This is a genomic window from Ensifer sp. 4252 (genome assembly GCF_050434565.1).
GTDB lineage: Bacteria > Pseudomonadota > Alphaproteobacteria > Rhizobiales > Rhizobiaceae > Ensifer.
This window is the reverse complement of sequence record NZ_JBNDIU010000036.1, coordinates 1-44432: the sequence shown is the minus strand read 5'-3', so window position 1 is coordinate 44432 and position 44432 is coordinate 1. Positions and strand designations below refer to the sequence as shown.

44 protein-coding genes, 8 pseudogenes and 2 riboswitches are annotated in these 44432 nt (G+C 60.0%); of the genes and pseudogenes, 31 read left to right on the top strand and 21 right to left on the bottom strand.

Going from position 1 to position 44432, the window contains the following annotated elements; all coding sequences use genetic code 11:
* Positions 1-257: 257 nt before the first annotated feature.
* Positions 258-1064: an ABC transporter permease gene (locus tag ABIE33_RS33600; RefSeq protein ID WP_429133098.1), complete on the bottom strand. Its 807-nt coding sequence runs from the start codon at positions 1062-1064 to the stop codon at positions 258-260.
* Positions 1065-1238: 174 nt separating this feature from the next.
* Between ABIE33_RS33600 and ABIE33_RS33595 the strand changes: the two are divergent.
* Positions 1239-1505 (top strand): annotated as a pseudogene (locus tag ABIE33_RS33595) (hypothetical protein); the annotation flags it as partial.
* Here ABIE33_RS33595 and ABIE33_RS33590 read toward each other — a convergent pair.
* Positions 1452-2648: a hypothetical protein gene (locus ABIE33_RS33590; RefSeq protein WP_429133096.1), complete on the bottom strand. Its 1197-nt coding sequence runs from the start codon at positions 2646-2648 to the stop codon at positions 1452-1454. The pseudogene ABIE33_RS33595 and the gene ABIE33_RS33590 sit on opposite strands and share 54 nt — an antisense overlap.
* Positions 2632-3288, bottom strand: coding sequence for a class I SAM-dependent methyltransferase (locus tag ABIE33_RS33585; RefSeq protein WP_429133094.1), 657 nt, complete (start codon positions 3286-3288; stop codon positions 2632-2634). The genes ABIE33_RS33590 and ABIE33_RS33585 overlap by 17 nt, the downstream gene beginning before the upstream one ends.
* Before the next feature lie 344 nt (positions 3289-3632).
* Positions 3633-3735, top strand: a riboswitch (TPP riboswitch).
* 141 nt (positions 3736-3876) lie between these two features.
* Here ABIE33_RS33585 and ABIE33_RS33580 point away from each other — a divergent pair.
* From ABIE33_RS33580 to ABIE33_RS33545, 8 genes are all read left to right on the top strand, one after another.
* Positions 3877-4620, top strand: coding sequence for an ABC transporter permease (locus ABIE33_RS33580; RefSeq protein ID WP_429133092.1), 744 nt, complete (start codon positions 3877-3879; stop codon positions 4618-4620).
* A gap of 37 nt (positions 4621-4657) precedes the next feature.
* On the top strand, positions 4658-5602 hold the full coding sequence (locus ABIE33_RS33575; protein WP_429133108.1) for an ABC transporter substrate-binding protein: 945 nt from the start codon (positions 4658-4660) through the stop codon (positions 5600-5602).
* Positions 5599-6339 (top strand): hydroxyethylthiazole kinase, encoded by a 741-nt coding sequence (locus ABIE33_RS33570; protein WP_429133090.1) that lies wholly within the window; start codon positions 5599-5601, stop codon positions 6337-6339. The genes ABIE33_RS33575 and ABIE33_RS33570 overlap by 4 nt, the downstream gene beginning before the upstream one ends.
* On the top strand, positions 6326-6988 hold the full coding sequence (thiE, locus tag ABIE33_RS33565; RefSeq protein WP_429133088.1) for a thiamine phosphate synthase: 663 nt from the start codon (positions 6326-6328) through the stop codon (positions 6986-6988). Before ABIE33_RS33570 ends, thiE begins: the two co-directional genes overlap by 14 nt.
* Complete coding sequence (gene thiD, locus ABIE33_RS33560) at positions 6985-7794, top strand: bifunctional hydroxymethylpyrimidine kinase/phosphomethylpyrimidine kinase (RefSeq protein ID WP_429133087.1); 810 nt, start codon at positions 6985-6987, stop codon at positions 7792-7794. Before thiE ends, thiD begins: the two co-directional genes overlap by 4 nt.
* Positions 7784-9661, top strand: coding sequence for a TRAP transporter large permease subunit (locus tag ABIE33_RS33555; RefSeq protein ID WP_429133085.1), 1878 nt, complete (start codon positions 7784-7786; stop codon positions 9659-9661). Before thiD ends, ABIE33_RS33555 begins: the two co-directional genes overlap by 11 nt.
* Positions 9662-9681: 20 nt before the next feature.
* Positions 9682-10683 (top strand): TRAP transporter substrate-binding protein, encoded by a 1002-nt coding sequence (locus ABIE33_RS33550; RefSeq protein WP_429133107.1) that lies wholly within the window; start codon positions 9682-9684, stop codon positions 10681-10683.
* Positions 10684-10835: 152 nt separating this feature from the next.
* Positions 10836-11765 (top strand): nucleotidyltransferase and HEPN domain-containing protein, encoded by a 930-nt coding sequence (locus tag ABIE33_RS33545; protein ID WP_429133105.1) that lies wholly within the window; start codon positions 10836-10838, stop codon positions 11763-11765.
* 50 nt (positions 11766-11815) lie between these two features.
* Here the strand turns inward: ABIE33_RS33545 and ABIE33_RS33540 are convergent.
* The 3 genes and pseudogenes from ABIE33_RS33540 to ABIE33_RS33530 all read right to left on the bottom strand — a co-directional run.
* Positions 11816-11952: pseudogene (locus ABIE33_RS33540) on the bottom strand (IS256 family transposase); the annotation flags it as partial.
* 194 nt (positions 11953-12146) lie between these two features.
* Positions 12147-13463, bottom strand: coding sequence for an aspartate aminotransferase family protein (locus ABIE33_RS33535; RefSeq protein WP_429133083.1), 1317 nt, complete (start codon positions 13461-13463; stop codon positions 12147-12149).
* Between the two features lie 2 nt (positions 13464-13465).
* Complete coding sequence (locus ABIE33_RS33530) at positions 13466-14515, bottom strand: phosphotransferase (protein ID WP_429133081.1); 1050 nt, start codon at positions 14513-14515, stop codon at positions 13466-13468.
* Between the two features lie 182 nt (positions 14516-14697).
* Here ABIE33_RS33530 and ABIE33_RS33525 point away from each other — a divergent pair, with 182 nt between their 5' ends.
* The 6 genes from ABIE33_RS33525 (at position 14698) to ABIE33_RS33500 (ending at position 20602) form a co-directional block, all read left to right on the top strand.
* Complete coding sequence (locus tag ABIE33_RS33525) at positions 14698-15378, top strand: GntR family transcriptional regulator (protein ID WP_429133079.1); 681 nt, start codon at positions 14698-14700, stop codon at positions 15376-15378.
* Positions 15379-15453: 75 nt separating this feature from the next.
* Positions 15454-16194, top strand: coding sequence for an SDR family NAD(P)-dependent oxidoreductase (locus tag ABIE33_RS33520; protein WP_429133077.1), 741 nt, complete (start codon positions 15454-15456; stop codon positions 16192-16194).
* A 216-nt stretch (positions 16195-16410) separates the two neighbouring features.
* Positions 16411-17463 carry an ABC transporter substrate-binding protein gene (locus ABIE33_RS33515; RefSeq protein ID WP_429133075.1) on the top strand — a complete coding sequence of 351 codons (1053 nt, stop codon included), beginning with the start codon at positions 16411-16413 and terminating at the stop codon, positions 17461-17463.
* 98 nt (positions 17464-17561) lie between these two features.
* Positions 17562-18641: an ABC transporter ATP-binding protein gene (locus ABIE33_RS33510; protein ID WP_429133073.1), complete on the top strand. Its 1080-nt coding sequence runs from the start codon at positions 17562-17564 to the stop codon at positions 18639-18641.
* Entirely contained in the window at positions 18638-19816 is a 1179-nt protein-coding gene (locus ABIE33_RS33505) for an ABC transporter permease (protein WP_429133071.1), read from the top strand. The genes ABIE33_RS33510 and ABIE33_RS33505 overlap by 4 nt, the downstream gene beginning before the upstream one ends.
* A gap of 3 nt (positions 19817-19819) precedes the next feature.
* Complete coding sequence (locus tag ABIE33_RS33500; protein WP_429133069.1) at positions 19820-20602, top strand: ABC transporter permease; 783 nt, start codon at positions 19820-19822, stop codon at positions 20600-20602.
* Positions 20603-20770: 168 nt separating this feature from the next.
* Here ABIE33_RS33500 and ABIE33_RS33495 read toward each other — a convergent pair whose 3' ends face one another.
* The 4 genes from ABIE33_RS33495 to ABIE33_RS33480 all read right to left on the bottom strand — a co-directional run bounded on the left by ABIE33_RS33495 (position 20771) and on the right by ABIE33_RS33480 (position 24370).
* Positions 20771-21019, bottom strand: coding sequence for a DUF1016 N-terminal domain-containing protein (locus ABIE33_RS33495; protein ID WP_429133067.1), 249 nt, complete (start codon positions 21017-21019; stop codon positions 20771-20773).
* A gap of 600 nt (positions 21020-21619) precedes the next feature.
* Positions 21620-23152, bottom strand: a complete 1533-nt coding sequence (locus ABIE33_RS33490) for an FAD-dependent oxidoreductase (RefSeq protein WP_429133066.1) — start codon at positions 23150-23152, stop codon at positions 21620-21622.
* Positions 23153-23344: 192 nt separating this feature from the next.
* Positions 23345-23776 (bottom strand): RrF2 family transcriptional regulator, encoded by a 432-nt coding sequence (locus ABIE33_RS33485; RefSeq protein WP_057215310.1) that lies wholly within the window; start codon positions 23774-23776, stop codon positions 23345-23347.
* 48 nt (positions 23777-23824) lie between these two features.
* Positions 23825-24370, bottom strand: coding sequence for a group III truncated hemoglobin (locus tag ABIE33_RS33480; RefSeq protein ID WP_429133064.1), 546 nt, complete (start codon positions 24368-24370; stop codon positions 23825-23827).
* A gap of 74 nt (positions 24371-24444) precedes the next feature.
* Between ABIE33_RS33480 and ABIE33_RS33475 the strand changes: the two genes are divergently transcribed.
* From ABIE33_RS33475 to ABIE33_RS33460, 4 genes are all read left to right on the top strand, one after another.
* On the top strand, positions 24445-24717 hold the full coding sequence (locus tag ABIE33_RS33475; RefSeq protein WP_429133062.1) for a DUF6522 family protein: 273 nt from the start codon (positions 24445-24447) through the stop codon (positions 24715-24717).
* A 336-nt stretch (positions 24718-25053) separates the two neighbouring features.
* Positions 25054-25383 carry a zinc-binding dehydrogenase gene (locus tag ABIE33_RS33470; RefSeq protein ID WP_429133060.1) on the top strand — a complete coding sequence of 110 codons (330 nt, stop codon included), beginning with the start codon at positions 25054-25056 and terminating at the stop codon, positions 25381-25383.
* Positions 25384-25397: 14 nt separating this feature from the next.
* A complete protein-coding gene (locus ABIE33_RS33465; protein ID WP_429133103.1) occupies positions 25398-25640 on the top strand; it encodes a hypothetical protein in 243 nt (80 codons plus the stop codon).
* Positions 25532-25879, top strand: coding sequence for an aminotransferase class III-fold pyridoxal phosphate-dependent enzyme (locus ABIE33_RS33460; protein ID WP_429133101.1), 348 nt, complete (start codon positions 25532-25534; stop codon positions 25877-25879). The genes ABIE33_RS33465 and ABIE33_RS33460 overlap by 109 nt, the downstream gene beginning before the upstream one ends.
* Here the strand turns inward: ABIE33_RS33460 and ABIE33_RS33455 are convergent.
* The gene (locus ABIE33_RS33455; protein ID WP_429133113.1) at positions 25876-26145 is read right to left on the bottom strand and encodes a hypothetical protein; all 270 of its coding nucleotides are present in this window, start codon (positions 26143-26145) and stop codon (positions 25876-25878) included. The genes ABIE33_RS33460 and ABIE33_RS33455 overlap by 4 nt on opposite strands.
* A gap of 70 nt (positions 26146-26215) precedes the next feature.
* On the opposite strand from ABIE33_RS33455, the pseudogene ABIE33_RS33450 reads away from it, so the two are divergent.
* Positions 26216-26437: pseudogene (locus tag ABIE33_RS33450) on the top strand (IS1595 family transposase); the annotation flags it as partial.
* Positions 26438-26444: 7 nt separating this feature from the next.
* Here the strand turns inward: ABIE33_RS33450 and ABIE33_RS33445 are convergent.
* The 4 genes and pseudogenes from ABIE33_RS33445 to ABIE33_RS33430 form a co-directional block, all read right to left on the bottom strand.
* Positions 26445-26942: pseudogene (locus tag ABIE33_RS33445) on the bottom strand (ISL3 family transposase); the annotation flags it as partial.
* 204 nt (positions 26943-27146) lie between these two features.
* The gene (locus tag ABIE33_RS33440; RefSeq protein ID WP_429133058.1) at positions 27147-27368 is read right to left on the bottom strand and encodes a plasmid pRiA4b ORF-3 family protein; all 222 of its coding nucleotides are present in this window, start codon (positions 27366-27368) and stop codon (positions 27147-27149) included.
* Positions 27369-27412: 44 nt separating this feature from the next.
* Positions 27413-27622: an IS1096 element passenger TnpR family protein gene (locus tag ABIE33_RS33435; RefSeq protein WP_429133056.1), complete on the bottom strand. Its 210-nt coding sequence runs from the start codon at positions 27620-27622 to the stop codon at positions 27413-27415.
* Between the two features lie 439 nt (positions 27623-28061).
* A complete protein-coding gene (locus tag ABIE33_RS33430) occupies positions 28062-30797 on the bottom strand; it encodes a cation-translocating P-type ATPase (RefSeq protein WP_429133054.1) in 2736 nt (911 codons plus the stop codon).
* A gap of 88 nt (positions 30798-30885) precedes the next feature.
* Here ABIE33_RS33430 and ABIE33_RS33425 point away from each other — a divergent pair, with 88 nt between their 5' ends.
* From ABIE33_RS33425 to trxC, 5 genes are all read left to right on the top strand, one after another.
* Complete coding sequence (locus ABIE33_RS33425; RefSeq protein WP_429133053.1) at positions 30886-31236, top strand: DUF6691 family protein; 351 nt, start codon at positions 30886-30888, stop codon at positions 31234-31236.
* Positions 31237-31253: 17 nt separating this feature from the next.
* On the top strand, positions 31254-32045 hold the full coding sequence (locus ABIE33_RS33420; protein WP_429133051.1) for a sulfite exporter TauE/SafE family protein: 792 nt from the start codon (positions 31254-31256) through the stop codon (positions 32043-32045).
* A gap of 115 nt (positions 32046-32160) precedes the next feature.
* Positions 32161-32547: a DUF302 domain-containing protein gene (locus ABIE33_RS33415; RefSeq protein ID WP_429133100.1), complete on the top strand. Its 387-nt coding sequence runs from the start codon at positions 32161-32163 to the stop codon at positions 32545-32547.
* A 148-nt stretch (positions 32548-32695) separates the two neighbouring features.
* The gene (locus ABIE33_RS33410; RefSeq protein ID WP_429133049.1) at positions 32696-33169 is read left to right on the top strand and encodes an EF-hand domain-containing protein; all 474 of its coding nucleotides are present in this window, start codon (positions 32696-32698) and stop codon (positions 33167-33169) included.
* The gene (gene trxC, locus ABIE33_RS33405) at positions 33166-33627 is read left to right on the top strand and encodes a thioredoxin TrxC (protein ID WP_429133047.1); all 462 of its coding nucleotides are present in this window, start codon (positions 33166-33168) and stop codon (positions 33625-33627) included. The genes ABIE33_RS33410 and trxC overlap by 4 nt, the downstream gene beginning before the upstream one ends.
* A gap of 145 nt (positions 33628-33772) precedes the next feature.
* Here the strand turns inward: trxC and ABIE33_RS33400 are convergent, their stop codons facing one another.
* Together ABIE33_RS33400 and ABIE33_RS33395 are read right to left on the bottom strand one after the other, a co-directional pair.
* Positions 33773-34534 (bottom strand): DUF1194 domain-containing protein, encoded by a 762-nt coding sequence (locus ABIE33_RS33400; RefSeq protein WP_429133099.1) that lies wholly within the window; start codon positions 34532-34534, stop codon positions 33773-33775.
* 450 nt (positions 34535-34984) lie between these two features.
* Positions 34985-36297, bottom strand: a pseudogene (locus tag ABIE33_RS33395) (ISNCY family transposase).
* A 48-nt stretch (positions 36298-36345) separates the two neighbouring features.
* Between ABIE33_RS33395 and ABIE33_RS33390 the strand changes: the two are divergent.
* A pseudogene (locus ABIE33_RS33390) lies at positions 36346-36585 on the top strand (transposase); the annotation flags it as partial.
* A 99-nt stretch (positions 36586-36684) separates the two neighbouring features.
* Here ABIE33_RS33390 and ABIE33_RS33385 read toward each other — a convergent pair.
* Both ABIE33_RS33385 and crcB read right to left on the bottom strand, forming a co-directional pair.
* A pseudogene (locus ABIE33_RS33385) lies at positions 36685-37308 on the bottom strand (transposase); the annotation flags it as partial.
* Positions 37309-37313: 5 nt separating this feature from the next.
* On the bottom strand, positions 37314-37703 hold the full coding sequence (gene crcB, locus ABIE33_RS33380; protein WP_429133045.1) for a fluoride efflux transporter CrcB: 390 nt from the start codon (positions 37701-37703) through the stop codon (positions 37314-37316).
* Positions 37704-37852: 149 nt separating this feature from the next.
* A riboswitch (Fluoride riboswitch) is annotated at positions 37853-37932 on the bottom strand.
* A 176-nt stretch (positions 37933-38108) separates the two neighbouring features.
* On the opposite strand from crcB, the gene ABIE33_RS33375 reads away from it, so the two are divergent.
* Both ABIE33_RS33375 and ABIE33_RS33370 read left to right on the top strand, forming a co-directional pair.
* Complete coding sequence (locus tag ABIE33_RS33375; protein ID WP_429133043.1) at positions 38109-38801, top strand: hypothetical protein; 693 nt, start codon at positions 38109-38111, stop codon at positions 38799-38801.
* A 207-nt stretch (positions 38802-39008) separates the two neighbouring features.
* Positions 39009-39905 carry a universal stress protein gene (locus ABIE33_RS33370; protein ID WP_429133041.1) on the top strand — a complete coding sequence of 299 codons (897 nt, stop codon included), beginning with the start codon at positions 39009-39011 and terminating at the stop codon, positions 39903-39905.
* 700 nt (positions 39906-40605) lie between these two features.
* Here the strand turns inward: ABIE33_RS33370 and ABIE33_RS33365 are convergent.
* Positions 40606-40902, bottom strand: coding sequence for a cytochrome c (locus tag ABIE33_RS33365; protein WP_429133038.1), 297 nt, complete (start codon positions 40900-40902; stop codon positions 40606-40608).
* A gap of 10 nt (positions 40903-40912) precedes the next feature.
* Complete coding sequence (locus ABIE33_RS33360) at positions 40913-41473, bottom strand: hypothetical protein (protein ID WP_429133036.1); 561 nt, start codon at positions 41471-41473, stop codon at positions 40913-40915.
* 291 nt (positions 41474-41764) lie between these two features.
* On the opposite strand from ABIE33_RS33360, the pseudogene ABIE33_RS33355 reads away from it, so the two are divergent.
* The 3 genes and pseudogenes from ABIE33_RS33355 to ABIE33_RS33345 all read left to right on the top strand — a co-directional run.
* Positions 41765-41891: pseudogene (locus tag ABIE33_RS33355) on the top strand (IS3 family transposase); the annotation flags it as partial.
* A gap of 192 nt (positions 41892-42083) precedes the next feature.
* A complete protein-coding gene (locus ABIE33_RS33350; RefSeq protein ID WP_429133034.1) occupies positions 42084-43616 on the top strand; it encodes a Fic family protein in 1533 nt (510 codons plus the stop codon).
* A 183-nt stretch (positions 43617-43799) separates the two neighbouring features.
* Entirely contained in the window at positions 43800-44114 is a 315-nt protein-coding gene (locus ABIE33_RS33345) for a hypothetical protein (RefSeq protein ID WP_429133110.1), read from the top strand.
* Positions 44115-44432 lie beyond the last annotated feature (318 nt).

The window sequence follows — 44432 nt, the reverse complement described above, 5'->3', positions numbered from 1 at the left end:
CAGGCATAGCGGCGGATTTAGATCGATTTTCGTGAGCGCCGATCTGGCACTTTGCCCTCGTGTTTTTGAGCGAGGACATGATGCGCAGACGGAAGACCAGACCTATCCACCGAGCGGAAGGAAACCATTTCTCCGCTCTTCATGACTGACTGCGGCGAGTGAATATACCTGATTTGCTGCACTGGTCTCTCCCGACTGGGGGCAGCATGCATGCTGACAATAAAGATCCAAGTGAGGGCACGTACACGCCTACACGCCTAGCCCCTAAGGATTTGTCTCTTCAACAACCGCTCTAGCAACAGACCAACCGCGACACTCGCGAAGGCCCAGCTTATTAGGTAGGTTTTATCGAGATATTCGGTTGGGTAGCCAGGATAGTAGGCTGATCGAACCCACTGTACGGCGTGAAAAACCGGGTTCCAAGACGCGGCTTGAAGAACAGATCCAGGAAAGGCATGAAGGTAGATGGGGCCATCCGAGGCGAGATATAGGACGACAATGAATAAAGCCCAAAACAGCGCTGCCAGCGGCCATATAGCCGCAAAAACACTAATGATGATGCCGACGCCAACACCCATTGTCATCGTTACAGCATACGCCTGCAGAGCGGCGGCAGGGTCGCGCGGGAAGATATCCGACCCAGAGATTGTGAGCGCTATTAACAGCACGAAGATCGCTAGGTTCATTCCCATGAATTCAAGGAATGCGCGCGCCAGCATGATGTCCAACACGCGAACTACCGGAAAGGCTGTCATTCCTTTGTTGGCTTGCAACGAGACAGACATAAAGCGAGAGAGGTAGTTAAAGCCCAACGCGGGTGCTAACCCAGTGGCAAAAAAAAGCTGCAGGTCATCGCCAAACACCACTTCTCTGTTCGTGACATGATAGATCGTCAGAAGTAAGCCCACATGCGCAAGCGGTAATAGAGGGACTATCAAGAAGCCAAGCCCGTGGTTGAAAAACCTGCTTCTGATGTCCCTTAGGATTACCGCATGCATAACATTCATCATTTGCCTAAAGCCGCTCGATGGGCCTTTGGCATCGTTCGAAATCAATGTTTGCATATCTCACCAGGCTTTGTTGCAGGACGAAACTAACGATTTTTGTACCTGTCCGCAACGCCGCTGGCCCCCGGATTAGGTGCGCCACATAGTCTGCACGTTCTTACAACACACAGGCAATTTCCATCGGCAAGCGCTCCAAATACGAGTGGGGTGGCCATGAGTGCTTCATGTTTCGGCTATGCGGGTGACAAGCTGAAAACGCGATTGCGGAAAATCGGCAGCTGGACGCTCGAAATCATCAGGCGTTCCGACAAGGCTATGAGTTTCGAAATCCTGCCGCGTAGTTGGTCTTGGAGCGGACCTACGCGTGGCTGGGGCGATGCAGAAGACTGGCCAAGAACTTAGAAATCCATCGTCTCAGCACAGGCGTGGATCACGAGTCAGGCTCTAGTAAAAGTATGCCCTTCTGCCTTCTCTTCTTCCGTATCGCACGAAATGGCGTAGCGCATTCATTCCAGTTTTGTGAACATCCAAATTTCTACTTAAATAGATATCGCTATTGAAGCCAATTCCGCTCAATCGCTTCATCTCCTTCCGCTCCGCGAGTTTGGATAATATTGGGAGCCTATTGTCTAATAGGATCTGAGTCAAAACGGTGGGCGTGCAAATCTTCTCATCGAGAATCGACCCGAGATGGTCTTTCTCGTCAGTTACTTCACGCAGTCGTTTCTCCAGATTTGCATTATAGGAAAGCATGCCACTGTAGGCAGCTAGTACACGGCTGTTCTCAGCTATAATTACTTGCGCTTCCCGTTTCTGCTGATCCAGTTGCGCATGAAGTCCTTCCCTGTCGGCTATGTTAAGCTCAATTTCGTGCTGGGCGCTTGCCAATGCGATAGTAAGTCTATCCCGTTCAGTATGAAGGTCGTCGATTTCGGTGCGTAAGTCATTGCAATTATTTAATAGATGTAGGGCCTCTTCTGCGAGGCGTTCGTTATTGCCAACGAGATTCCTATTCTCCTCTTGGAGAGTCACCCTTTCATCTAGCAGCGCTAGTGTAAGGCCACCCCTTGTAGCTATGACGGGACGGTAATTATGGAGAACAACCCTGTACTCGCCATCAGCCTTCGACCGCTTCTGCTTCCATTCGTCACCATATAGAAACCTACAGCATTCCTCTGGGTTTGCAGGCAACATTACCTCCACCCCAAAATAGATACGAGCCGTTAGGGGGAACACTGCGCTTTTATCGACCCGTAGGTGCATCGTTTCATCTTCCGGCATCCCCGGGAAATTCCACCTATCTAGTATGTAAGGCCACTCCTGTTTGTCTTCGTACAGATAGAAGTCGACAAAGGTGACGACGCCGTCAATCTCTCGACGCCCCTGAAGGAAGTACTGAGTAGTATTCGGATACACGTTTTCATCAAGTTCGAAACCAAGATCGCGGATTCGTGCTATAATTTCGTCTCTATGCTTCATGTCGACATAGAAATCGACATCATCATCATGGCTGAGGATATCGTTTTCGCGAGTGAGGCCCAGAAGCGTACCGAAGAAGGGAAACGCATTGAGATGCTTTACGACGCTATAAACCCGCAGGAAATTTTCTCTGTTGTGTTCCTGATCAACTGTCAATAGCATCTGTAACGTTTCCAGAAAGAATCATGCGAGCAACTATAGGGTCTTCGCCGTTATAGGGCGCGAGGCCGTTCCCAATCTCTAAGTATACTTGGCTCATGCCGTGGCGTCGACATTTCTCTAGAACTATACTCGGAGAAATAAACCGTCGAAAATGCTCTTTCTCGACTTTGACCAACTTCTCGTCGTCGGTTGTCCGAAACTCCATACATAACAATGCACCCTTGTGCAGGAATTCGCTGGCGGTTGCCAGTAAGCAATCCTCGACGTCTTCCGTTACCGCGTGTAGGAAGAATCTTGAGTAGATAATGCTATCAGCGACGACCAAGTCATTAAAAAGCATCGTGTTTGTCAACGAGCCATCGGTGATACTACCGACAAGAAATCGACAATTTTCATCTTCGCCAGCCAGTCGGGACCTGCACACCTCGATAGCGGCGACACTAGCGTCTATGCCAATAACTGAACGCCCTTGCGCAGCGAAGAAAACAGAATCCCTACCATCTCCACACCCTAAGTCGATAATGTAACGTCTTTCGGGATACGAATCTGCTATAAATGTCGCGAACGAACTAGGATCTTTCTTTTGTTTAGAGTGCAGATAGTAGTAATTCCAGTACTCGTTGATTTCTGCAGTTCCCAATTTTATTCCAACCCATTAGTGTGTGCGCTGTGCGCCTACCATTTAGCATTGTTTGGTTAGTCTCATCGCCTTCGAAAAGCTCTAGTGGCTTTCAATGAAAGTCACTCTGTAACCTTATGACATTAGAGTTCACATCGGGTCGGCAAGTTTTCCCAACTTTATTTTCCCATTGTCTGTTGGAAGCAGTCAAGGCATCTCGGGGCAGACTAGTGAGTATTCGCTAGTCGCTCTCCAGCAGAGGGCGGGTCAAATGATCAGGGAGAGGAATCTGACGCTGAATTGCGTCGTTTCTGACGCGTTCAGGTGTGATGATATTGACAACCATTGTTCTATGGTTAGTTTTCTCTCATTCCGAGGGGAGCACTTGACAGTGCTGAGATGGCGGTGAGCCGGACCCTTGAACCTGATCCGGGTCATGCCGGCGTAGGAACGGGAAAAGAGCCGCTTTCGGCAATCTAATCGCGTCTTCGCTTTCACCTGGGTCTCCTTGATGTTTTGTCTGGAGATCGATCGATGCTGTCGTTTGCCAAGTTGTCGCCAGATGGCGGGTTCGCATTTTGTCTGGGTTGCTGCGTCGGTTGACCGGCTATGGGCCTGCCGTTCACATTTGTGCGTAGCCTAGTTGTGTTGGCTGTCCTCTGGCAGGCGGCGGTGTTTGTTTTTGCGCTGCCCCGCTATCTGTTACCGACGCCGATCGAGGTGCTGGCCGTGTTTGCGCGACAGCCTGCATTTCTGCTTGAGCAGAGCCTTGTGACGATTGCCGAAATGCTGGCCGGTCTCGCGGTTGGTACGGCGTTCGGCGTGGCAACGGCTATCGGACTTGCGGCTTTTCCGCGGCTCGGAAAGCTTGTCTGGCCCTTCGTACTCGTCCTTCAAGCCTTTCCCGTCTTCGTCATCGCGCCATTGCTGGTGCTGTGGTTCGGCTTCGGCATGGTCTCGAAGATCGTGATGGCGGCGATCATCATCTTCTTTCCTGTTGTGTCTGCGTTCTCGGACGGTCTACGCCGTACCGATACGCAGATCCTTGATGCCGTTGCGCTGACCAAGGCGAGCCACTGGCAGGCCCTGCGGCTTGTGCGATTGCCGCTGGCGTTGCCGGGGCTGGTGACTGGCCTGCGCGTTGCGGCTCCTTTGGCGCCGCTCGGCGCGGTCGTCGGCGAATGGGTCGGCGCTTCGGCCGGCCTCGGCTTCGTCATCGTCCAGGCGAATGCCCGCATGCAGACCGATGTCGTCTTTGCTGCGATGGCCATTCTTGCGGTGCTTGCCGTCGCCCTCAGGCTTCTCGTCGATGAGGCAACCCGTCCACTCGCGCACTGGGCCCGAGAAACCTGAATTTCTGCAATCAATTGGGAGAGTTCATAACATCATGATCCGCAAATCTTTGCTTTCCGCCGGCCTCGCGCTCGGCGTCGTCCTTTCAGCCGGCTCCGCAATAGCCGGAGAAAAACTGACGGTGATGCTTGAGTGGTTCGTCAATCCCGACCACGCCCCGATCGTCGTCGCCAAGGAGCTCGGCCTGTTCGAAAAGGCAGGGCTCGATGTCGAACTCGTACCACCGGCTGACCCTTCGAGTGTGCCGCGTCTGGTCGCAGCTGGGCAGGCGGATATCGGCGTGCATTATCAGCCGAACCTCTATCTTGACCATGCCGCGGGCCTCCCTCTGGTTCGCATTGGCACTCTGGTCGAGACGCCGCTCAACACCGTCACCGTGCTTGGCGACGGTCCGATCCGCAGCCTTGCCGATCTGAAGGGCAAGAAGGTCGGCTTTTCCGTCTCCGGTTTCGAGGATGCGATGCTCGGCCGAATGCTTGCCTCGGCCGGTCTCAAGAAGGAAGACGTCGAACTGATCAACGTCAACTTCGCGCTGTCGCCGTCGCTGATTGCCGGCAAGGTCGATGCAACAATCGGCGGTTTCAGGAATTTCGAGCTGACACAGATGCGTATCGAGGGGCATGAAGGCCGGTCCTTCTTCCCCGAAGAGCATGGCGTTCCTGTCTATGACGAGCTCATCTTCGTCTCCGACCGAGCGAAGGTTTCCGACAAGCGCTTACAGCCCTTCCTGGCGGCGGCGGAGCAGGGGGCGATTTTCCTCACCAATCATCCGGATGAAGCCTGGAAGCTGTTCGTCAGGGCCTATCCGAACCTGGATGACGAACTTAACCGCAGCGCATTTACGGACACGCTGCCGCGCTTCGCCAAAAGGCCGGCGGCGCTTGACCGTGGCCGATACGAGCGGTTTGGCGCTTTTCTCGCCGAAAGTGGCTTGATCGATAAGGCACCTGCTGTCGACGATATCGCGGTGGAAATCCGATGACCGGTACATCGAGTCTCGTCGAAAATGCTGCTGCATCGCTGGCGCTTGTGCGGGAGCAGCGGCCGCGGGTGCATTGCCTGATGAACACGGTGGTGCAGAAGTTTGTAGCCGATGGGTTAGCAGCGTTGGGTGCGATCCCCTCGATGACATCGGCATCGGAGGAGGTCGAGGCATTTGCCCGCCGCGCCGATGCGCTCGTCGTCAACCTCGGTACGCTTGATGAAGAGCGCCGCACGGCAATCCGTCTGGCAACCGCCGCTGCGCGCGATGCGGACAAGCCTTGGATCGTCGATCCCGTACATTGCGACTATTCGCCGTCGCGGCTTGCCTTCGCCCGCGAACTCATCGCATCCGGACCTTCCGTTGTTCGTGGCAATGCAAGCGAGATGGAGCTTATCGGGGGGGCCAATGGTGTCTTGAAGATCAAGACCGGGCCGGTCGATGAACTCACGCTGGATCGACATAGGATCCGGGTTGAGAACGGCCACCCCCATATGGCGCAAGTCACGGGAACCGGGTGCCTCTCCGGCGCCTTGATCGCGGCTTTCATGGCCGTCGAGCCGGATCGCTTGACGGCAGCCACGGGTGCGCTTTTGACGAGCGGCATCGCCGCCGAAATCGCCGCGCAAAGCTCGAATGGGCCCGGGACGTTCGAGGCCGCCTTCCGCGATGCGCTCGCAGCGCTCCGCCCCGACGACATCATTGCCAATGCCAGGATTTCCTATGCCGAAGGTTAATTATCGCCTCAATGCCCTCGTCGACGCACGTCTTGGAGACGGGGACCATTTGGCTGGTCTCGCGCGTGTCGCCGCGCTGAATGGTGCGACGTTGATCCAGTACCGCGACAAGACCAACGCGACGCGGACGATGATCGAACAGGCGCGGGCGATCGGCGCTGCCCTTGCCGACACCGGCGTACCCTTCGTCGTCAACGATCGCGTCGACGTGGCGCTCGCAGCGGGCGCCAATGGCGTGCATCTCGGTCGGGACGATATGGATGCGGCAATGGCGCGATCGATCATGGGCGATACCGCGATCATCGGTCTGACGGTCAAGAACGAAGCGGACGCAGAGGCGGCGATCGCCTCGCCGATCGACTATGCTTGCATCGGCGGGGTTTATGAGACGCTGTCGAAGCACAACCCCGATCCGCCGGTTGGCCTCTTAGGGTTCGCCAGGCTTCGTGCTGCGCTTCTGGCGGCCAAGCCGGACCTGCCGGTTGGCGCTATTGCCGGCATCAATGCGCCGCGGGTCGCGGAGGTTGTTGCCGCCGGAGCCGATGGTGTTGCGGTGATCTCAACGATCTTCGCTGCTTCAGATCCAGCAGTGGCCACACGCGAATTGCGCGCTTGTGTCGATGGGGCCCTGAAGGAGGCTGCGCGATGACCGCAATTGCTGTCACCATTGCGGGCTCCGATTCCGGTGGCGGGGCGGGCATTCAGGCGGATCTCAAGACCTTTTCCGCGCTCGGCGTTTACGGCGCGAGCGTCATCACCGCGATCACGGCGCAGAACACCAGAGGTGTAGTGGCGGTCGAGGATATCTCGCCGACAATTGTCGACGCGCAGATCGATGCGGTGTTTTCGGACCTCGCCGTTGGCGCCGTGAAGATCGGCATGGTGTCTCGCGAGGCGACGATCGCGATCATCGCCGAGGGGCTTCGCCGATACGGCAAAATGGCGATCCTCGATCCTGTAATGGTCGCCACATCCGGTGACCCGCTGTTGCGGCCGGATGCAATTGCGGCGCTAAGGGAGCAGTTGCTGCCGCTGGCGCTGATAGCCACGCCCAACCTGCCGGAGGCGGCATTGCTGACCGGCCGTGCAATCGCGATGCATGAGGCAGAGATGGCGCATCAGGCCGAGATCATTCTGAAGGCCGGCGCTCGTTCGGTGTTGATCAAGGGCGGACATGGGCGCGGCCCCGAGTCTACGGATGTCTTCTTCGACGGGGGGGAGCCCGTTCGGCTGATGGCGTCGCGCATCGAAACCACGAATGACCACGGCACGGGCTGCACGCTGTCGGCGGCGATTGCTGCCGGGCTCGCGCGTGGGCTGCCTCTTGTGGATGCAGTTGTAGCCGCCAAGGACTATCTGCATGCCGCCATCGTCGCCGCTGGCGATCTCAACGTCGGGCAGGGCCGGGGCCCGGTCCATCACTTCCATCGCTGGTGGCGACCCGATGCTCGCTAGCGTCGCCCAAGCGTTATCGCTGCGGCTGGAGCGGACGCTCGAGCTTGGCGGGGCGCTTCTGCTTGCGCTCCTGCTCGCCACCGTCACACTCTCGGTTGTTCTGCGATATGTGGCGGCAAGCGGTTTCGTTGGTGCAGAGGAAGCCGCAAGTTGGTTGCTTGTGGCACTTGTCTCAATCGGCTTGCCGCTGGCCTCGACCGCTAGCGGATTGCGGATCGATCTGTTCGAGCGAGGACCGGCGTCGGGTCAAGCACTAGCCGCGCGCGGTTTGTCGCAGAGCGTCGGTCGTCGCAACGGCAAAACATCGCTTTGGACGAGGCGTTGCGCACCTCGGGACCTGCGCGCATTGTTTTCCGGCGCCATCACCCTGCTTGCCTGCATCGTGGTGATCTCCGGCAGCGGCAAGGCGGCACTGGATCTTGGTGGCGTGTCGCCGTCACTCGGTCTCTCAGAAGGGTTGCGTCCGGCCATGCTGAGCGCCGGGGGCATGTTGGCGATCGTTGCGATTCTGCTCCGCCACCTGGCGGAAAGCCGGCTTGTCGCGTTCGTGTTGATGCTTTCGGTTGCCGTCGGATTGCATTGGGCGGCCGGCGTCGCGCCGACCCTGGGCTTAGCATCGCCCAGCGTCATGCTTTGCTGTCTTGCACTTGCGGCAATTCTTGGCGGAACGCCGCTACCCCATGCCTTCATCGCTGCAGCCTATGTTACCGTTGCCTTCGGTGCGTCGATGCCGGAGGAGGCCATGGTGGCGGCCGCATTGTCCGGCCTGTCCCGATATCTGCTCACTGCCATTCCATTCTTCCTGCTCGCCGGCGCGCTTCTGACAGCCTCCGGGATCGCCCGTGACTTGGTTCGCTTTGCCGCCGCCCTTGTCGGCCACCGCCGCGCCGGGCTCGGTCAAACGGTTCTGTTAACAGGCGTTCTCTTTTCCGGAGCCTCCGGCTCGTCGATCGCCAATGCAGCGTTCGGTACCGCCGCGTTCATGCCGCAACTGACTGCCCGCGGGATGCCTCCAGAGCGTGCTGGTGCGCTGATTGCCGCCGTCTCCGTGCTCGACAACATCATCCCGCCGTCGATCGCCTTTTTGATCCTTGCTGCGGCCGCGGACCTATCGACCGGCAAGCTCTTGGCAGGCGGGTTTGTTGCTGGCTTGGTCATGGCGGCAACGCTTGCAGTTGCCATCCATCTCAACGGTGCGACGGCAGCGAGCGCCAACAGGGCCTCGGCAGGAGAGTGCCGACGATTTGGCGTGCGGGCGCTGCCCGCCTTCGGTCTCGGCATCATCGTTGTTGCCGGCATTCGCGCCGGCGTGGTGGCACCTACCGAGGCTGCCGCACTTGCGGCCGCCTATACCTTGGTTGCGGCCATCGTAAAGCGAACGGCTGTTCAAGAAATCGGCGCTGCCTTCCGGCAATCAGCGCGCGAAACTGCGGCAATTCTGCTGTTGATCGGCTCGGCTGCCCCTTTTGCGTTTCTTATCGCGGTTGATGGCATCGCAGCCCAGGTGTCGTCTGCTGCGAGTTGGCTTGGGTCCAATCCGTTTATCGTGATTGCTGCGCTTAATCTACTTTTGCTCGGCGTTGGACTTTTCCTCGATATCGGTGCGGCGATTCTGCTGTTTGCGCCGCTCACGCTGCCTGTTGCCGTCTCGGCCGGTATCGACCCAACTCATTTCGGCGTCATCCTGGTCGTCAATCTGATGATCGGCGGTTTGACGCCACCCGTTGGCATCCTCGTGCAGACCGTCGGCAACGCTTCCGGTGTCCCCGTGGTCGCACTGTTTTCCGCATCGCGGCCCTATCTGCTCGCGCTGCTGTCGGCGCTTGCACTTCTCAGTTTTTCTGCGGCGCTTGCCGCCTGCTTTTGAACCCCAAGGAGGGAATGGATATGCTTCGCCTCAATCGCCGTGCATTCAACCTGCGCCTGCTTGCAACCGGCGTCGCAGCAATTGCCACGCCGGTTTTGATGGGACGGGCCTCGGCGGCACGCCCCGTGCTCATTGCTTCGCTGCTGGGTGAAAACAAGCCGGAAACAAAAATCTGGTTCAAGATACGCGATCTCGTCGAAGCAAAGCTTCCGGGACGATTTTCCTTCAATATTGTGCCGAATGCAGCACTCGGTGGCGAAAAAGATGTCAACGAGGGACTGCGTCTGGGTGCCATCCAGGGCAGCCTCTCCACGCTTTCGGCCCTGTCTGCCTGGGCGCCCGAGAGCCAGCTTTTCGATATGCCGTTTCTCTTCCGCGATGCTGCCCATGTGCGCGCGACAGTTACTTCCAAGCCGGGAGACGTGCTGAAAGCGAAGCTCGAAGGGGAAGGTTTCATTGTCGGAGATTATGTCAACTACGGTGCACGACATCTGCTTGCCAAGGAATCGCTCACGCGTCCCGGCGACGTTGCCGGCAAGCGATTGCGTGTCATCCAGAGCCCGTTGCATGCAACGCTATGGGAGAGTTTCGGCGCCGTTCCCGTCGGCCTGCCGATCACCGAGACCTATAACGCGCTTGCAACCGGCGTCGTCGATGGCATGGACCTGACGAAGTCCGCCTATGCCGGCTTCAAGCTCTACGAAGTGGTCCCTGATGTGATCGAGACTGGCCACATCTGGGCATCTGGCGCGATCGTTTTTGCTAAACCGTTCTGGAACGGACTTTCAGCCGAGGAGCAACAGGTCTTCCGGGATGCCGCTACAGAGGGTGCGCAGCATTTCAACGCATTGATCGTTGCCGATGAGGTGGCTTCGGTCGAGACGGCAAAAGCTGGTGGCGCGAGCATTCATGCCGCAGTGGATCGCGACCAATGGATCGCGGGCGCTCGGAAGGTCTGGGCCGCTTACGCCGGCAAGGTCGGTGGTATGGAGGCGATCGAGTCTGTGCAGGCAATGGGTTAGGATGGCATCGTCGGGTCAAGCGCTAGCGCTGAAATCTTCCTGCTGTTTCATAATATTGCTAGGGTTCTCACTGCCATAGCATCGGTCTAGACTGCCGCGAATCATATGCCACAGGTTGACGAATGCAGGGCCCACAACATAGCCACGCGCCGATGAGGTCGAGTATTGCTCATCTTCCTGAGCGTAAGCAGCGTGAGCTCGCGCGCGTTGTCGAGGTGCTGCATGAAGAGTTCGAGGACGCACTGAAGGACGGCACCGCTGACTTCAAGAAACGCGGCCGCATACTGAAGATCATTTTGTTTGGTTCCTACGCACGCGGAAACTGGGTGGATGAGCCGCACACGAAAAAGGGTTACCGCTCGGACTACGATATCCTTGTTGTTGTGAACAATAGCAAGCTCACGGACTTCGCGCGCTACTGGGCGAAAGCGCAGGACCGCTTGCTGCGGCTCTCTGGGATCGAAACACCGCCTAGCTTGATCGTCCACTCCCGTCGCGAAGTGAATACCTCTCTCTACGAAGGTCAATATTTCTTTGTTGAGATTCGAAACGATGGCATCGTGCTCTACGAACTTGATGATGAACCACTAGCTGTCCCAAGACCGCTTTCAAAAGTGGATGCATTGCGGATCGCGACGAATTATTTCGAGGACCGTCTCCCGCATGCAAGGGTATTTTCTAAGACGGCTCGATTTTGCGTGAGCGAAAACAACCTGAAGGAGGCCGCCTTCCTCCTGCATCAGTCGATCGAACAAGCATACGCCACACTTCTTTTGGTTCTGACGAACTACAGCCCAGCCTCCCATAACCTGAACTTCCTGCGGCGTCGCGCCGAAGAGCAGCATCGCGAGCTGGCGGAGATCTGGCCGCGCGATCAGCAACGCTTCGCCGCTTGGTTTAATATTGTCAATGAAGCCTATGTAAAAGCACGTTATTCCCGGCACTATGAAATTACCGAGGAAGCATTGATTTGGCTTCTGGGCCGGACCGGTGCACTCATTAATCTCGTCGAAACAGCCTGTCGCACCCACCTCGAATCGCTCAAATCGGCAACTGGAAGCCCTAAAGAACCAAGCGAATAGAGCACGATACCAGTGTCTGGCGGTACCTTGATCATGCATCGGTTTCTGTGACGGGGCGCCAACGGATCTGGGTTGCGCCATTGTCTGCTCACGGCCTCCTGGGCGAAGGCGATAGCGATGAAGGCAGAGACAACACGGCGACCGCTCTTGCCGGCTGCGCCGGCACATTGCGCATGAAATGCAACCGGCCTTCCACGACCGGGACGGAGGTTTTTGCGCGGGTACCAGGCGTCAGATTCTACCCGCTAGCTGTCGGACTCCTACATGCTCCGATCGCAATGCGCATTGGAAAGTTGTTGCCTGAATGGCAACCTGAGGCAGGGATCCGGCCAAAACTTGCTCTTTGCGGATTTAGCCTCACACCACCCGATTACCCTTCTTTCAGAGCGTCTTCAGCACGTCGGCGAGTGCATCAGCCAGCATGTCGGCGTTCTCGCGGGAGAAGATGAGGGGGGGACGGATCTTCAGAACGTTAGCATTGGGGCCAGACGCGCTGATCAGGATGCGGCGCTCCCGCAGGCCGTTGACAATGCGCGTCGTCAGGGCCGCGTCAGGACGCTTTGTGGCCGGGTCGGCGCTGATCTCGACGCCGATGAAGAGCCCAGACCCGCGCACGTCGCCGATCACCGGGTGGGTAGCTGTGAGGCTCTTCACCCTGTCCATCAGGTAGCGACCAACCACCAGCGCATTCTGCTGGAGCCCTTCAATGCGGATCGTGTCCAGCACAGCTTTGCCGGCGGCGGCAGCAACTGGATTACCGCCGAACGTGTTGAAATAGCGCGCCCGAGGACCGAACTCGGCAATGACCTCCGGGCGCAGAACGATGCCGGCCATCGGGTAGCCATTGCCCATCGGCTTGCCGATCGTCACCATATCGGGCGCGACGCCGTGGCGTTCGAAGCCCCACATGGCCTCACCGGTGCGGCCGAAGCCGGGCTGTACTTCATCCGCCACGAAGAGACCGCCTGCCTCATGGATGGCGTCTACCGCCGGCTTCAGAAAGCCTTTCGGCCCCTCGAAAATACCGTCGCTCGAAAAGATCGTGTCGGTGATCAGCATGGCCGGCTTGATGCCGTGGCGCTTCAGGTCGGCAATCGCCGCGCGTACATCGCGGCCGAACTTTTCCATCATCTCTTCGGCGGAATGACGGTAGCTGTCCGGGGCGGGCACTGTGCGCACATGCGGCCCCAGCGTTACCGCTTCGCCGAGTGAGGGCGAAAATTCGGCGACGGCGCTCGTGAGGCCGTGATATGCAAGCTCCGTCGCGATGATGCCTGTGCCGCCAGTGACGAAGCGGGCGATGCGCACCGCAAGGTCATTCGCCTCGCTGCCGGTACAGGTGAACATGGCCTGGCTGAGCGCCTCGGGGAAGGTGGCCGTCAGCGCCTCTGCATACTCGACGATGCCTTCGTGCAGGTAGCGCGTGTGGGTGTTAAGCACAGCGGTTTGCCTGGTGATCGCCTCCACCACGCGCGGGTGGCAATGGCCGAGCGAGGCGACGTTGTTGTAGGCATCGAGATATCGTTCGCCGGCCGCGTCATAGAGATATACGCCTTCACCGCGCACGAGATGCAACGGTTTTTCATAGAAGAGGCGGTAGGCGGGTCCGAGCACTTTTTCCCGGCGCGCGATCAGCGCCCGTTCGGCTTCGTCGAGCCGTTCGAAATCTTCGCGCGAGAAAGCATTCACCATCGACATGATCAGGCCTCGGAAAGGTTGGGCACGAGCCTTTTCAGCCCGGCCGGCGTCAGATCGGATATGTTTTGAAGCCCCCGCCAGGCGGTGGCGTGGTTGCGCATGATATAGTCGCGGTTTTCCGGGAAGCGGGTGGAGCGCCACTCGGCGACGATGAGGGACATCGCCAGCCGCGACCGGGTCAACACCGGCAGAAGCTCCATTTCGGCAGGCTCCAACGCACGTGCCGAAAGGAACCCCTCCAAGAAGGAGCTGGTGCGTGCCGCCCAGTTTTCCGTCGCCAGGTGATAGGAAAGCGCGACGGCAAGGTCGTTGATCAGCGGCGCATGGACCATGTCGCCGAAATCGATGATGCCGACGACCGCGGTGGGTGCGGCCGGATCGAGCAAGACATTGTGGGGGTTGAAGTCGTTGTGGATGATCTGCCGCCGCTTGAGCTTGCTGATGGCGGGAAGCGCCCGCTCGAACTCCGCCAGCACGGTTTCCGCCTGCGCCCGACGTTCGGGCGCGACATGGCCGACGACGGCGACGAGATCGAGCGTGTGGGAAATGTCCCACATCAGCTTTCCCGCTGGCGGGCGTCCGTCATAGTCCTCAAGGCCAAGCCCGAGTTCCGCAAGTGCCCGGCCGACGTTGCGGCTCTGCGCCTCAGAGGCGGGTGTGCGGTACTGCAATTCGCCGCGCAGGAAAGTGAGCAGGCGCATGATGCGCGGGCCATCGGCTGTGGAAAGCGTGTGGCTCGGCTCTCCGCTTTTCGTGAGTAGGAGACGTGGTACCGGTACGGCGGGGGCGGCAGCCTCCAGATGCAGGAGCGCACCGTCCTGGAATTCCAGCGCGGCCCGGTCCTCGGCGGGATTGGCGATTTTGAGGATGAAGTCAGTTTCGTCCGAGCGGGTGAAACGAAAGGTCTCGTCCCTTTCGCTGGAAAGCCGCCTGATCGTGCCGCCCATGCCATAGACCTGCGCCACCGCGGCCTCGGCATCGGCAAGCGATGTTACACTCCACGTCGCCGACATGGAATCGGCCTTCTTGGCGGTGGGCGATGGCTCCGTCATGTTTGCTCCGTTGGTGCGGTTTCCCGCATTTCCTTCGAGTGTCCGTGCCATCTGCCGACCACTGCGCCGCTACATCGCCGCGGCAAGCCGTTTGGCGGAAGATGCGCGCGACACGTCATACTTGAAACAGGCCCAAAAAGATGCATCAAGTATCTTGTTACTCGATTTTGCGGACCAATTCCATGCCTCAATTCACGTCACTAGATCATGAGAACCTCAACAGCGCCGTTTACGGTGCGTTGTGCGATGCACTGATCCAAGGACGATTCCAGCCCGGCGACCGGCTGAAGATCCGCGATCTGGCGGAACAATTCGGCACGAGCGTCACACCAATACGCGACGCCATCCTTCGGCTTGCCAATGACGAGGCGATCACCTTCCGCTCGCCGCGCGACATTCGCATCCCGGGTTTGAGCGAAAACCGCTACCGCGAGATCCGCGCAATCCGTGTCCGGCTGGAGGGGTTGGCGGCGGAAACTGCCGCCCAGGTGGCGACGAGCACGGATATCGAGGCGTTGGAACGCATCTTGCGCGAAAACGAACAGGCAATCGAGGCTGGTGACCGGCTGAAGGGCACGCAACTCAACCAGGCCTTCCACTTCCTGCTGCCGCAGATCGCAGGGCTCCCGGTGCTGAACGGCATCCTGCGTCGGCTCTGGCTGCAGATGGGACCGCACATTTCCGATGCCTATATAGAGGGCGGACGCGCCATGATCGACCATCACTACCCGGTCGTCGAAGCGCTGAAACGGCACGATCCCGCCGCCGCCTCAATGGCGATCGTCGACGATATTCTGCTCGGCGGCAAGCCGATCCTCGAGCGCATCGAACGTAGCACGGAGAAGGAGGCGCGCCGGGCCTGACACCGCTGGGAAGAGGAAGCTTGCAATTCACGGGGCGCCCATTACGATGTATCAAGCATCAACAGAGATACGCTCATGACCGAAGAATGCCGTTACATGTTGCTGACGGGGGCGAGCCGCGGGATCGGTCACGCGACGGTGAAGCTCTTCCAGTCGAAGGGCTGGCGCATTCTCACCGTTTCCCGTCAATCCTTTTCCGAGGAATGCGCCTGGCCCTCCGCCCGCGAAAGCCATATCCAGGCCGACCTCGCGGATCTCACGCAGATCGACCGCCTGGCAGCGACGGTGCGCGAGCGCCTGCCGAACGGCCGGCTGCACGCGCTCGTCAACAACGCCGGCATTTCGCCGAAGGGGCCGGGCAAGAGCCGCCTCGGTGTGCTGGATACCGAGGCCGATGTCTGGACGCACGTGCTCAATGTCAATCTTGTCTCGACTGCTTTGATCGCCCGCGCGCTCATGCCAGAACTGGAAGCGGCGAAGGGCTCGATCGTCAATGTTACGTCGATCGCCGGCACGCGGGTCCACCCCTTCGCGGGCGTTGCTTATGCAGCGTCCAAGGCGGCGCTTGGCTCACTGACCCGAGAAATGGCGCACGAATTCGGCCAACGCGGGGTCAGGGCGAATGCCATCGCGCCGGGCGAGATTGAAACGTCGATCCTGTCGCCCGGAACGGATGAATTGGTGGCGGCGGAAGTGCCGATGCGAAGACTGGGCGAACCGCGCGAAGTCGCGGAGACCATCTACTTCCTTTGCACCGAGCCATCGTCATACATCAACGGCGCGGAAATTCACATCAACGGAGGTCAACACGTGTGACGATGGTCACCCGGGGAAAATCCCCCGCTGACGGATAAGGACCAGAATGCTTCATTCGGTCGGACAAACGCCCGGGGAGAAAGGGCGCGACGACCGGAGAGGCTGCAATCATCGCGATACGCCAAAGACAGGGACGGGTCAGCAGTCCGCATGAGATCGTCAACGGGGGCCGGAGGCTGACGTCGGTCCTTCACAAACGAAGAAAAGGGGAGTGCAATGAAGACTATCTTTAAAGCGGGTGTTCTGGCGACCGCTGTCGTCGTGCTGTCTGCAAGCCTTGCCGCACCAGCATTCGCGCGGGATCTGACCGTCGTCTCCTGGGGCGGCAACTATCAGGATGCGCAGCGCGACATTTATTTCAAGCCCTTCGCCGAAAAGTCCGGCAAGCCTGTGCTCGACGAAGCCTGGGACGGCGGCATCGGTGTTATCCAGTCGAAGGTCAAGGCTGGCGCACCGAACTGGGATGCCGTGCAGGTGGAAGCCGAAGAGTTGGCGCTCGGCTGTGCCGACGGTCTCTATGAAAAGATCGACTGGGACAAGATGGGCGGAAAAGACAAGTTCCTCGATACCGCTGTCAATGACTGTGGTGTCGGTGCCATTGTCTGGTCGACGGCGATCGCCTATGACGGCGACAAGTTGAAGGAGGGCCCGGCCTCCTGGGCGGATTTCTGGAACGTCGAAAAATTCCCCGGCAAGCGCTCGCTGCGCAAGGGCCCGAAATATACGCTCGAATTCGCACTGCTCGCCGATGGCGTCTCTAAGGACGAACTGTACGACGTGCTTGGGACCGACGAAGGGGTCGAGCGCGCGTTCAAGAAGCTCGACGAGCTGAAGCCGCACATCGTCTGGTGGGAATCGGGCGCCCAGCCGCTGCAGTTCCTCGCCTCCGGCGAAGTGGCAATGACGTCGGCCTATAACGGCCGCATCACCGGCATCAACCGCACGGAAGGCAAGAACTTCAAGGTCGTCTGGCCGGGCAGCATCTACGCCGTCGATAGCTGGGTGGTGCTCAAGGATGCGGAAAACAAGGACGCTGCACAGGACTTCATCGCCTTCGCAAGCCTGCCCGAACATCAGGCGAAGCTGCCGGAATTCGTCGCCTACGGCCTCCCGAACAAGGAAGCTGCAGCCAAGGTTCCGGCGGAATTCGCCAAGGACCTGCCGACCGATCCGTCGAACATGAAGGAGTCGATCTCGCTGAATGTGGACTTCTGGATCGACAACGCCGAGACGCTGACGCAGCGCTTCAACGCCTGGCTCGCCCAGTAAGAGCATCCGCCGCGAAGGGCGCCCGGACGGGCGCCCTTCCTGGATGGGCCGATGCGTTCCCACGGGTTTCCCGGGTGGCGCATCCTTCGCCTCTAGCGATGGAGTCTTCCGTGGCCGAGTTCATTCGATTTGACCGCATCACTAAATTCTACGGCCCGCTCTGCGTGGTTGAAAACCTGGCTCTCGGCATTGGGAAGGGCGAGTTCGTAAGCCTGCTCGGCCCCTCCGGCTCCGGCAAAACGACGCTCCTCATGATGCTGGCTGGTTTCGAGCAGCCGACCTCCGGCAATATCCTGCTGGAGGGGACGGCGATCAACGACGTGCCGACCCACAAGCGGGATATGGGGGTCGTTTTCCAGAGTTATGCTTTGTTCCCGCATATGTCGGTCGGCGAGAACGTCGCCTTCCCCTTGCAGATGCGTAAGCTGGGCAAGGCGGAGATCGCCGAGCGCGTGGCGCGGGCGCTGGACATGGTGCAGCTGTCGGCCTTCGTCGACCGCCGGCCTTCGCAACTCTCCGGTGGGCAGCAACAGCGTGTGGCGCTTTCCCGCGCGCTGGTCTTCGAGCCGCGCGTCGTGCTGATGGACGAGCCGCTCGGCGCGCTCGACAAGCAGTTGCGCGAGCAGATGCAGCTCGACATTCGCGACCTGCACCGCCGCCTCGGCGTGACGATTGTCTTCGTCACACATGACCAGTCGGAGGCACTGACCATGTCGGACCGCGTCGCCGTCTTCAACAAGGGTAAGATTGAGCAGATCGGCACGCCGCGGCAGGTCTATGACGAACCGGCGACGCGCTTCGTCGCGGAATTTATCGGAGAGACCAATCTCGTCGAGGGTGTCATCGAGGCGGTGCAGGGGCAGGAGGCGACCGTGCGCCTGCGGTCCGGCGCGCATATTGTTTCTGCCGTTTCCGGCAGCGTCGCCTCCGGCCAGCCCGTCTTTCTCTCCATCCGGCCGGAGCGGGTCGATCTCAGCGAAACGCGCAGCGAAGCGCGCAATTGCCTGGAAACGGAAGTGACCGATTCCGTCTATCAGGGCGATCATCTTCGCGTGCAGTTGCAGAACGCCGCGCAACCGCTGATCGCCAAGCTCGGTCGCCGATCGCGCGAATTCCCGCCGGGCACCAAGGTCTATGCGGCCTTTTCAGCCGGCGATTGCCGGGTCATCGCGCCATGAGTGCAGTTTTGTCCCGGGCCGGGCGGTCGCTCGTTCTTCTAGCGCCGCTGCTTCTCTTCCTCCTGGGCTTCTTCGTCTGGCCGCTGTTCAGCATGATGTCGCAGGCCGTGTCGGATCCGGCCGTGCTGCGCCTGCTTCCACGTAGCGCCGAAGTGCTTACGGACTGGGATCGAAAGTCGCCGCCGACCATGCCCATGCAAACGGCGCTGATGGAGGACCTGAGGGCCGTCGATGACGACCAGGCGCTTGGCGATATGGTCCGCCGCCTCAACAGCGCCCGTTCCGGCTTCCGCACGCTCATGTCCAAGACGACCAGCGCGCTCGACGACATGGCGAACCCGCCCGCCGACCTCGTCTCCATCGACAAGCGTTGGGAGAAACCGGAATTCTGGCTGGCCATTGCCGATGCGCTTTCGCCGCTCACCGATCGCAACCTGCTCGCCGCAGTCGATCTCGGCCGCAATGCCGCCGGCGATATCGAGCACTTGCCAGCCGACCGGTCCGTCAACCGCGTTATCCTCGTGCGCACTTTCTGGATCGCCGCACTCGTCACCTTCGCCTGCGCCGGTATCGGCTTCCCCTATGCAATGATCGCGGCTTCGCTTACCGGCTGGAAGCGCGACCTGATGCTGGCTGCCGTGCTGCTACCGCTTTGGACCTCGCTTCTGGTACGCACCGCCGCCTGGTTCATCCTGTTGCAGGAACAAGGGCTGATCAACGACCTTCTGCAAACGCTCGGCCTGATCGATGCGCCGCTGCCGTTGATCTTCAATCGCACCGGCGTCATCATCGCCATGACCCATGTGCTGCTGCCTTTCATGGTGCTGCCGATCTATTCGGTGCTGATTACCATCCCGAAGAACCTGATGCCGGCGGCCGCCTCGCTCGGAGCGCCACCTTTGCGTGCGTTCTTGCGCGTGCTGCTGCCGCTGAGCCTGCGCGGCGTCGCCTCCGGCAGCCTCCTCGTCTTCATTTCTGCGATTGGCTACTACATCACGCCGGCACTGATTGGCGGGCCGGGCGATCAGATGATCAGCTCGATCATCGCCTTCTATGCCACAGGTTCTGCGAACTGGGGCATGGCCGGGGCGCTTGGCGTCGTGCTGCTTGTCGCGACGCTGCTGCTCTACAGTGTCTATGCGCGGCTCTCCACTGACGAGCCGGGGAGGCGCTAGGTCATGCCGATGAAGCTCACCAAGTTCGCTTTCGCCTCGCTGACTATCCTCTTTCTCGTAGCGCCACTCATCGCCATCCTGCCGCTCGCCTTCACCTCGAGCGTCATCCTCACCTACCCGATCCCGTCCTGGTCGCTGCGCTGGTTTGAGGAGTTGTTCACGGCGGATGCCTGGCGGCGGGCGATCTTTAACAGCCTGATCATCGGGACGGGCACGACGCTGCTCGCGACCGTCCTTGGCACCGCCGCCTCGCTCGGCTTGCGCAACCGCCTCCTCTTCTTCCGCGGGTCGATACGCACACTTTTCCTACTCCCCATGGTGGTACCCGCTGTCGTGCTCGGTGTGGGCATGCAGGTGCTGCTTGCGGGTTTCGGCCTGACGAACAGCTATGCCGGCGTGATCATCGCCCACACTGTCGTCGCCGTGCCCTTCGTCGTGGTCAGCGTCATCGGAGCGCTTGCCGGCATCGACGAGCGCGTGGAACTCGCCGCACAAAGCCTCGGCGCTTCGCCCGCAACGGTCTTCCGCCGCGTGACCCTTCCGCTCGCCATGCCCGGGGTGCTCTCCGGCGCGGTGCTGGCCTTTGCCACCTCGCTGGACGAGGTTGTGCTGACGCTCTTTGTCGCTGGTCCCAACCAGCGTACGCTGGCCCGGCAGATGTTTTCCAGTATCCGCGAGAACATCAGCCCGGCGATAGCGGCAGCGGCATTCCTCTTCATCGTCGCGACAATTCTGATCGGCCTCGCGGTTGTGCTGTCTCGATCTATGCTGGCGAAGCGGCGTTAGACAATTTCGCCCTCACGTTTTACTCGTGCATCTCAGAATCCGCCGCGTTGAGAGACGACGCAGAATGCCCTTCGTGTGATTTTCAGTGTTGTGCAAGCCTTCGCTACCGCCGTTGTAGGCTTGGCGGAGATATCTGCCCTGACGGCGGGTATCGATGAAATCGCTGGCTCAGCGCCTTTCCCTGCCGTAGATAGGACCGCTTTCGATCTGGTAGGCGAGACCACCCGTATTCGATTGCCTGACGGGCAAAAGCCGCTCTTCCGGAGCCTTGAGCGCCTCGATGAGCTTAACGTTATGGTCCCAGGGTAATTGCGAAACGACTTGTTGCACGAACTCCTCGTCGGGAAATGCCTCATGAAATGCGCGCAGGCACTCCGATTTACGGCTTTCTGAGCCGCGACCGATAACTGGACCCACGCGTCGAGGGAGCTTGGATCTATTCCTCTTGTCCTGAAAAATCCGCAGTTCGGGCCTGAGAGCGATCCCTGGTCGATCAACCTTGTTGCGATCTGGCTGAGATAGCAGACGATATCCAGCCTCGTGACCTCCAGCAGCATTTCATCGAAGCAGCGCCATTCTGCGCATATCGAGAAAGGAGCGGGATGAAGACTGTCCGGGGTGCGGCGACGATATAATCGGTCGGGCAGATGATCGAGACACCGGCGGCTTACTTTTCTGTGTGACCCTTTTAACCGGTCAAGCCGCGCGAGAAAGGACGCCAGCAGCTTTGCTGCCACGCGCCTGGCACGCTCGGCCGATATGTCTGCGGCGTCGTCTGCGGTTTTGGCCACGAGCGACGGCCGGGTCTCTAGCTATCTTTCGCACTCTCTGATCAAAGATTGACGATCATATCCGTTGGAGCGATCACCGTTCGCCGATGGGTGATCGCGAGCACGGCTACGTCCAGCGAGAGTAGGCGGATACGCTCCATGATGTCGCGATCGGTGGCTCCGTCGAGCGCCGAACTCGCCTCGTCCAGAAAGAGTAGGGCAGGATCTCGGGTAGTAGTTCGTCCTACTAGGCCTCATCCCGCTCCATCGCCAGTTCTGCCTCAAGGCTCTCGGTGTCGCGCAAGATCGTGGCGACCGCCAGCACACGTCCGCCGCGCTTGAAGCGCAGGAGGCAGTCCCTGGCGGGAATGTCGCCCTCGACCTCGATCTCGTCCCATCCCTCGGCATGGCCGACATAGTTGATCGGAACGTCGTAATGTTGGCTCCAAAAGAAAGGCACATCCGTGAATTTCTGCCGGTGTCCGAGCATGTTGAGTGCGGCCACAGCACCTTGCCGCTGCGCCACCACCCAGTGCTCCACCCTGATGTTCTCGCCGCTGTGGGGATCGGGCCACCGGGCAATATCACCGGCCGCATATATGCCCGGCACGCTGGTCTCAAGATAGGCATCGACCAGGACGCCCCGATCGGTGGCGAGACCGGCCCTTTCAGCGAGATCGACCCGCGGCCGCACACCGATGCCGACGACGACCATGTCGGCGGCCAGGGTGCTGCCGCCGCTCAGCCGGACCTCACTCGCGCCAATGCTTACCACGGTATCTCCAAGGTGGAAGATGACGCCATTTTCCTCATGCAGGGCGCGGATGAAATCGCCGATCTGCGGCCCCAGTATCCGTTCCATCGGGCGTTCCTCGGGCGCCACGACATGCACTTTGACACCGCGGGTCCGAAGGGCGGCGGCAACTTCGAGGCCGATGAAGCTGGCGCCCAGGACGATGGCACTGCGTGCGGTTCCAGCTTGCACGATGATCTTCCGGCTGTCGGCAAGCGAGCGCAGCGTGTGGACATGAGGCTGGTCGGCGCCGGGGATGGTCAGGCGAACCGGTTCGGCGCCCGTTGCCAGCAACAGTCTGTCGAAGGCGACCCGAGCCCCATCGGCGAGCAAGATTTCGCTGGCGCGGACATCGATGCCAGCAACCCTGGTTCCCAGGCGCAAGTCGATGCCGTTCTTGGCATAGAAGCCCTCCTTGCGCAGCGGGATCCAATCCTCCGGAGCCTTACCGGCGAGATAGTCCTTCGAAAGGTTAGGGCGGTCGACGGGCAGCGCCTCGTCATCGCTGATCATGACGATGGCGCCCTGAAATTGTTCGCGCCGCAGCCTCTCGGCGGCGGCAAAGCCGGCGGCGCCACCACCGACGATGACGATCTTTTCGGGAGCCGCCCCGGCATCACCCTCGCGTGGGGCCGGCGTCTGCTTCTTGCGCTTCTCGCCAACGATTATTCTGTCGCCGCGCTGTTCAACCGACCAGCATGCGAGCGGCGATAACGCCGGAGCACGCAGGGCCTCACCGGTGCGCAGGTGAAAGCAGGCGTGATGCCAGGGGCAGCGGACAGTGTCGTCGGCGACGAGGCCATCGACCAGCGGCCCACCGTAATGCGAGCAGTTGGCGGCTATTGCGAATATCTCGGATCCGCGGCGCAGCAGAAGCACCGGCTCGCCATCGCGATGACCGACCAGCTTGCCGCCATCGGGAAGATCGGCGAGCGCAAGGCCGACGGCGAGGTCGGGTCCGCTCGGGTCTGAAGGGTTACCGGACATCTTCTCCTCCGTCGAAGGGCAGCTGCCGGTATCGTCACTGCGACGCTGGGCTTACCGACCCAACAGGCAACTCATCCGGGATTGTCCGCCATTCCCGCTCCCAGGCAAGTGAATTTGACCTGCAGTTGCGTGCAATTTTTGCGATATGGCCAACCGGAGCCAAGCGCGGTCGTTCCCGCGCCGGGGCAGTCACTAGGTGCGGGGCGTATCCACCAGGAAATCCTGGCGCGTCAGTGCGATGTCGGCAAGCGTGTAACGGTCGAGGGTGTTTTGGAACGACGACAGCGCGTCGCGCAGCATGCCGGAAAGCTTGCAGCAACGCGTGATCGTGCACTGGTTGCCGGTGGCAAAGCATTCGACCAGGGCGAAGTCCGGCTCGGTTAACCGGATCACGTCACCTATGCGGATGTCTTCCGGACGACGTCCGAGCGTCAGCCCACCCGATCTGCCGCGAACCGCCGTCAGGTATCCGGCACGGGTGAGCGTGTTGGCCACCTTGTTGAGATGCGCCTTGGACACGCCGAAGGCGCGCGCCGTTTCCTCGATCGTAAACAGCCGGTCCCCAGCGGACGCCGCGAACATCAGCATGCGCAGCGTGTAGTCGGAAAAGTTCGTCAGCCTCATTTCGCTCCAACCTTTGCGCATGCCGATCCTGCCGGTTGCCCCGGAAGGTCATAGGCTGTCGGCCGTGATCGGTTCGACGGACAACGTGTTTTCACCGCGATTGTAGGCCAGTGCAAGGCGGAAGGAATGCGCAATGCGCAATGCCCGTTCCATGAACAGCGCCGCAATCTCCGGCGGGCAGAGTTTTTCGACGGTAGCGCGAAACAAACCCAGCCATTGCCGGAAATGCTGTTCGCCCAGGTCAGGAAGGGCCAGGTGCGGCGGCAGCGGGCGGCCGTCATAGCGGCCGCTGCGAAGCATCAAAGATGACCAGAAGGCGCACATTTTCGTCAGATGCTGTAGCCACTCATGCCGCGCGATGGCGCTGTTGAACACCGGCCCGAGCAGAGCATCCTTGCGGATCTCGTCGTAGAAGCCGTGAACCACCTCGTGGATCATCTGCTCGTCTAACTGCTCGGGCAGCACCCGGCCGTCGATTACGATGGTTGGTTTGTCCTTTGCGCCTTTGCTCATGCCTGGATTCAGCCCTCTATCAGGCCGATGCGGCCCTTTGTCGTCCAACGACGATGGGTGTGTGATGAAAATGCGCTTCACTATGCGGACGAAAACATATATCGTCAATGTATCTTTTTGCCGCTACTGGCGGCGTACATTCGATGAGGGGCCAGATGAGGCTCGAGCTTGACCAGGCCGGAGATTATGTTCTGGACCCGGAATTTCTGGCGGTGCGGCTTTCGATGGAGGCGAGTGAACTTCGGCGCCGAATGCGTCTTGGCCTCGTGACCAGCATAGTAGAGCGCGGCGTCGATAGCGACGAAGGCCGCAAGCGCCTGACTGTGCGCAACGGCAACTCGGTCTGGCGGGGCATTGTCGACGCCGACAACTGCATTGTCAGTGAGGAGTCCCTTGACCTTAGGCGACCTTCGACCTTGGGAGGCTAGCTGCGTTCGTCGACCATCCTCGTCGGTCAGCAGAAAGCGCTGGGCAGGGCCCGACCAAAGTCATTTAGCCAACAAACGAAACCAAAAAATAGGCGGAATTGCAACATGAACGATCGTCAGTCGGGAAGTACACTCGTGCCAATGCTGGTCGGTGGCTTATTGCTCGTTATTGTGGGCTACATGGTCGTTATGATGTTCGTGTAAGCGGAGCGATTTGACTGAGCTGTTGGCGCCGAGAATCTTCTTGGCCGTCTGCGCAACCGGTGCGTCAACGAGGTTAATCGTGTAGCCGTCGGATCCATCCATCGCCTTGCCAGCGGAGATTGAAGAGAGCGATTGGCCGGTTGCGGCGTCGATCTGGTCGTGGACCCGGTAGGGGCGACCCTGCAAAGCTCTCGTGCGGCTTTGCGCCCCGAGGGGCGTCTGGTCTTCGTCGGCAACGCCGGCGGTTCGCAGCTCAGTATCGATCTGTGGCTGGCGCTTCAGGCGAACCAATCGCTTTTCGGCGTCTTCATGGGAACGCAATTGGAAAAGCCGGATGTCTACGGCACGGTTTCCCGGATGCTGGATTGGGCGGCGGCCGGTGGCCCGAGAACTTTTCAGCGCGCTCAGGCGGCCAATTCGGGCGGCTCGGCCGGCCTTTCGCCGCTGATCGTTTCGCGGTGAAACCCGATCTGCTGATGGTCGCAAAAGGCATGACCAACGGCGCGGTCCCGATGGGTGGCGTGATCGTCAATGCCGCAGTCTATGAGCCGATTGCCGCCAAGGCTCAGGCAGGAGCGGTCGAACTTTCCCATCTTATTCGGGCCATCCGCTGGCAGCGGCGGCGGGGCTCGCCGCGCTGTATGTCTATGTTTCCGAGGGTTTGTTTGAAAAGGCGGCAAGGCTGGAGCCGCACTGGCAGACATGTGCGCATAGCCTGAAGGGTCTTCCCGGGATCGTCGACATCCGCAATCTGGGTCTGCTCGCCGGCATCGAACTCGGAGAGGATGCCGTCAGCGGCAGGGTGCTGGCCAAGAAAGTCTACGAGTTCTGCTTCGAGAAGGGCGTGCTTGTTCGCCCCGTGGCAAACACGATTGTGCTGTCGCCACCGCTGACGATTGGAGAAGACGAGGTCGAGACAATGTTCGCGACCATTGCGGCAGCCCTCAAGGCGAACTAAGGCTGCATCCCGAAAGTACCCCAGCGTCCGCCATCTTCATCACGTTTGTGCACCGTTGCGGTGCCGTCGATCCAGACATTGAACGGTGAAACTGCCGGCGCGTTTTCACCCCCCTTTTCTATCTCTTCGGCGGGACGAAGCTGCGCCAGACTGGTCGAAAAGCCAAGCGTCATTCCGTTCTCGGAGGGCGACATTCTGGTCGAGATCGGGTCGCTACCCGCGCGGCCCACCTTGCGACGCTCGATCAGGCCCGGCACCTCAATCATTGTCGACAGGAGATTTTGCCTTGTTCGGACGAAGTCTCGCACCAGCCCGTCGATCTCTGCTGCGACCTTCCTGTATTTCCACGAGATCGGTTTCCGCTGGTCACAGCGCATTGTGACGGGCCAGGCTGTGCGAAAAAGCCGAAATGGCAGGGAACGCATGAAAACCCTGTGGTCGCGGGTGCCGCCGGCGCTGCAATTGCTGCAGGTCTTCCGCGCCGCTACCGGCCGTCAAATGCGCAGGAGTCCGGATGGTGGCATCATCGTCAAATCAGCAGTCGCTGTCTTTGGTTGATAAAGGCCCGGAGATAGCCTTCGTATTGAAGGCGTTCGGCCGCAGTCAGCAGCTTCGGATCGACGCGCGTTGCGCCGAGCGTCTTGCGGATTTGCCGCATCGATTTGCGGACCGCGTCCAGGAATGCACGGCTGGCATTCTCCATCAAATGCCATCGATCAGCGACCTGCACTGCATCAGGCAACGCGCTTGCGGCCGCCAGCCCGTAAGCGCCGCCACGGTCGCGGGCAACGATTTGGATTTGGGGGTTCTGCCGCAGCCAAGCCTCCGCCGTCGCTGGCTCGCGGTCTGGCAGCAGACTGACCGGCCGCCGCCGTTCCAGATCACACACGATCGTGCCGTAGCGATGGTTGCGACGCCAGGCCCAATCATCGATGCCTATCACCGAGGGTGGGGCTGATGGCGGAAGGCCTTGCCTGCGGATGACGCGTAGCAAGGTGTCGTTGCTGACGGGAAGCATCAGACGTTGGGCAAAACGGGCCGCCGGGCGTCCACCAAGCGCGAGGGCCTATAGTCTGAGGTTCGATTCTACTCAAGGTGCTCACTTCGAACCCTCGCGGAGTCACTTCTTTGGGACGGCTTTCGGCCTGGGTTGATACAAGCGCCGCTTGACGTTGGAGCGCAAAGCATTGCGAACATCCTTGTCCGCGGTGGAAAGGTCGAACCATTCCGGATCAAAGTAGCCACCGCACCACCGAATGGTTTCGTCCTATTCGGGATCTTCCCGGTCCGCGATGATCTCCAGAAACCGCTCATAACACGACACGCCGCCAACATCCTCGGGCGGTCGGGCCCTTTCGCCGGCGACGCAGGTCCCGTGTTTGGGCGTAGCAGCGAGCGTTAAGAATTCCTCGACCGCGACGGTGTGCCGCCAGCCATCCCCGAAATCATAGTGGTAGCTAAAGACAGCACCTTGCTCGAAGTCCAGCAAGCGAACCTCTCTCTGATCGAAGACTCGAGGATCGTCGTCGGTCGCTAATTCACGTCGTCGGTCGCATCCTCCGTCAGGATATCGACGTCTCCATATCGCAGACCACCGATGCGGAACTCATAGAGATGATAGTTCCACCAGTTGAACGCGGCCTGAATTCCGAGATGCAGATACTCCAGGTTCCAATGGCCTGACAGGACCAGACGGCGCCAGGCGCCCGGCTCGATCTCATCAATGGAAACTCTGATCTGCACGGTGTTTGCGGGTTTGAACATTACCCGAATGAACAAGGTTGGCGGAAGATCGTCAAGACGGTCGCTCGCGCCGCATGGCCAGGATATTTTGCGGCGTCGTGCGTTCCGCCCGGTCGGCACGCGACCCGGCACCTCGGTCTTTAGTGGCAATCCGTTTTGGCACGAAACTGATCGAAACCAACGCCCATTTCAGAGCGCGCCGCATCCTCGACCCTCCGGTGAGGGGCACAACAACACGGGACTGCCAAATCGCACTCGCCCGCGATGACGCCCTGGCGCGTGGGGCATGATCAATCCCGAATGCGTGGGTGAGATTGAGACCAAAGCGGTCGCTTTGCGCGGATCCACGATCCTGAAGGCAACCCGGTCGAGCTATGGGAGCCGACGCGCGGCATACCGCGCGTAGATATCAGTGGGGCACATGGCTAACGGCGCTTCCTTACAACTCGCTCCTGGCCTTGTGGGCGCCTAGACAGACATTCCTGAAAGCAGGGGTCGTCCGGCCGCGCCTACCTACCAGCCATGCCTGCCCTCCAATCAGCGGCAGCAAGCTGCACCCGAGCGCCAGTGCCCATCCGGCGGCCCCAATCTGCACAATCTGAAGCGCTTCAGCCAAGACCGGCACTGTGACAGCTGCTAAGATCAGCCCGAAACACAGCGCGAGCGCATACCAGACGAGGCGGTTTTTCGTAACGGCGTTCCGCCATAGTCCACTGCCGCGGCTGCGCATGTTGAAAACGTGCCAGAGCTGGGCAAGCGCAATGGTGAGGAAGGAGATCGTCGTCGCCTCCTGCTCTCCAAGCTCGAGCCAGTTGGTAGCGACGACGAGCGCGATCAGCGTGCTTGCCGCAATCGCCAACCCGTAGCTCACCACTGCGCGCCACTGTTCGGCTGAAACCATCGGCTCCTTCGGCGGGCGGGGCGGACGGGCCAGCACGTCTCCCTCCCCCTCTCCAGTGGCGAGCGCGAAGGCAGGGAAGACATCTGTCACTAGATTGAGGAAGAGAATCTGCAACGGCATCAGTGGTAGCGGAAGGCCGGAAAAGACGGCGAGGCCGACCACCAGCACCTCGGCGAGATTGCAGGAGAGCAGATAGGTCGAGAAGCGACGGATGTTGTCGAAGATGATCCGCCCCTCGCGCACTGCATGGACAATGGTGGAAAAGGCATCATCGAGCAGCACCATGTCGGCCGCCTCGCGCGCCACGTCGGTGCCACGCTGACCCATGGCGATGCCGATATTGGCCTTGGTCAGCGCCGGCGCATCGTTGACACCGTCGCCGATCATGGCAACCACCTCGCCCTCGCGCTGGAAAAGGTCGATCAGGTTGAGCTTCTGCTCCGGAGTCATGCGGGCGAAGACATCTCCGCGAGCGATCTTCTTGCGCTCGGCTTCCGCCACTTCCCCGAGGCGCGACAGTTCTGCCCCGGCCGTCACCGTCGCATCGGGCTCCGTCATGCCGACGGCCCGGGCGATGCTGAGCGCCGTGCTCGGATGATCGCCGGTTGCCATCACGACGCGGATGCCGGCGCTGCGCATTGCCGCGACAGCATCGGCGATATCGTGCCGTGGGGGATCGCGGAAGGCGACAAGGCCGAGAAAGGCGAGACTACGGGCAATCGGTTCCGCCGGCTCTGCTTCCGGGTGGATGGCGACAGCGAGCACACGCAAGCCATCCGCCGCCAGGCGTTCGGCACTGCCGAGCCATGCTGCTCGCGCGGTGTCGTCCAGCGGGGCCGCCTCGACGCCGATCCGATCGGCCGACGCCAGCACTTCTTCCGGTGCGCCTTTGACGGCGGCGAAGTGGCCGTCGCCGTGGCGGTGCACAGTCGCCATCCGCTTGGTCGCCGTATCGAAAGGATGCTCCGCCACTTCCGGATAGGTGTCGATCTGCTCGCGGCGGTGGAGTCCTGCAAAGCCGCCGGCACGCAAGAGCGCCACTTCCATTGGGTCACCTGTGCCGAAACCCGCATGGTGGTCATATTCGGCGTTTGAGCAGAGTACGCCGACAAGCAGCGCCCGCATCAGCCCCGGATCAGTGGCGGGGTCGACCGGGTTCCGGTCCTTCAGGATCACAGCTCGCAAGTGGTCGATGGAGTACTCGCCGGACGGGGTGAGGACGCGCTCCACTTCCATACGGTTCTCGGTGAGGGTGCCGGTCTTGTCGGTGAGGATGAGTGTGGTGGAGCCGAGCGTCTCCACCGCCGCCAGGTTCTCAACGAGCGCATTGCGACCGGCCATGCGCATCATGCCGCGGGCGAGCGCCAGCGTGGCGACGATCGGCAGACCTTCCGGGATTGCCGCCACGGCGAGCGCGATCGAAGTCTCCGCCATCAGGAAGATCGGCTTCCCGGAATAGATGCCGGCCGCGGCGACGACGGCGGCGAGCGCGAGCGTGAGCCAGATGAGCTGACGGGAGAGGAGTGCGAGTTGCCGCTCCAGTGGCGATTCGCCACTCGCTGCCCCCTCGACGAGTTCGGCGATACGCCCGATCTCGGTGGCGATTCCCGTGCCGGTGACGATAGCCTCGCCGCTGCCCCGCACGATGTGCGTGCCTTTGAACAGCATGGCGCTGCGTTCGGTAAGCGCCGCGAATTCGGGATTGGTCTCGACACCTTTCTCGACCGGGAGGGATTCGCCAGTGAGTGCAGACTCGTCCACGCTCAATGCGGCACTGCTTGCGCATCGCATGTCGGCCGGCACGACGTCGCCCGCGTCGATGACCACCACGTCACCGGGCACAAGCTGGTCGGCCGAAATCTGACGAGACTGGCCGTCCCTCCGCACCCGCGCGTTACGCGCCGCGATTTGCCGCAGCGCTTCCATGGAGCGCACAGCTTGCCGCTCTGTGTAATAGCCTATGGCTGCATTGATCACGAGCACGGCGGCGATCGTCGCTGCCTGTTTCCATTCTGCATAAATGAGCGAGAGGACCAATGCTGCCGCCAGTAATGCCACGACGGAGCTGGCAAACTGCCGCAGGATCAGGGCCATTTCGGTGACCGGCCTGCGCGGGGCGACTTTGTTCGGCCCGAAACGGCCAAGCCGCCGCGCTACCTCCTTCTGGGTTAGTCCAACTGCCGGGTCCACACCAAAATGATCCGCAACGGCCGCTACCGAGAGGGCGTGCGACCGGTGCGGTAAAGTCTCCGCCCTGGTCACTTCGGGTTCCATACTCAACTCCACTTTTTGAACACGGACGCTCGCGACAGACCGAAATCCATAGCGCTAGACTAACTTGCCTTGGAAGCTAGCGACCTTGATGTCGGTCAATGAAATGCCGTCAGCCGGCTTTAAGGCAGACCTCAATGAGGTGGACGCACCTGAAGCGGCGCATGTTTATTGTACAACGCTCCTCAGGAGCGGTTCGCTTACTTATCAGCATGTGCCGGAAAATGCTTCGATCGACTGGAAGCTGGTGACTGGCGCGGCCCTTTTCGGGCTGGGCTGGGGATTGGTGGGGCTCTGCCCCGGTCCAGCGATCGCCGCATTGTCGACCGGCCGATGGGAGGCCGCCGTGTTCGTTGCGGCGATGGTGCTCGGCATGGCGGCCTATCGCGTTTCGCTCGGCGGCACGTTGAAAACCAGCCCCTCCGCTAACACTAGGGCCTAGGGCCCACGGAATTGCCCATGTATCTCGACACTCTGCAATATTTGTTCGGCGGGCTCTCCGGTGTCCTGGTTGGTTTCACTCTCGGCCTGTTCGGCGGCGGTGGCTCGATACTCGCCGTCCCGCTGATGGTCTATCTGGTCGGAGTGCCAAGCGCGCACCTGGCGATCGGCACCAGCGCGCTCGCAGTTGCCGCCAACGCCTTCACGAACCTTGTCGCCCACGCGCGCCTCGGGAACGTCAAATGGCGCTGCGCCTCCGTCTACAGTGCCGCAGGGATCGCCGGGGCATTCCTCGGTTCAACGCTCGGCAAGATGGTGAGCGGCCAGCACCTGCTGATACTGTTCGCCCTGTTGATGCTGGTCATCGGCGCCCTGATGTTCAAGCGGGGGGATGCCGAAGGCAATCCGGGAGCCCAATGCAATACCGAGAATGCCTCCAAAGTCCTGGGTTTTGGCGGCATGACCGGCATTCTATCCGGTTTCTTCGGGATTGGCGGCGGGTTCCTCATCGTCCCCGGGCTGATTGCGGCGACAGGCATGCCGATCATCAATGCCATTGGCTCCTCGCTCGTCGCCGTCACAGCCCTTGGGCTGACAACGGCCCTGAACTACGCTTTTTCTGGCTATGTCGATTGGGCGCTCGCAGCGGTCTTCATTCTCGGCGGCGTCGCAGGAGGAGCGCTTGGCGCATTCGTCGCAGCACATCTTTCGGCCAGGAAAGGCGTGCTCAATAGATTGTTCGCCTCACTGATCTTCGTGGTCGCCGGCTACATGATCTATAGAGGCGTGGGCCAGATTATTGCGGCTTGATCGCACGCGCACCGAAGCATCCATTTCGATGGACGCCTGTGCGGACATTTCGGTCGAGCATGAATTTCTGAAGAAAGTAGCAATGCACCGACGAAAACCGATGAAAGGAAGTCCAATGAGCTACTATTTCGCAAAAACATTGTCATGCGGCTTTGACGAAGCGGTACAGCGAACGACGGGTGCATTGAAGGCCGCCGGCTTTGGCATCATCTCCGAAATAGACGTCAAGGAGACGCTGAAGAAGAAGATCGACGTGGACTTCCGTCCCTATCGAATCCTCGGTGCCTGTAACCCGCGAATGGCGTATGAAGCGCTCAAGATCGAGGATAAGGTTGGGACGATGCTGCCTTGTAACGTCATCGTACAGGACGCTGGTGGCGGCAAAATCGAGGTCGCCGCAATTGATCCTGTCGCCTCGATGCAGGCGATCGGCAATCCAACGCTTTTGGAGACCGCCAAGCTAGTGCGGTCGATGCTTCAGAGCGTCGTCGAGGGACTTTGACCGGTCGTCTCGCTCACAATCATAAGGCAAAGAAAATCAGAGCCACTCGTTGTCGGCCAGAGACTTCGGTTCGCACATTTGATGCCGATCAATGACCAAATGTTGGTCAGCGACTTATCATTGATGCTCACTAAGCAGGAGTACAGCGATGTTCAAGGCCTTCATGATTGTACTGTTGACCCTTGGGTGGTCAGGGCAAGCGCTCGCCGATGACGACGTCGGACCGCGGTGGGGTTGGGGACAGGGGCCTGGTCCTGGAATGATGCAGCGTCTAGGTGCTATCGATATCAACGACGACGGCATGATCAGCGATGACGAAGCGGCCGCCCAGGTGGAATTGGTGTTCGCCGCGATGGACGGTGATGATGACGGTGAGTTGACCGAGGACGAATATTTGAGTGTGCGCATGGGCCCTGGACGAGGCTTTAATGAAGCGCGGCAGAAGATCATGCAGGAACGAAAGAAGACCCGGTTCGCTCAAATGGACCCCGACAAGAACGGCAAGGTCAGCAAGGCGGAGTTCATGGTGGCCGGCAAAGCTCGCTTCGAAGCGGCCGATACTGACAAGGATGGACGGGTCACGCCCTGGGAGTTTCGCGCTCAGCACAGGAATTCGATGTGAGTACGAGTAGACATGTTGTGTGTCCTCATTGTGCCGGGGTGAACCGGTTAGCGACAAACCGTGACGCGAAATTGGCTAAGTGCGGTGTCTGCAAGCAAGCCCTGTTCGACGGACATCCGGTCGACGCAGACGCGGAGATGTTCAGGCACCAGATCAGTCGCAACGACATCCCCGTTCTTGTTGATGTCTGGGCACCCTGGTGCAGTCCTTGCCGGATGATGGCTCCCGCTTATGCGGAGGCTGCGAAAATACTCGAGCCGGGCATACGCGTGGTGAAGCTCAATTCCGAAGAGCATCAACAGGTCGCCGCAGAGCTCGGCGTCCGAGGCATTCCGACGTTATTGCTTTTCCAAGGCGGCCGGGAACTCGCCAGGACTTCAGGCGCCATGAACACGCGCCAAATTGTTGACTGGACCGGCGCCCACTTAAATGGTCAGCAGCGACAGCCGCTTGCTTAGCAAAAGCGTTCACGTGGTCTACAGACGGAAAAGGCACCACACGCCTGACGCGCGTGCCGGACGCGATCTCTGTCATCAATTCAGGACAGAAGCAAAAAATTGCACCAGTACGCTGATCAACGCAAAGGATCTGACACGCGTGCCTTTATGGAGCCAGTAAGAGTTTTTCCCCAATCGTACAGTCTGTAGCCGGTTCGCCTGCTGCGAGCTGAAAGCGGTCAGCGGGCGAACGTCCGCTCACTTCCATAACTAGCTTTTGACGGATAGCGACGGCAAAGTCCTCTGGCTCGTGCACGGCAAGCACGAAGGAACCGGGGCCGCCGATGACGCAGTCTCGATAATACCGGTCCAGAGGACCGAAAGAGACAGAGGGCCGAATCATGATGGCAAGTCCGTTGATGACAATGCCGCGGGCCAGAGTATCAGCGCGTGCAGTAATCACGGGAGGTCCGGTGTTGTTTGGTCCATCTCCTGAAATATCTAAGATTCGTCGCATACCAGAAAATTCATTCCCCTCAATTAGCGACGTAGCAAAGGAGATCGCGTTTGAGACTGAGGTCGCACGCCGTGTTCCAATTGGTCGGGCCTCGAGCTTGGCTGCGAACGCTTTGGCATCCTCTGCATCATCAATTACTTGCCAAGCGATGACTGAGTTCTCGTTTACCACCCCTGCCCATTCGAAATAACCTAAGGCAATTCGTCCAAGGTAGCCGCCCTTAACTGCGTCCAAAAAATCCGGGTGCCTCAGCGCCTCGACATAGCCAGCCCGCTGCACCCGCGCTTCTTCCATGTCCATCGAACCGGATATGTCGAGCGCGAGCATGAGTTCGACATCAACCGGCTCGGCTGCCATCGTCTGAAGCGCGAGTCCGCTGAATGCCAGGATCATCGATAGAACTTTGAGCATCATCTTGACTCGTCTCCGGAAAAGACGCGGCGCCATCTGCGAAATTATTGTACCGGCTCGCCTTCTGTCGGCAAACCAGCAAGACGGTACCATATAGCCGCCACTTTGCGGCAGTCCGCTCGACTTTGATGGGTCGACCTGCCATTACACTTCGCGTCGCGTTCCATTCGAGACGAGACAGGGCGGCCAGCCTTGTGATCGGGGCGGCCGATGAATGCCTTTTGCCAGAGGCGTCCTATCGGAAGGACAGCTCTAATCCGAACTAGCTAGTGCCCGTCCATAAACGCCTGTTTTTCTGCGGTTTTGAAAGGTTGTTTGCCGGCTGCCATCGTTTCTTAGGACGCGTGATGGCAGAAGGCCGCGCAGGTTATGGCCGAAGAGCGATCTGGCGGCAATGGGGTCGTGGGGTATCGGCTGACGCTCGCCGGGCTTGCTCTGAACGCTACCGGATCAGGAGCGTGAGGTCGGCCTGAGGCGGGCAAGGAGGGCGAGATTGTAAGCGACCACCGAGGACCAGACATAAGCCTTAAAGTGGTCGAGCCCGCGCCAGGTGCAGCGCCCCAAGCCATAAGCGCGCTTCAGACATGAGATGCCGGCCTCGATGCCGGCGCGGAAGTTTCTGAGCTTGCGATAGACCCAACGGCTCTTGACCATGTCTTCGATCTTGAGGCCGCACTTCTTGTGGAAGGCCATGTCGCGGATGCCACAGGCTTTGGCTCCGCTCAAATTATCGCGGCTGGCATAGCCGCCGTCGGCCGCCGCCTGACGCGGCGCCTCGCCATAAAAGGCGATGTGGCGTTCCAGCATCGGCAGCAAGCGCTCGCTGTCGGCCGGGTTGCCGGTTTCGACGACGAGGTCGAGGACCAGTCCGCTTCTGCCGGTGGTCAGATTGAGTTTGTGGCCGTAGTCGACGTCGCGGCTGCCTTTGACGATGATGTCGGCATGCGGCTCGAACAGGCTCACCAGCTTCTCGCCAGCCGGTACCGGCTCGCCGGCCAGGACCCGCCGTTCGGTCTGGGCGATGATCCGCTCGATCAGCGGCTTATAGTGGCCGAGCTGGGTCTGCCACAGTTCGCCGGCCGGGCCCGCCGTCAGGGGCAACTGTTCACTCGCCTGCTGCAGATAACTCAAGGTCGTGCGCGTGATCTTGAGCAGTTCGCGGTAGTGGTTCACCCGTTTCGGGCGACCGCGGGTATATTCGATCGCTCTAGCCCGCTTCTTCGCCGCGCGGCAATGATCGTGCCATTGGATGGTGCTACCCAGTCCATCGGCCTGCTGCAACAGCCGTACCATCACCCGGTCAGCGTCCCATAATAGGCTACTGTCGCTCGGCTCATGGATCAGTGCGGCGGTGACGGTGCTATCCACGCGCACGACCTTGCCACTTTCGAGCTTCTCCTGCAGGGCGCTCGCCAGCAGCACCCGGTTGATCTCTTCAAAGGTTTGCGCCCGGATCGCGCTGATCGTCTTGTGCAAGACCGACTTCTTCGGGCTCCATCCCCAGGGCAGCCGGGCAAAGGTGCGGAACGAGGCGGAGTCTTCGAGATGGAAGGCCAGTTCCTGATAACTCAACTGGCGATGCTGCTTGAGCAGCGCGCAGCGCAGCACAGCCTCGGCCGGCAGCCCCTCGCGGCCGGTTTCCTTGCCCCTTGTCGGCGCAGATCCTCTGTCACTCGGCTCAGCACCTCGCCATGCTCATCCTGCCACTGAGACATGGCTTTCAATTCACGGCCGATCTCGTGCCCGGCAAAAAGATCGAATATACTGGATTGGACGGTGCGTTCGCGACGGTCGAGCTGTCTTGTTCACTTCGGTTGATGACGACGCCAGGCGTTGACGTCTTGGTGGCGCTGACATTTGTGTCGGCCGTTGATGCGCCGGAGCGTTTCCGGTCATCCCGAGCGGTGGGGCCGCATTTCGGATTGACGCCGAAGAAGTATCAATCGGGTGAGACCGATCATAGCGGCCGCATGTCGACAATCGGCGATGTGGGCGTGCGAACCGCGCTCTACGAGGCGGCCAACGTCCTCCTCACGCGACCGAGCCAGCCATGGCGGCCTGACCGGAAGGAGGTAACAAGGCAAGTCCTTCGGACGGACGCAGCCATCAGCCCTCCGGAGCAAGGTCCCTTCACCGGGACGATGGATGGGTTAGGCCGCTATGCGACAAGCAGCACTAGTGTCTCTGCACAGAGTTATGACTCTTTGGCCGTGGGGGGGGTAGGCTTTGGCCAATTTGAGGCGGGCTTGCTCGGTGGAGAAGATCCATTTGATGCGAGCACCACTGGCCTTGCGTCGGCGTTCCCAGGCTGCGACCTCGGCGACGAGACGGTCGCGGCTTTCGATACGGCGGTCGAGGTATTGGTCGCGCAGGACGCCGATTTCGATCTCGACCATGTTGAGATCCAGCTGGCGTGCTTGGGCGTGTAGTGGAATTCCAGCCGCCTGAGAATGCGGCGCGCCTCAGCGGCCGGCAGGGCTTGATAGAGCGCGGCGGGTGTGTGGGTCGACAGATTGTCGAGCACCACGCGGATGTAGGCGGCCGGGATAATGGACATCGACGAGATCGCGCATGCAGTGGGCGAAGTCGGCCGGCCGTTCGGTAACTTTCGCCTTGCGCCATGGCTTGAGATCGTTCTCGGCCAGGCGACGGCGCACCGTTTCGCGCGACAACTGGTCATGATCGGTCAGCTTGACGAACGCGTCGGCCAGCAGCTCCAGCCGGTCCTCAGCAGACCCCATAGAGCAGCGACCCAGCGCCGACTGCGGAAGCAGATTCTTCATCCCGGTTGTCCTTGAAGAAGAAAACGGATGACTGTCAGCCCGGCAAGCAGCCCTCCAAGAGAAAGAACGAGCGAGGCCCCCACATAGGTTGCCGCAATTCCCCACTGTCCTCGTTCCCAAAGGCTGATCGCGTCGAGCGAAAAGGTCGAAAACGTGGTGAATCCGCCGAGAAATCCCGTCGTCACGAACAGTCGAACGTCTTGGGAGAGCCCGCCGCGGAATGCGAAATACTCGGCCAGAATTCCCATGAGGAGGGAACCTGCGAAATTGACGCCGAGCGTTCCATAAGGAAACGCCGGGCCGAACAGATGCGCGGCGAGCTGATTGACACCGTGACGCGCAGCTCCGCCCACGCCGGCACCAAGAAAAACGATCAAATACGCCATAATCTTCCACCTTCTACCCGCTGCTCGGGCCTTCTTCGACAAGGAGCAATCGCGTCGCGGCGTCTCGCCGCTGATCGACTAACAGATTTTTCACGGGAGAATGGCACAGACGGAATTCAGGCACGACTCCACTCCCACGCCCAATTAGCGTTCGAATAGGAGTCATCAGCTTCATCGGGGGAAGCGGTTCGGTCACTGTGGCCCGGCAGAAACCATTGCCGTTGATCTTGCGGATACAAAGATGGCAGCGATTCTGTCAATAATGGGTTTCGAAGCTCACAATTGCTTAACTTGACGTTGTGGTCCTACGGCTTGATTATTGTGCGTTCAAAGGTGGTGGAGTTCACCGGATAACAGCCGCTGCGGGCAATGTCTCCTGCTCGATCAACAGCAGGAGCCCGCTCCATGGACGGTCACAACGCCTCCCTGAAACGCCCCCGCCTCCGGCGAAACACGGCGGGATCGACGCTCGCTTCGTCGGACACAGCACTGCATTCGGCCTCACCCCAGAAGGAGGTCGCTACCGCGTCGGCCGCCGACGAGGAGGCTGCACGCCTGCTGCCGTTCCATAGCATTCTGTTTCCGGCGCCGGGCCAATCCGCTGGGCCGTCACCGCAGCCCAATTGCTTTGGCGATCTGAATCTCGACCAGATCATCGCTTCGGTCAAGGCTGGGCGCGAGGAATACGACCTAAAGACGTTCTTCACCTCGACCACTTTGCGGGATGCCACTTTTCTGAGCAGCAAGGTGCAGGAGGAGATCCTCGCGCTCGACGCGGTCGCCGTCTGGGTGACCTTCATCCACGAGCTTGCCTCCCATTCCGAGCGGACCGTCAGCATGATCAGCACCGTCGATACCGACGATCACGCGATCCGGACGTTCAAAGTCGTCCGGCGACCGGCGACCGGCCGATCCTATGCCCTGACGATCGCCGAGAAACGCGGGCTGACAGCCGAGCGCCTGCAGCAGCCACATGTACGAGTTCGCCAACAGTTTTGCCGAGGAAGCGCGGCCGGACGTGGCATTCCCGCATGCCGAACGGCGGGAAGACGGAACACGGACCTTCAAGCTGATCGAGGGAGAGCCGCTGCGCACTAGCTTCGGCGAGGACCTCTACCGAACCATCTTCGGCAGCCATCTCCACCAGCGCCACAACCGTCCGTCTAAGCTCTATCGGTCGTGGCGAGATTGCTACCAATCGGATGCGGGAGTAACATTCGCTTGTCGCCCACGCCGCAGCCTCTCTTGCATGGCGCACGCACCTGGACCAGACGCGATGTGGGAGCATCGCCGGAGGAGGTCCTGATGAACACAGCCACTTCAAAGAGCAGCGCCAGAAAGGCCCCGTCGGCTGGTTTTGCGTCCACTCGCGAGGCTCGCGCTTCGACCGTCAACTCGGACGTCGTCGCCTTGTTGCCCGACGCGGCAAGCACCCGCATCTGCCTGGACATCGCGGAAGATGCCGCCCGCTCCATCGGAGGCTGCATGGCCGCCGCCCATGTCGGGGCCGATCCGGAGGCGATGATCGCGGCACCCGAGGAGATCGACCTGCAAATGCTGCGCGACCTCGACGAAGGCTCGCCGCATGAGCGTCTCGAGCGCGTCGAGCGGGCATTCGAGGAGTGGAAGTTGGCTAAGCCTGAGCGCGGTGAAATCCTGCTTGACGACTGCCGCGGCGATCTCGGCCGTTGCGTGGCGAGCGAATGTCACGAGACCGCGCTTGTCGTCTTACCCGCCCATGGCAATTTGGATGCTCGCGACGCCTTCCACGACCTGCTTTTCAACGAGCGGAAGCTGGTGCTTGTGCCACCTGTAGGCAAGTACTCGGGCGATCTGCTCCGGCATGTCTTGATCGGCTGGAAGCCGCATGCTCATGCGCGCGACGCCGTCGTCGCGGCAAGGCGCTGGCTGGTTGCGGCGGAGCAGGTCACGGTCCTGTGCGTAAACGACAAGCCGGACGGCAACTACCAGTTCACGGCGAGAGAACTTCTCGACCAGCTTGGCGTAAAAGGTGATGTCGTGGCGATCAGCTCGGAAGGCCGCCCGGTCGGGGAAGCAGTTCTAGACTTCGCAAATTCGGCGTATTCGACCTGCTTGCTTATCGGCGCATTCAAGCACAGTTATTTCCTCGAACTGCTCCTTGGCCGCGTCACGCGCTACCTGCTAGCGCATGCCACGATACCGTTGATGATGAAACATTAGTTAGATGAGGCGGTTGCGGCGGAACCGATCGTGACTTCGTTCGCTTGTCGCTAGCGATCTCCCCCTGTAGCTTGGCGGCGACCTTCGGTCGCGTCTACGCCCTGACGTCCGAGCAGTGAAATGATAGCGGGAGCGCGAGAGCCATTGGGAATCGCTTGCGGGGGCCATATCCTACCCTAAGGATTTGGACGCGCAGAATTCCACGTTCAGAGCAGATCTCTGGCGCCTGCACGCGCAGCCCCGACTGTCGGACCCCTCTGCGGAGTTCGGGTATGTTCTCGCTATGGCGCGAGCCGACCCGATGCTGTCCTTCGCAATCGGAGGGCCAATGACGAAGCATTGTCTTCGGACGTTCGCAATACGATCACTCTCGGCATTGTCGCGCCTGAATCTCAGGCGGGCGCTTCGACTGGCAGTCCAGCATGGCCCCTGCTTATGCGGAGGCAGCGAAAATCCTCGAGCCAGGCATACGCGCCGTCAAACTCAATTCCGAGGAGATCAGCTGGTCGCCGCAAAGCTCGGCATCCGGCGTATTCCGACATTGGTGCTTTTCCAAGGCGGCCGGGAACTGGCCAGGACGTCAGGCGCCATGAACACGCGCCAAGAAGTCGACTGTACCCGCGCCCACTTGCACAATGTGCAATGATGGTTGCTCGCGCGAAGAGGGCTGGCAACAACTGCGCCGCGGCGGATGGGCTATTCACTTCTTGCCGTAATTGGCCAGAAGATATTCCACGATTTTCTGTTGATCGGCAGTTTCGATCGGCGCTCCAAACGCTTTCACCATTTTGGCGACCGATGCCTGCCACCCCTTCTCATCGAGGAAGGGAGAATTCATCTCGATATAGTCCAGGCTGTGGCAGGCGGCGCAATTCTCTTCAACGACATCAAGATTGGCGCCCTGTTTCAATTGGAATTCGGGTCCATCCGCCTTCGCCTCAAAGGATAGAGCCGCAAGGACGCCAGACATCAGAAGAGCTTTCAGGGAGACGGGCATGGCGACTTCCTCAAACAAACTTTAGACCGAGCGTCTGCACAATATTGTTGTGGTATCCGGCCCCGTTGAACAGCAAGGCCTCAACCTGCGTTTGTCCGATCTTGTTGCGGGCGCGAACCATGACGGTGACGGTGCCCGCTTGCTGTGCGGTGAGCCGATGCGTCCATTGCCGCCAGGAGAATCGGCCAAGGTCTTCGCCCAATTGCGTCGATGTCCAGCTACTGCCGTCATCGATGGAGACAGCGACTTCGACGATGACGTAACCGCCATCCCAGGCGATGCCCTGAAGATCGACCGGCTGGCCGGCTTTGACTTCCGCCCCGTCCTCGAGATTGGTGATCATCGAGTTTACAACCATTTCGGTAATCGGCGTGTTGTTGGAATCCGGCGGCTCCTGGCTGGTAAAGCGCTCGACGACGGGAAAGAGAGCACCGAAGCAATTGGCAGGCCTTACTACTGGTTCGCAGGCCACTCCTTGCCATCTCGCGAGCATTCCGCTGCGGGCGCAAATTGATTTGTTGCCAGCGGCTTCTGAAAATTCCGTAGATACAGGCCTTACAGAAGTCCGCACTCGATCACTCGCACATTCAGATCAAATCTTCTTGCATCCCGGGCGGCAACCACAGAAGTGTTTGAATCGGTTGGGGCGAACCGATTCACGTTGTTGATATGTCTGATTTCATACGCCGGGTCGAAGATACCGGTGGGCACGGGCCTGATGGCGCAGACATCCAGCGAGCGAACGGTTTGCTTCGTCGAATTAATTAATAAAATCAATAAGTTAGTTGCGTAAGTTATATTGTGGAACTTACAAACATGGTCCCGAGACCGGTCCGAGTGACCCAGTCGACGCGGGCGGTGACGCAACTTCGAAGCTGTTGAATGCGCCCCACTCGAATGGGTAGGCTGGTTTAACCATCGGCAACATACCGCCAGCCGAAGCAGATCAGTATTACGCCAGGCGGGACCCGCCAGCCATGGCCGCATAACTTTCACCAAACGGCCTCCGGCAAACCCGGTGCGGTTCATTGTCCTCCCATGAGTATGTACAGTTGCAGCCAACTAAACGAGCCAGTTCTTAGGGCGCAAGGCGAAGGTGGGCGTTTATCTGCATTGCATGTTATCGTTTTTCATGAAATTGTCTCCTGGGAATCATTTTTCAGGAGAAAGTATCGGATTTCATGGAGTTTGGGCAGCAGAAGCCTTTTTCACGAGAAGTAACCGTTTTTCATGGCCGCTGGCTGCCAGAGGCCGCAATACCCGTTGGCTATGCCGCGCTGATCGACGCCTATGATCTGAACGTGCCGATGCCGATCACGCTCACGGCGATTGGCCAGCGCCACAAAGTCTATCAGGCGGATGGGTGGCATCTTTACACTCCGCGTCATCAGCCGGATACGGACCTAGAGGCACATCTTGTCTTCGCCCTGCGTTATGAGGGGCTTGATCTTGCCGTCCTGAAGACCCTGTTTCGTGCCACCGGCCCAGAACCGATCACGGCAATCGTTAACGCCTCCCCGACAGGCGCTTATGCCCGACGGCTCTGGTTTCTCTATGAATGGTTGCTCGATGAAAGATTAGACCTGCCCGACGCGACCCATGGCAGCTATGCGCTCGTCGTCGACCCGGCGCGGCAATGGGCCATCGATACCACGACGTCGCCGCGTCATCGGGTAAAAAACAACCTGCCGGGAACGCCGGCCTATTGCCCGATGGTCTTTCGGACGCCCGTGCTCGATGATTTTGTGGCCCGCAGGCTCGGCGACGAGGCACGGCGCCTTATCGCGGATGTACCGGCGGATTTGCTTGCACGCACAGCTGCATTCCTGTTGCTCAAGGATTCCCGCTCGAGCTTCGAGATCGAAGGCGAAGATCCGCCGCAGGATCGAATCCAGCGTTGGGGGCAAGTGATCGGCGAGGCAGGCCGCCGCCCCGTCGATCGTGTGGAACTGGAGCGATTGCAGCGCATTGTCATTGGCGATGCTCGTTTCGTCCACCTCGGCTTGCGTGTCGAGGGCGGTTTTGTCGGCGAGCATGACCGCTTGAGCGGCGCGCCGATCCCCGATCACATCAGCGCGCGGCATGAGGATCTGCCGGCGTTGGTCGACGGGTTGACTGCCTTCGATCGCGGTGCGGCACGACATCTCGATCCGGTGCTCGGCGCGGCGGTTCTTGCCTTCGGCTTCGTCTACATCCATCCTTTCGAAGACGGCAATGGACGCCTGCACCGCTATCTTATCCATCATGTCCTGGCTGAACGCGGTTTCAACCCGCCTGGCCTGGCCTTTCCCGTCTCGGCCGTCATCCTCGACAGGATCGACGACTATCGCAGGGTTCTGGAGACCTACTCCCGTCGTCTCCTGCCGCATATTCGATGGCGGCCGACGGACCAAGGGAACGTCGAGGTGGAAAACGAGACAGCGGACTTCTACCGCTACTTCGACGCAACGCCGCATGTTGAATTTCTGTTTGAATGCGTCGCCCGCACGGTCGACGTCGATCTGCCGGCAGAGACTGCGTTCCTCAGGACATACGACAATTTCAAAGCGCAGATACAGGCAATGATCGACATGCCAGACAGGCTACTCGATCTGCTGTTCCGATTCCTGCGCCAGAACAACGGCAAACTGTCAAAGCGTGCTCGGGAGCGGGAATTTGCCGCACTTACCGAGGAGGAGGCCTCCCGTATCGAGGCGATCTATGAGGATATGTAGCGGCGGAACCTAATCATGCCCAAGACCTGTGCTTTGTGGGGACAACCTTTCCGCGGTAACTTCGCCACGCTGATTTAGGGAGCGGCAAGACGTCTCGGGAGGAGTGGTTGACCATATTGGGGTCGTTTGCGGGAGCGGGCGAAATACGACCTTAAGCGATCGGGTAGTGCATACCCTGGGTGCGTGGCTCTTGTTCCTACCACCCTAGTCCCCGATCTCAACCCGATCGAGACGGCTTTCGCCAAACTCAAGACACCCTTGCGAAAACGGACCGCGCGCAGCCTCGACGCCATCGCGCAGGCGCTCGGCGACATCTGCGACCTCTTCTCCGTCACAGAATGCCGCAACCACTTCAAGGCTGTCGAGTGGGGGCCGACGCAGATGGCCGAATATCTTAGAGATTTGACGGCGAAGGCGCGCCGCGGAGAATTCTCGCTAGGTCCGGTGCTAATGGCGTTACTGCGAACGAACGGGGTTGCAGCGCGGGCGGTCGGGTAACAGGTATATCTGCTGGGGGCGGGTCCTCTGCCGGCCGCAAGGTTCTTGTACCGTTTGTCCAGATGTGAATTATCGGGTCGACGGCGAGCTAGTTTGAAACTCAGCTTGAATTTCCAGTGTCGCAAGGACGACTACGCAAGCATCTGTCTGAAGCCTCTCCGGTTGAGAGAGGCCGGGGATCGGTTTTTGCCAAGGTATGTGAAAGGCTTCTCCGTTCGCTCAGAGGCCCCTGTGAGGGATGTTGGTCCCAACCCTACGAGATCAAATTGCTACGTGGTTGTTGTTCGCCCGTCCATTTTCGTCTCAGTCAGGCTGAGG

Bases quoted from the DNA above. Each gene is read 5' to 3' on its own strand.
- ABIE33_RS33600 (WP_429133098.1), bottom strand. From the start codon at position 1,064: ATGCAAACATTGATTTCGAACGATGCCAAAGGCCCATCGAGCGGCTTT.
- ABIE33_RS33590 (WP_429133096.1), bottom strand. From the start codon at position 2,648: ATGCTATTGACAGTTGATCAGGAACACAACAGAGAAAATTTCCTGCGG.
- ABIE33_RS33580 (WP_429133092.1), top strand. From the start codon at position 3,877: ATGGGCCTGCCGTTCACATTTGTGCGTAGCCTAGTTGTGTTGGCTGTC.
- ABIE33_RS33570 (WP_429133090.1), top strand. From the start codon at position 5,599: ATGACCGGTACATCGAGTCTCGTCGAAAATGCTGCTGCATCGCTGGCG.
- thiE (WP_429133088.1), top strand. From the start codon at position 6,326: ATGCCGAAGGTTAATTATCGCCTCAATGCCCTCGTCGACGCACGTCTT.
- thiD (WP_429133087.1), top strand. From the start codon at position 6,985: ATGACCGCAATTGCTGTCACCATTGCGGGCTCCGATTCCGGTGGCGGG.
- ABIE33_RS33555 (WP_429133085.1), top strand. From the start codon at position 7,784: ATGCTCGCTAGCGTCGCCCAAGCGTTATCGCTGCGGCTGGAGCGGACG.
- ABIE33_RS33550 (WP_429133107.1), top strand. From the start codon at position 9,682: ATGCTTCGCCTCAATCGCCGTGCATTCAACCTGCGCCTGCTTGCAACC.
- ABIE33_RS33545 (WP_429133105.1), top strand. From the start codon at position 10,836: ATGAGGTCGAGTATTGCTCATCTTCCTGAGCGTAAGCAGCGTGAGCTC.
- ABIE33_RS33535 (WP_429133083.1), bottom strand. From the start codon at position 13,463: ATGTCGATGGTGAATGCTTTCTCGCGCGAAGATTTCGAACGGCTCGAC.
- ABIE33_RS33530 (WP_429133081.1), bottom strand. From the start codon at position 14,515: ATGACGGAGCCATCGCCCACCGCCAAGAAGGCCGATTCCATGTCGGCG.
- ABIE33_RS33525 (WP_429133079.1), top strand. From the start codon at position 14,698: ATGCCTCAATTCACGTCACTAGATCATGAGAACCTCAACAGCGCCGTT.
- ABIE33_RS33520 (WP_429133077.1), top strand. From the start codon at position 15,454: ATGACCGAAGAATGCCGTTACATGTTGCTGACGGGGGCGAGCCGCGGG.
- ABIE33_RS33515 (WP_429133075.1), top strand. From the start codon at position 16,411: ATGAAGACTATCTTTAAAGCGGGTGTTCTGGCGACCGCTGTCGTCGTG.
- ABIE33_RS33510 (WP_429133073.1), top strand. From the start codon at position 17,562: ATGGAGTCTTCCGTGGCCGAGTTCATTCGATTTGACCGCATCACTAAA.
- ABIE33_RS33505 (WP_429133071.1), top strand. From the start codon at position 18,638: ATGAGTGCAGTTTTGTCCCGGGCCGGGCGGTCGCTCGTTCTTCTAGCG.
- ABIE33_RS33500 (WP_429133069.1), top strand. From the start codon at position 19,820: ATGCCGATGAAGCTCACCAAGTTCGCTTTCGCCTCGCTGACTATCCTC.
- ABIE33_RS33490 (WP_429133066.1), bottom strand. From the start codon at position 23,152: ATGTCCGGTAACCCTTCAGACCCGAGCGGACCCGACCTCGCCGTCGGC.
- ABIE33_RS33485 (WP_057215310.1), bottom strand. From the start codon at position 23,776: ATGAGGCTGACGAACTTTTCCGACTACACGCTGCGCATGCTGATGTTC.
- ABIE33_RS33475 (WP_429133062.1), top strand. From the start codon at position 24,445: ATGAGGCTCGAGCTTGACCAGGCCGGAGATTATGTTCTGGACCCGGAA.
- ABIE33_RS33465 (WP_429133103.1), top strand. From the start codon at position 25,398: ATGGTCGCAAAAGGCATGACCAACGGCGCGGTCCCGATGGGTGGCGTG.
- ABIE33_RS33455 (WP_429133113.1), bottom strand. From the start codon at position 26,145: ATGATTGAGGTGCCGGGCCTGATCGAGCGTCGCAAGGTGGGCCGCGCG.
- ABIE33_RS33430 (WP_429133054.1), bottom strand. From the start codon at position 30,797: ATGGAACCCGAAGTGACCAGGGCGGAGACTTTACCGCACCGGTCGCAC.
- ABIE33_RS33425 (WP_429133053.1), top strand. From the start codon at position 30,886: ATGTCGGTCAATGAAATGCCGTCAGCCGGCTTTAAGGCAGACCTCAAT.
- ABIE33_RS33420 (WP_429133051.1), top strand. From the start codon at position 31,254: ATGTATCTCGACACTCTGCAATATTTGTTCGGCGGGCTCTCCGGTGTC.
- ABIE33_RS33415 (WP_429133100.1), top strand. From the start codon at position 32,161: ATGAGCTACTATTTCGCAAAAACATTGTCATGCGGCTTTGACGAAGCG.
- ABIE33_RS33410 (WP_429133049.1), top strand. From the start codon at position 32,696: ATGTTCAAGGCCTTCATGATTGTACTGTTGACCCTTGGGTGGTCAGGG.
- ABIE33_RS33400 (WP_429133099.1), bottom strand. From the start codon at position 34,534: ATGCTCAAAGTTCTATCGATGATCCTGGCATTCAGCGGACTCGCGCTT.
- crcB (WP_429133045.1), bottom strand. From the start codon at position 37,703: ATGGCGTATTTGATCGTTTTTCTTGGTGCCGGCGTGGGCGGAGCTGCG.
- ABIE33_RS33375 (WP_429133043.1), top strand. From the start codon at position 38,109: ATGGACGGTCACAACGCCTCCCTGAAACGCCCCCGCCTCCGGCGAAAC.
- ABIE33_RS33370 (WP_429133041.1), top strand. From the start codon at position 39,009: ATGAACACAGCCACTTCAAAGAGCAGCGCCAGAAAGGCCCCGTCGGCT.
- ABIE33_RS33365 (WP_429133038.1), bottom strand. From the start codon at position 40,902: ATGCCCGTCTCCCTGAAAGCTCTTCTGATGTCTGGCGTCCTTGCGGCT.
- ABIE33_RS33350 (WP_429133034.1), top strand. From the start codon at position 42,084: ATGGAGTTTGGGCAGCAGAAGCCTTTTTCACGAGAAGTAACCGTTTTT.